The sequence below is a fragment of the uncultured Albimonas sp. genome (genome assembly GCF_963977235.1).
Taxonomy (GTDB): Bacteria; Pseudomonadota; Alphaproteobacteria; order Rhodobacterales; family Rhodobacteraceae; genus Albimonas.
This window is the reverse complement of record NZ_CAXBOD010000005.1, coordinates 1-56397: the sequence shown is the minus strand read 5'-3', so window position 1 is coordinate 56397 and position 56397 is coordinate 1. Positions and strand designations below refer to the sequence as shown.

Sequence of the window (56397 nt, the reverse complement as noted above, 5' to 3'; positions counted from 1 at the left end):
TGGTGGTGGGCTTCGTGCAGTTCGAGAACGGCGCGCGGCTGCTGATGGAGACGGTGGACGCCGACCCTGCCGCGGTCGACGTCGGCCTGCCGCTGCGGATGGTGTTCCGCCTGAAGAAGATCGACGCGAGGAGCGGCTTCCGCCGCTATTTCTGGAAAGCCACGCCCGACGGCGTCGCGGCGACGGGCTGAGGAGAGAACCATGGCCACCGGCATCAAGGACAAGGTCGCCATCATCGGCATGGGCTGCTCGCGCTTCGGCGAGCGCTGGGACGCGAGCGAGGAGGACCTTCTGGCCGAAGCCTTCGACGAGGCGCTGGCCGACGCGGGCATCGAGCGTGCGCAGATCGAGGCCGCCTGGTTCGGCTCGGGCGTCGACGGGGTGAACGTGGGCAATTCCGCGATCCCCGCCTCGACGGCGCTGCGGCTGGACGGCATCCCGGTCAGCCGGGTCGAGAACATGTGCGCGACCGGCACCGAGGCGCTTCGCGGGGCGGCCTACGCCGTCGCCTCGGGCGCGGTCGACATCGCGCTGGCGGTGGGGGCGGAGAAGCTGAAGGACACCGGCTACGGCGGCCTTCCCACCCCGTTCAAGGGCGCCTTCAACGACCTGTGGCTGCCTCTGGGCTCGGCCCCCGCGGGCTTCGCCCAGCTGGCGGCGGGGTATCGCACCAAGCACCAGGTCTCGAAGCAGGACCTCAAGCGGGCCATCGGCCACGTCTCGTGGAAGAGCCACCAGAACGGCGTGCTCTCGCCCAAGGCGCACCTGCGCAAGGAGGTGTCGATGGACGCCATCCTGAACGCGCCGATGATCGCGGAACCGCTGGGCCTCTACGACTGCTGCGGCGTCTCGGACGGGGCCGCGGCGGCCATCGTGACCACGCCCGAGATCGCGCGCAGCCTGGGCCACAGGGACTTCGTGACCATCAAGGCGATCCAGCTCTCGATCAGCTCGGGCGTCGAATCCACCACCGACGCCTGGGACGGCAGCCATGTGCGCAACACCCGCAACGCCGCGAAACGCGCCTATGCGGAGGCGGGGATCGACGATCCCCGCAAGCAGCTGAGCCTGATGGAGGTGCATGACTGCTTCTCGATCACCGAGCTGGTGACGATGGAGGACCTGTTCGTCTCCGGCGAGGGCGAGGCGGTGCGCGACGTGCTCGACGGCTTCTACGACCGCGAGGGCGGCGGCGTGCCCTGCCAGGTGGACGGGGGGCTTAAGTGCTTCGGCCATCCGATCGGCGCCTCGGGCCTGCGCATGGCCTACGAGAGCTACACCCAGCTTCTGGGCCGGGCCGGGGCGCGGCAGATCCCGAACGCCTCGCTGGGCCTGTCGCACAATCTCGGCGGCGTGCCCTATCTGGGCATCGCCGCGATCTCGATCCTGGGCCTGCATTCCTGATCGCGGAACCGTACCCGGAGGCGGAGCCTCCCGCCGCCCCGGACCCTGCCGCGCCGCCCCGTCTCAGGGGCGGCGCGGCCCATGACAGACGCCACGAGGAAGCGCCATGACCCCCACGCCCCGCACCCTGTTCTCGTCCGAGCACGACCAGTTCCGCGACACCGTCCGCCGCTTCGTCGCGACCGAGCTCGCCCCCCATCACGCCGAGTGGGAGGACGCGCAGGTTGTCCCCCGCGAGGTCTGGCGCAAGGCCGGCGCGGCGGGGCTGCTGTGCTGCTCCCTGCCCGAGGAATACGGCGGGCCGGGCGCCGACTGGCTCTACGACGTCGTGGTGATCGAGGAGCTGAGCTACGCCGGCATGACCGGTCCCGGCTTCATGGTCCATTCCGAGATGTGCGCCCCCTACATCCTCGCCTGGGGGACGGAGGAGCTGAAGCGCGAATGGCTGCCGAAGATGGTCACGGGCGAGGCCATCGGCGCCATCGCCATGACCGAGCCCGGCGCCGGGTCCGACGTGAAGAACGTGAAGCTCCGCGCCCGGCGAGACGGGGACGACTACGTCCTCGATGGTCAGAAGGTCTACATCTCCAACGGCCAGACCGCCGACGTGGTGGTCACCGCCGCCAAGACCGACCCCGAGGCGGGCGCCCGCGGCATGAGCCTGATCGCCGTGCCCACGGCCTCGGCCGGGTTCGAGCGGGGGCGCAACCTCAAGAAGATCGGCCTGAAGGCGCAGGACACCTCCGAGCTGTTCTATTCCGGCGTCCGCGTCCCCCTCGCCAACCGGCTGGGCGAGGAAGGCCAGGGCTTCTCGATGCTGATGACCAAGCTCGCGCAGGAGCGGCTGACCCAGGCGATCCGCTCGGTTGCCGTGGCCGAGGCCGCGATCCGCTGGACCTTCGACTACGTGCGTGGGCGCGAGGCCTTTGACGGGACCATCGCGGATTTCCAGAACACCCAGTTCACGCTCGCCCAGCTCGAGGCCGAGACCACGGCGCAGCGGGTCTTCGTCGACTGGTGCATCGCGCGGCACCTGAAGGGAGAGCTGACGTCGGTGGAGGCCGCGAAGGCCAAGCTCGTCGCCTCCGACCTGCACTGCAAGGTGGTCGACCAGTGCCTGCAGTTCTTCGGCGGCTACGGCTACATGCAGGAATACCCCATCGCCCGGGCCTACATCGACGCGCGCATCGTCAAGATCGCCGGCGGCGCCATGGAGGTGATGAAGCAGATCATCTGGCGCGACATGGCCAAGCGGAACGCCTGATCCCGGTGCGGGGGGAGGCCGGGCCTCTCCCCGCGCCCCCTGCCATCCAGACCAAAGAACGGGAGGACGAGATGGATCTCGAAACCGTGCGCGCGCACCGCTTCGACCCGATCGAGCATGTCTACACGTCGAAGGACACGATGCTCTACGCGCTGGGCATCGGCTACGGGTCGGACCCGCTGGACGCCGCCCAGCTCGCGTTCGTCTACGAGGAGGGCCTGAAGGCCGTCCCCTCGATCTGCAACGTGCTGGCCCATCCGGGCTTCTGGGCGAAGGATCCGAAGTTCGGGATCTCCTGGATGAAGATCCTGCATGGCGAGCAGGAATACGAGATCCACGCCCCGATCCCGCCCGAAGGACGGGTGCGGGGCGAATACGAGATCCAGGCCGTCGAGGACCGGGGCGAGGGCAAGGGCGCGCGCCTGCACCAGCTCAAGCGGCTGTTCGACCAGGACGGGACGCTGCTCGCCACCGTCCGCTCCGTCATAGTGATGCGCGGCGACGGCGGCTGCGGAGGCTTCGGGGATCCCGTCCAGCCCCCGGGCGCCCTGCCCGACGCGACGCCCGACGAGGTGGTGGAGCTGCCGACCCTGCCCCAGCAGGCGCTGATCTACCGCCTTTCGGGCGACTACAATCCCATCCACGCCGATCCGAAGGCGGCGAAAGGGGGCGGGTTCGATGCGCCGATCCTGCACGGGCTGTGCACGCTGGGGCTCGCGACCCGCTCGCTCCTGCAGGCCTGCGCGCCGGGCCGGCCGGAGGCGCTGACCTCGATGTTCGTGCGGTTCTCGAGCCCGGTGTTCCCCGGCGAGACCATCGTCACCGAGATCTTCCGCGGCGCGGGCGACGAGATCCGCTTCCGCTGCCGCGCGAAGGAGCGTGACGTGGTGGTGCTGGACCGGGGGCGCGCCCGGATCGCGTCATGAGCGGGCTCGGGCGGGAGGGGCCGGGCTTCGCCACCGCGCTCGACGCCGGCGTGCTGACCCTGACCCTGAACCGGCCGGAGGCGCGCAACCCGTTCGTGCCCGGGATGCCGGCGGCCCTTCGCGACCTGTTGGGCGACGCGCAGGCCGACCCGGCCGTGCGCTGCCTGCTGGTGCGCGGCGCGGGCGACCACCTCTCGGCCGGGGGCGACGTGGCGAGCTTCGCGCGCAGCCTGGCCGAGACGACCGACGCCGAGCGGCAGGCGGAGTTCCGCGGGCGCATGGCCGTGGGCAAGGCGCTGGCGCTGGCGCTGGCCGCCTTCGACCGGCCGGTCGTGGTGCGCCATCGCGGGGCCGTCGCGGGGGCCGGCCTGATGGTCCCTCTCGCGGCCGATCTCGTGGTGGCCGACGAGACGGCGCGCTTCGTCTTCGCCTATCGGCGCCTGGCCCTGTCGCCCGACGGCGGCGTCTCCTGGCTGCTGGCCCGCGCGGTGGGCGCGCGCCAGGCGCGGCGGCTGATGCTGACCGCGGCGGTGGTCGAGGCCCCCGAGGCGCAGCGGCTGGGGCTGATCGACCTCCTGGTCCCGGCCGAGGAGCTGGACGCGGCGGCGGCGCGGGCCGCGGCCGACTTCGCCACCGCGCCGCAGGGATCGCTGAGGCGCATCAAGCGGCTGGCCGACGCGGCCCCGGGGCGGGACTACGCCGCCCATCTCGACGCCGAAGGCGAGGCGATCGTGGAAGGGGTGGTCGACCCTGACTTCGCCGAAGGCGTCGCCGCCTTCCTCGAGAAGCGCCCGCCCCGCTTCGCCTGAGGCGCGCCCCGGCCGCGCGAACCCCCGGCGCCGACGGCGCCGGGGGTTTTTCTTCGCGCGGCCTCGCTCAGACCGCGTAGGCGAGGAACAGGGACAGGGCCGGGAACACCAGCAGCAGCGTCAGCACCACCAGGTCCATGGCGAAGAAGGGCGTGACGCCCGCGAAGATCCGCCCGACGGAGACCTTGGGCTCGGTCACCGAATGGATCACGAACACGTTCAGTCCGACCGGCGGCGTCACCAGCCCCATCTCCAGCAGCTTCACCACGATCACGCCGAACCAGATCAGGTCCATGCCGTGGCTCTCGACCAGCGGCAGGGTGAACGGCAGGGTCAGCAGCAGGATGCCCAGCGGATCGAGGAACATCCCCAGCAGGATGTAGATCGCCACGATCCCCACGAACAGCAGGACGATGCCCGGATCCGACGCCTGAACGACCGTCACCATCGCGTTCGCCACGCCGGTCAGCGAGACGAAGCTGACGAAGGTCTTGGCCGCGGCGGCGATCAGGAAGATCGCCGCGGTCTGCACCGCCGTCTCCTTCAGCGCCTCGCGCAGGCCGTCGAGCTTGATCCGGCCGGTGAAGACCGCGATCGCGCAGGCGGCGACGAAGCTGACCGCGGCCGCTTCGGTGGCGGTGAAGATCCCGCCGTAGATGCCGCCGATGATGATCGCGAAGATCAGCAGCGCCGGCCAGGCGGCGATCAGCGCGCGCAGACGCTCGCCCAGCGAATAGCGCTGGTCGGTGGAGGGCGCGTCCTGGGGGCGCAGGGTCGTCCAGATGCCGACCACGACCCAGTAGCCGACCATCGACAGCAGCCCCGGGACCACGCCGGCCATGAACAGGCGGGAGATCGACTGCTCGGCGAAGATCCCGTAGAGGATGAACAGGATCGAGGGCGGGATCAGCGCCCCCAGGGTGCCGCCGGCCGCCACGCAGCCCGTCGACAGCCGGTCCGAGTAGCCGAAGCGGTTCATCTCCGACACTGCCACGCGCCCCATGGTGGCCGCGCAGGCGATCGAGGAGCCCGAGATCGCCGCGAACCCCCCGCACCCCAGGATCGAGGCCATGGCGAGCCCGCCGGGCACCCGCGTCAGCCAGGCGCGCGCAGCGAAGTAGATGTCGGAGGTGATGCCCGAGCGGTAGCAGACATGCCCCAGCGCCACGAACATCGGGATCGCCGAGAGATCGTAGGAATAGAACAGCTCGAAGATCGTGGACGACGCCAGCGTCAGGGTCGGGACCAGCGCCCGGTCGAGCGCCGGGGCCCCGCCCTGCGGGAAGGCGAAGTAGGCGAAGATCGAGACCAGCGCCACGGCGCCGAGCGCGAAAGCGATGGGGGTGCGCAGGATGATGAGGATCAGCGCCGCGCCCATGCCGAGCGCGCCGAGAACAGCCGGGTCCATGTCAGGAAGGCTCCGAGACGTGAGGGGCGTCCGAGGGCGGCGCGCCCTCGGCCAGGTCGCGCGCCAGCAGGTGCGCGAGCCGCAGCGTCATGCTGATCAGGCCCAGCGACAGCGCCGCGTAGGGCGGCCACTCCGGCAGGCGCAGCAGGCCGTAGAGCGTGCGGCCGGAGCCGATGTGCTCGACTGTCTCGGCCGCGATCCACAGGCATGTCGGGATCATGAAGACCAGCGCCGCGATCAGGGCGAGCACCTCGCAGACGCGGCGGGCGCCGGGCCCCATCAGGTTGAACAGGATGTCGACGGCGATATGGGCGCCCGTCGCGGTGGCATGGCCCAGCGCGCAGGCGATCGCGGCGACCATCAGCATCTGCACGATGATCACGCCGTCGGGGACGGCGATCGCGGGCAGGCTGCGCGCCGCGATCTCCCAGCACACCAGGGCGGCGATCGCGGCCAGCGCGGCCATCGACAGACCGAGCAGTCCGCGCTCGACCCAGGTCAACGCCGCGTCGACGGCGCTCAGAAAACGGGACATGACGGCTCCCGAACAGGAGGGGCGGCTGGGGCCGCCGCGGCGCGGGCCGCGGCGGCCGACGGGGCCGGGCGCGTGCGCCCGGCCGGAAGAGCGGCGCCTCAGCTCCCCTGTTCGGCCAGGTGCTTGGCCAGCAGGTCCGTGTAGGTCTTCACCAGCGCGGCGCCGTCCAGGCCCATCTTCTGCGCGTCCGCGATCCAGGCGTCGATGATCGGCTGGCTCGCCTCGTCGAGCTTGACGAGATCCGCCTCGGTGAAGGTGTGCACCGGCATCTTCTTGCCCTCGAAGCCCTCGGGCAGCTGGGCCATGACCTCCTGGTTGCGCGCGCGCATCGCCTCGGCGGTCTTGCGGTTGTACTCGGCGCCCAGCTCGACGATCATCTCCTGGTCCTTGGGATCGAGACCGTCGAACGCCCGGCGGTTCATGAACATGCCGTTCGACTGGATGGTCGCGCCGTTGATGGCCGTGAAGCTGTCGGCGACCTCGTAGAGCTTGTAGCTCTCGACGATGTAGCCATAGGCCTGGCTGCAGTCGATCATGCCGGTGTCCAGCGCCTGGTAGGCCTTGGGCAGCGAGATCACCACCGCGGTGGCGCCGAATTCGCCGTAGATCTCGCCGTAGTCGGACGTGGCGCGGACCTTCTTGCCCGAGAAGTCCTCGACGGAGGTCAGCTCTCCGCCCTTGCAGACCATCTGGATCGGGCCCACCGAGTAGTTCATCAGGTAGACGATGCCCAGCCGGTCCATCTCCTCCTGCAGCGCGGGGTGGGTGGTGGTCAGCTCATAGAGCGCGGCGGCGCCGGCGACCTCGTTGGGGTTGCGCACCGGCAGGTCGCCGACCCCGTAGGCGAAGAGCTGGTCGCGCGGCGAATAGCCGGCCGTCACGGTGGCGATGTCGGCGACGCCGTTGCGCAGGCCCTCCAGCATCTTGGTCGCCGGCAGCAGGGCCTGGGCCCAGTGCCGCTCGATCTTGATGCGGCCTTCCGAGCGGCTCTCGATCTCGTCGAGATAGGCGGTGACGTAGTCCGCGCGGATGCCGCGGTTGCCGCCGTAGTCGGCATAGCGCAGCACGGTCTGGGCCGCGGCGGGCAGAGCCAGCCCGACCGCCAGCGCGGCGGTGGCGAGTACGGTTCCGAATGCAAGGCGCATGTGGCCTCCTCCCTGGGTTGGACGCGCCCGTGGGCGCATGACGCGGCTCTTTGCGGCCGCTGAATTCCGGGCGGGATCCGGTCAGACCGGATCCCAGGTGAAGATCTCGCCCGAGCGGGCGAGCGGGAAGGCCGAGGCCTCCAGCGCGGGAATCGCCCGGTCGATCACGCTCTGCGGCGTCCAGCCTTCCGAGGCATGGACCGACCGGATCGGGCGGGGCTGCGAGAACAGGAACACCTCGTTGGCGCGGGTCCCGAAGACCTGCCCGTTCATCGAGGCGGCGGCGTCCGAAAGCAGCGCCACCGGGAAGGCCGCGATCAGCTCGGGCCTGAGCTTCTTGAGCCCCTCGACCCGCGCCTTCTCCTCGGGCGTCTTGTCGGGGATCGTCCCCACGAGGCGCGTCCAGGCGAAGGGCGCGATACAGTTCGAGCGGACGTTGAACCGCCCCATGTCCAGCGCGATGGACTTCGAAAGCCCCACCACCCCCAGCTTCGCGGCGGCGTAGTTCGCCTGGCCGAAGTTGCCGATCAGGCCGGAGGTCGAGGTCATGTGGACGAAGGCGCCGGACATCTGCTTGCGGAACACGTCCGCGGCGGCGCGCGAGACGTAGAAGTAGCCCTTCAGGTGCACGTCCACGACCGACTCGAAGTCCTCCGGCGTCATCTTGTGGAAGATGCGGTCGCGCAGGATGCCGGCGTTGTTGACCACGCCGTCGAGCCGCCCGAAGGCGTCCAGCGCCTTGGCGACCATCGCCTGCGCGTCGTCCCAGGACGAGATCGAGCCGCCGTCGGGCACCGCGTGGCCGCCGGCGGCCACGATCTCCTCGGCGACCGCGCGGGCCGGGCCGATCTCGCCGCCCTCGCCGGTCTCGTCGCCGCCCAGGTCGTTGACCACCACCGCCGCGCCCTGCCTTGCGGCCTCGAGCGCGATGCAGCGTCCCACGCCGCGGCCCGCGCCGGTCACGATCACGACTTTGTCTTTCAGCAGCGCCATGCCTGCGCGCCTCCTTCGCTTGAATTCTGCGGCAGCGGGATCGGCCGGACGTCGGCCGCCGCGATCCGCGCATGAGATTCGGGGGTCGGGCGTGAAAGCGCCGAAGGCCGGCGCGCCGCCCGCTCGCCGCCGCCGCCGTCGGGCGGCGCGGCCGACCGGGCGCGCATGGCTTCAAAGGGCGCGAACGCCTGCATTCTCATCGATCCTCCCCGTCGCGGCGTCAGGTCAAGCGCCGCATATCGTTATGCTGAGTATTGTGTGCTAGATTACTTTTTGCAAGCACAGAGTCGCGGCCGCTGCGAGGCTCGCGAAGATTGCGCTCGGCAAGGGACCTCAACGGTCATACCATAAAACGAGCGCCAAGTGACAATGGCGAACATGGGAGGAGCCGATCATGCGATACGGACTGCGGGATTGGGCGGAGCGAGAGCCGGATCGTCCGGCGCTGGAATTCGACGATCAGCCGGCGCTGAGCTACGCGGCGCTCGAGGCGCTGGCGAACCGCTTCGCGAATCTGTTCCGCGCGGCCGGGCTGGAGCGGGGCGACCACGTGGCGGGGGTGCTGCCCAACGGTCCCCACGTGATCGCGGCGGTCTGGGGCGCCTATCGCTCGGGCCTCTACTACACGCCCGTCGCGACCACCTTCTCGTCCCGCGAGGTCGCCTATGTCATCGCCAACTGCCGGGCGAAGCTGGTGCTGGGCGAGGCCCGCTACGCCGAGGCGTTGACCCTCGCCGCCGCCGACCTGCCGGCCACCCGGTTCCTGACCCTGGGCGAGGTGGACGGGTGCGAGGATCTCGCGGACGCGCTCGCCGCCCAGCCCGACACGCCGCGTGCGGACGAAACCCCGGGAATGCTGATGATGTATTCCTCGGGCACCACCGGCGCGCCCAAGGGCATCTGGCGCCCGCTGCCCGACCCCGCCGCCTTCGCCGAGGGGCCGCCCGCCTTCGCCCGCGACCTGATCGAGATCTTCGGCTTCTCCTCCGACACCCGCTATCTCTCGCCGGCGCCCCTCTATCACGCGGCGCCGCTTCGCTGGTCGCTCTCGATCACCGCGTCGGGGGGGACGGCGCTGATCATGCCGCGCTTCGACGCCGAGCGGGCGCTGGACCTGCTGGAGACGCGCGGCGTCACCATGAGCCAGTGGGTCCCCACCATGTTCCGCCGCATGCTGGCCCTGCCCGAGGAGCGGCTGGCGCGGTTCAACGCGCCGGCGCACAAGGTCGCCTGGCACGCCGCGGCGCCCTGCCCGCCGGACCTGAAGCGGCGGATGATCGACTGGTGGGGGCCGATCATCCACGAGTACTATGCCGGCTCCGAAAGCGTCGGGCTGACGGCGCTGGACACCGAGGAGTGGCTGGCCCATCCCGGCTCGGTCGGGCGGGCGCTGAAGGGGCGGATCCGGATCCTCGGCGACGACTGGCAGGAACTGCCGGAGGGCGAGCAGGGCCGGGTCTATTTCTCCGACAGCTCCCAGTTCGAGTATTTCGGCGATCCCGAGAAGACCGCCGGCCGCCGCAGCCCCCAGGGCTGGCAGACCCTGGGCGAGATCGGCTGGGTCGAGCCGGGCGGCTGGCTGCACCTCGCCGACCGGCAGGACGACATGATCATCTCCGGCGGCGTGAACATCTACCCGCAGGAGCTGGAGCAGGCGCTCGAGGAGATGCCGCAGGTCGCCGAATGCGCGGTCTGCGCCATCCCCCACGAGGATTTCGGCGAGCGTCCGGTGGCCTTCCTGGTCCCCGCCCCGGGCGCCCCCGCGCCCGAGACGCTGATCGAAGCGGCCCGCGAGTTCTGCCGCGGCCGGCTCGGCAGGACCAAGCAGCCCTGGCTGATCAAGGTGGTGGAGGAGCTGCCTCGATCCGAGACGGGCAAGCTCCTGCGCCGGGTCCTGCGCGACCAACTCAAGACGGAAGCGTCGGCCGACGCCGCCTGAGCGCCGCGACGGGGGCGGCCGCCCCCGTCGCCAACCCTCAACCGGGAGGTCATCATGAACGGACTGTCCGAACCGCCGCCGGAAGGCGCGACGATGCTGCCTGCGGGCTGCTTCTCCGGCCGAACGGTCCTCGTCACCGGCGGGGGCACGGGGCTGGGCCTCGCGATGGCGCTCGAATTCGCGCGCCTGGGCGCCGCCGTGGCGGTGGCGAGCCGGGGCGAGGCGCATCGCGGCGCGGGGGTCGCGGCGATCGAGGCCGCGGGCGGGCGGGCGCTGGGCGTCCCGCTGGACGTGCGCGAGCCCGCGCAGGTCGAGGCCGCCTTCGACGCCGTCGAAGCGGCCCTGGGCCCCGTGGACGTGCTGGTCAACAACGCCGCCGGCAACTTCCCGGTTCCCGCCGAGCGCCTGAGCCCCAACGGCTGGCGCGCGGTCACCGGCATCGTGCTCGACGGAACCTTCCTGTGCAGCCGCGCCTTCCATGCGCGCGCGCGGGCGAGGGGGGCGCCGGGCGCGATCCTCAACATCCTCGCCACCTACGTGGACGGCGGCGCGCCGGGCCACGCCCATTCCGCCGCCGCCAAGTCCGGCGTGCGCAGTCTGACCGAGACCCTGGCCGTGGAATGGGCGCCCGACGGGATCCGCGTGAACGCCCTCGCGCCCGGCCTCTTCCCGCACGCGGATCACAGCCCCGACATGCGCCGCAACCGCCCCGAGGGCTACGAGGCCGAGCGCATCCGCATCCCCGCCCTGCGCACCGGCCGCCTGCGGGAGCTGGGCTGGGCCGCGACCTGGCTCTGCTCCCCATTCGCGGCCTATGTCACCGGGCATGTGCTGGTGGTGGACGGGGGCGACCGGCTGAACCGCTCGATCCGCAAGCCGATCTTCGAGCCGGTGCGCGATCTCTATCCCGAAGACGGGAGCTGACCCCGCCCGACGTCGCCGGACGGGGCGGCGGCGTCAGGGGTCGAGTTCGACGCCGTGGTCGATGCCGGCGTTCTTCCTCGACGCCGCATGGGCCGCGAGGATCCCCGGGCCCAGCGTCGCGGGATCCAGCGAGGCTTCGGCCGTGGCGCCGTGCTGCCAGCTCTCGGCGATGGTGATGCCGTAGCCCCAGGCCTCGAACACCCGGCCGCTGACCGGGGCGGCCTCCGGGCTCGCGAGCCAGGCGACCAGCGCCGCCACCCAGTCGGGCTTGCGCTTCTCGAGCTGCTCGGGCGTCCACTCGCGCAGCCCCTCGGTCATCCGGGTCGTGGCGCGCGGCGCGATGGCGTTGACCGTGACGCCGTAGCGCTGGAGCTCCCGCGCCGCGACGATGGAAAAACTGGCGATCCCCGCCTTGGCGGCCGCGTAGTTCGCCTGCCCGATGTTGCAGAACAGGCCGGAATGCGAGGTGGTGTTGATCACCCGCGCGTCCGGCTGCTCGCCCTTCTTGGACATCAGCCGCCAGTGGTTGGCCGCGTGATGGGTCACCGCGAAGGTGGATTTCAGATGCACCCGGGTGACCGAGTCCCACTCGTCCTCGGTCATGTTGATCAGCATCCGGTCGCGCAGGATCCCTGCGTTGTTGACCACCACGTCGAGCCGACCGAAGCGCTCGAGCGCCAGGTCCACCATCGCTTTCGCCCCGTCCCACGACGCGGCGTCCGAGGCGTCCGCGACCGCCTGGCCGCCCATCGCCTCGATCTCGGCCACCACCTGGCCGGCGGGGCTGGCGTCGGCGCCCTCCCCCGTGGCGGCCGAGCCCAGGTCGTTGATCACCACCCGGGCGCCCTGCGCCGCCAGGGCCAGCGCATGCGCCCGCCCCAGGCCGCGGCCCGCTCCCGTCACGATCGCCACGCGGCCGTCGCAGATGCCCATCGCCAAGTCCTCCCAAGATGACGCGACCCTGCGGTCGCCTTCGGGAGATTGGTACGCTTGCTTACCATATGCCGCAACACAAAATCGGCGCCCATGGCGCTCCGTGGGGCCGACCTCTCAGTCCAGCGGCTCCGGTCCGCCGCCGCGGACCCCGCCCTCGCTCTCGCCTTCGAAGCTGCGCAGGATGTTGTCCTTCATCTGCGCCAGAACCTCCTCGGCGATGCGCATGCGCTCGATCGGCACGCCCTCGAAGATCATGTCGTTCAGCTCGTGCCCGACCTCCACCATGGTGGCCAGCACGTCGCGGCCCTTGTCGGTGACGACGACCCGTTTGGCGCGCCGGTCCTTCGCATCGGGACGTCGCTCGACGAAGCCGCTCGCCTCGAGCCGGTCGATCAGCCCGCCGACCGCCACCTTGCCCACGTCGAGCCTCTTGGCGAGCTCGGTCTGCAGCATCCCCTCCTCCCCGTTGCGGCTCAGGTAGCGCGACAGCTGCGCGAGCACCCACCATTGCGAGCGGGTGATTCCGTAGGGTTTCATCTTCAGGTCGAAGAGCGTCCGCCGCACCCGGGAGACGTCATGGACGAGGAAGCCGATCCGAAACGACTGCCCCGCCGGTTCCTGGCCGTCGCCGCTTGCAGCCTCGTCTTCCATGGTGCTCCCTTCGCGATCGCTGCCGCCGAAATGCGGGCGAAAACTTACCGTCACCTTCAATATCATACGCATGATGACAAGTCTCGGGTGCGGACCGGCTCCGTGCCGCGGCCCCCGGCGGCGAGCGCACGACCCGCTGACATTGAGACAGACTCCCCGGCGAGGTCTTCGCCCAGACCCTTCGCCAGGCGAACGGCCACGCGTTGACCTTGCTGCTGGCCGAGCCCGAGGACCGCATCGACGGGCGAGCCGGCCGGCTTCCCCGGGCTCCCTGTTCCGGCGCCGAACTTCCCTGTTCCGCCCCCGAGAGTTCCCTGATCGCCCGGATCAATTCTCTGTTTCGCGGAACAGGGGATTCGCCCGCAACCCCTTGCGAATGAAAAGGTTTCAGCGGCATACTCTGCCTTCAGCACCCGAAACCGCGTGGATCTCCCCGTAAATCCACTGTTCTTGGCCCGGAGCAGGGTTCGGGCAGGACTGTGTCCACCACCACTCCTTCCTCTTGAAATGACTGGATGACCCGGACCGCCGAGAGCACGCGCCGCAGGGCGCGATCCGCTCGGGGGAACACCGGGACAGTCGGCCGTGCGTCAGCCAGTTTCCGCGGCGGGGGTAAGGCGCCGGGATCCGCCTGGCTCGCCAGGTTTGAACTCGCTCCAAACGCCACCGAGTTTGCTGCCGGGCCTCAATGACGTTCGCCCGAGCCCGTCCAGGCCTTCGCACGTTGGCGCCGGGCTCGCTCGCGCTGGGGTCATTCGAGTTTTCCTCTGACGCGGCTTCTCAGAGAAGCGAGTCGAATGAGGGCCAACATACAAGCGGGGAGCAAAACTCCGTTGTCGGCCCAGACCGGACATTCGACCGACCAGCAGCAAGCGTCGGGTCCCTTCGCCAAAGCGCCTGGCAGCACCGCTCGAGGCGCAACGGGCTCTGGCCGACGGCGCCCGGCGCCGGTTGGTGCGGCCGTCTCCTGCGCTTGTCCGGCTGATGGGCCGATGTTGTTCCGCCCGCGGTCCGGCCTCACCGCAGATCCGGCCGCATCCTCGGCGCCGGATGGGCGGGGACGCCGGGTCTCGACGAGCCAAGACATGGCCCTTGCGTTCCAATACGCTGGGCGCGGGTGGAACAGCGGCCAAAGCCGAGGGGCGGGATGCTCGAGAGCGGGGAGACATGGGTGCGCGCGCCGATCCGGCGCATCGAGGACCTGGCCGACGGCGTGAAGAACGCCGGGCTCGAGGCGATGCAGATGTCGCGAGGCGCGCTCGGCGGCAGTCTCGCCTTCGCCGAGGCGGACGGGGTCACGCTCAGCAGCGGGCTGATCGGCGGCGACGTGGCGCTGCGCGGACCGCTGTCCTCGGATCAGGTGACCTTCGGCTTCGGGCTGCAGGTGCCGCCCGGCGCCCGTCACTGGCTGCGCGACCTCGAGCAGGACTGCATCGGCGTGTTCATGCCCGGCGACGAGCATGACGCGCTCTACCCCCGGGGGGCGTTCTACGCGACCGCGACGCTGTCTCTCGACCAGCTTCAGGCGGCGGCGGCGGAGAAGGAGATCGTGCTGGAGCGGCGGATGCTGGGCGGCAGCGGCTTCCACCCAAAGGGCCTGCCCGCCGCCGAGATCGCCAGCCTGCGCCGTCGCCTGCGCGGGATCCATGCGCAGACGCAGGCGAGCGGGGCGGCGCTGGCGCCGGACCTGGTGGGCGCGGCGGTCCGCCACTACGGACGGGCGCCGCGGCCGGGACCCGGGCGGCCCTCGCCCCGGGCCCATGCCCGCATCGTCGCCCGCGCGCGCGAGCACATCATGGCCCATCTCGACGGCCCGATCACGCTGGCCGACCTGGCCTCGGCCGCGGGAACCTCTCAGCGGACCCTGCAGCGGGCCTTCGCATCCCTGCTGGGAGAGCCGCCCCGCCCGCATATCCGCCGCATCCGTCTGCACCGGATCCGCCGCGACCTGGCCTCGGAGCGGGAGGCCGCCTGCTCCATCGCGCTGATCGCCGAGCGCTGGGGCGTGGGCGAGCTGGGCCGCTTCGCCGGCCGCTATCGCGAGATGTTCGGCGAGCGTCCCTCGGACACGCGGATGCGGATGCGCGCGCAGTCGTCGGCCTGACGCGCGCGCGCGCGCCCCGGGTTTTGGCGCAAACTGCATACCCGACGTTTCGCAAGGTCATGTAGCCTGCGTGCAGCCGCCCCGGCCCTCCGACCGCCCCCCGCCTTGAGCCGCCCCGAACGCCGATGTCCCGACCCCGCGACCTGCCCGCCCCCGCCCCCTCCGCGCCCGACGCGCGCGCGGAGGGGGCGGACGGCGTGCGCGAGCGGGATGCGGGGGCGGCGCATCGATGCGCGAGGCCCCGAACCCCGACCCGCCGATCCGACACGGAGAGGATCATGACCAGACCCTTCGCCCCCCTCGCGGCCCTTGCGGCCTTCATGCTCGCCACGCCCGCGGCCTCGCAGGAGGCCGTGCCCCTCGACCAAGCGACGCTCCAGGGCGACGAGACCATCGACACGCCCATCGGCGAGATCGAGCTCACCGACAGCTACTTCGACGAAGACGCCTCGCGGCGCCTGTTCGACGAGATGGACGCCCAGCGCGCCGCCCAGGCCTATATCTGGAGCACGCCGCTGGTCAGCGCCGCGACCTGGCGCGACCGCCAGGGCGAGGCCTACGGGACCGACGCGCCCGGCGCCTTCGCGGTGCTGGAGACGCTGAAGGAGAAGCGCGGCATCGTCACCGCGAACCTGACCACGCCCTACATCTTCAACTTCACCGACCTCTCGGAGGGCCCCGTCCAGATCGACTACCCCGCCGGCCAGACCGCGGGCGGCGTGCTCGACATGTGGATGCGGCCGGTCTTCGACCTCGGACTGACCGGCCCCGACGCGGGCGAGGGCGCGACCTACATCGTCGTCGGCCCCGGAGACGATCCCGCCGCGCACGACCAGGACGGCGTCCACGTCTACCAGAGCGAGACCAACACCGTTCTGGTGGGCATCCGCATCCTCGATCCCGATCCCGCCTATTACGACACGTTCGTCGCGGACTATGCGATGGGCCCGGTCGGAGAGACCTCGGCCAGCACCTTCGTGCGCGGCAAGGACGTGGAATGGAGCGCCACCTCCCCCCGCGGCCTCGCCTACTGGGAGACGCTGGCGAAGGTCCTGAACGAGGAGCCGGTGCGCGAGATCGACAAGCCCTGGATGGCCATGCTCGCGCCGCTGGGCATCGTGAAGGGCGAGGCCTTCGCGCCGACCGCCCGACAGGAGAAGATCCTGCGCGAGGCCGCCGCGATGGGCGAGCTGATGACCCGCAACCTGCAGGTGAACCCGCGCTACGCCGAGGTCTGGTGGGAGGGAACCTCCTGGTACAAGAGCTTCGACTTCACCATCGAGCAGGAGACCGGGACCCTCCAGCAGATCGACGAGCGCGCCACCTGGTTCTACGAGGCGGTGGCCTCGAGCAAGGGGATGATCAACCCCACGCCGGGCGCCGGTCAGGTCTACATGACCACCAAGCGCGACGCCTCCGGCGAGATGCTGCGCGCCGACCGCAACTACGTCCTGCACGTGCCCGCCGAGGTGCCGGTGGCGCAGTTCTGGTCGCTGACCCTCTACAGCGAGGCCACGCGCCGGCCCTATGACAACGGCGGGACCGAGATCGCCGACGTCAGCCTCGACAGCCGGATGGACCAGCTTCAGGTCAACGCGGACGGCTCGGTCGACCTCTACGTGGGTCCGGATGCGCCCGAGGGGCTGGAATCGAACCACCTTGCGACCGTCGGCGACGACGGCTGGTTCGTCTACTTCCGCCTATACGGCCCGGAGGCCGCGTTCTTCGACAAGACGTTCACGCTCGCCGATTTCCAGATCGTCGAGTGAGGCCGCCCGCCCGCCGCCGGCGCGGCGGCGGGCGATCCCCCCGGACCGGAGAGCCGTCATGTCGCGTATCCATGCCCCCCGCCTCGCCGCCGCCGCCGCGCTCGTCCTGGCCCTCGCGCCCGGCGCGCAGGCGCAGACCGAGCGCTTCGAGGCGCTCGCCACCCTGCCGTTCGAGCTGAACCGGGCCACGCCCGAGACGGCCGAGACCCTGATGCGGGAGCTGATCTTCGCGCGCGCCACGCAGACCTATCTGTGGGCGCTGCCGCTGCTGAACACCGCCGGCATGCGCGACGGCGCGGCCGAGGCCTTCGGGACCGGCTACAACGTCATGCCGATCTGGAGCCAACGGCTGGACGCGAAGACGAAGATCACCACGCCCAACTCGGACCTGATCTACGGCATGGTCTTCGCCGACCTCGCCGAGACGGGCCCGCTGGTGTTCGAGGCGCCGCCGAAGCTGCAGGGCATCCTGCTCGACTTCTGGCAGCGTCCGATGCCGGTCGACGGCGTCGACTTCTTCGGCGACCTTGGCCTGCCCGGTCCCGACCGGGGCGAGGGCGGAACCTTCCTGATCGCGCCGCCCGGCTGGGACGGCGAGGTCCCGGAGGATCACTGGGTCTATCGCTCGTCGACCAACAACGTCTTCATCTTCCTTCGCTCCTTCTACGCGGACCCGGCCGACACCTCCCCCGCGGTCGACATCCTCAAGCGCTCGGTGATCTACCCGCTGGGCGGCAAGGCCGAGGCGAAGCCGATGGAATTCCCCGACGGCTCGGGCATGGAGATCGACATGCTGCCGCGCCGCGACGTCGAGGCGTTCGAGCAGCTCAAGACGATCGTGGACGACGAGGGCGCGAACCTCGCCGGTCCCGACTGGCTGGGGATGCTCGCCGGGCTCGGCATCGCGCAGGGCCGCGACTTCGCCCCGGACGAGGAGACGCGCGCGATCCTCGATGCGGCCGCCGAGACCGCCTACAGGACCTCGCGCGTGATCGGCATGAAGCCCTCGCTGCACGGCGCCGACTTCCGCGTCTACGAGGACCGCAGGTGGCTGAACCCGGTCAACAACCTCGACGCCCGCTGGCCGGACACCCCGATCGGCCTGGGCTTCGAGACCCGGGGCGGGACCGGCTATCGCGCGCTCGACACGCGGGCCTGGTTCTTCACCGACTATTACTCGATCAGCCCGGGCATGGTCTCGATGACCCCGGGCAAGGGCGCCTACTACATGATCGCCTTCGAGGACGCCGAGGGCGCGCCGCTTTCGGGCGACGAGAGCTACACGCTGAACCTGCCCGCCGACATCCCCGCCGAGCTGTTCTGGTCGGTCACCCTCTACGAGGCCGAGAACGCCTCGGGTCTCGACAACGGCCAGCCGTTCCCCTCGCTGGGCACGCTCGACCGGCCGGAGCAGGCCGAGGACGGGAGCACCACGCTGCACCTCTCCCCCACGCCTCCGGAGGGCGCGGAGACCAACTGGCTCGCCACCGCCCCCGGCCGCGGCTTCTTCGCGATCCTGCGCCTCTACCTTCCCGGCGAGGCCGCGATCGACGGCTCCTGGAAGCCGGGAGACATCGTCAAGTCGCAGTAGGCGCCGCAGGGAGGGACGCCGGCGCCACGCCGCCGGCGTCCCCGACCCAGCGACAGCGGCTACGAGAAGCCCATCCGACTTTGACTGCGTCGAATATCGAAATGACCCAGGTGTTTGAGCCCTGAAACGGCTATTGATCGCGTCTCAACCGACGTGCTGGGGCTGCACTTGCGTGATGAAAGTTGACTTCATTGTATCGATTTGATGTCTCTATCGTTAACCAGATGTTGATTTTGCGCAGTGTTTATTCTGCAAGCACCGTACCATGTATCACCCGTGCTTGATATCAATGTCCCAAGGTAGTCATTGTAGGCTTGGTTGCTTGTGCCTTCGGATTTCATTGGGCAATCATACCCTGATGCGCCATCCTGACTAGACGACGAGGCGCCAGCCCGAGCGGGCGACGAGGAGCCAGCCCGAGCGGCCGCCGCGCCGCTGACCAGGCCATCGATGACGCTCCCAACCACATCAAACATCTGTTGGTTTTGCTGTCGAACTTGTTGGCGCGTGATGCGGCCGTCGAGCAAATGCGGAAGCATGATCTCGCGTATCGCAGCGGAGCGTGCTGCCCCGGCTTGATCCTGATACCAGGTCACCAAGCTTGTAGTAAAAATGCTGCCTGAATATCCTGAACCGTTCGCGACAAGAGAAACCTTTCCGTCATCAGGAGCGCATGTCTTCGTCAAGCCGCTCACGACCGCACACTGATCTATTTGAAAGTATGGGCCATAGATCTCGCTGCCATAATAATTCAGTCGGTGTATGGGCTCACTGTTGGGAATGCGCTGACCATTGGCGTCGGTATAATAGACGCACAGCCCCGTCGCTCCAGACGCTTCCGTACAAGGATACACATAGTAATTTCTTTTATCGGTCCGATCGAAATTCGAATTGAGGTGGCTGATCCTGTCAGCGACGACGGTCAGCGGGCCTTGTCCGATAAACGCCTGATCTGGACGCCGCTCAGACTGCCGCATGTAAGCATCGATCTGAGCCCTTATTCGGTTCGCGCTGTCGTCCGAAACCTTGGTGCTTTCACAACCCGAAAGCACAAATCCAGCAATAACAGCCGCATAGACTAAAACTGTGGGACTATTCTTGAAGCACATCTTCTTTCTCCAATCACCCGCACTTCATCTCGATGATGCCTCTCAGTTGAACCGGCACTACATGTCGCAACCGCGCGACCCACACTTCAACAGATATTCATTGCGCAGCCTGCACTTTGACGGAAGGGTTGCGTAGATCTGCCGGATGAGCAAGCTTTTTGGCCCCGACCGGGGCCTGCAGCAGTGGAAGTGCTCGAACTCTTGCGGATGAAACCGCCAACCCAGGCCGTGCTGGCTCGCGGCGAGGTTTTGCAGCGCGAGGACGGTACACTGCAACCGCTTTCGTTCGGGTTGGGTCCGGGATGGCTGTCACGCGCATGACGGCGGCGCTCGCAGTCGTCGCATCGAGGCGAGGACGTGCCGAAGATGGCGCCTAGCCCTATTGGCAATAGTGTTCAGCAACCGAGCTGCGAGGCGTAGGCGAAACCATAGTATTCTCAATGGACGTCCTCGGCGCGCCTGCCGCAAATTGAGCGGTTTCCAGGTGATCTCTCAAGCCTCGCCCGAGAGCGAGGGAAGGGGGGGCTTCGAGGAAATCCGGACACGGGTGTCACTCGCAGCAAACGAGCACTTCCCGCCCTGAGCTGCCGGCGATGGCCCCGGAAAGGCGCGGCTGATTTCCGGGCGTCGAAAGAGTCTTCGCACCCTCCAACGCCGGGAACGTCGACGGCAGGCGATATCGAGCCTCCGGTCGCGGCGCCCCCGCTTCGTGCCGCTTGGCTGGTGAAGCGGGATCGCTCCTCAGGAAGGGCTCGCGGCGCCGCGCCCGGGCAAGGCGCTGCGGCGCCTCACGAAACTGCCGTGCGCGCGGCGGCGAGGCATCGGGTCAGCGCGCGCGCCATTTCCGCAGGCGCGTCGGAGGGAACCAGTTCGTGGACGCCCGCCTTCGCCAGGGATGCGGGATCGAGACCTTCCACGTCCTGAGCCGCAAGCATGATCGGCGCAGCGGGCATGACGTCGCGCAGGAGCGCAGTCGCATGTCCCGGGGCCTCCCCTCGCGGGAGGCGAAGCAGCGCCGCCTCGAAGGCCCGTCCGCCCCGGAGCGCCGCGACGGCGGCCTCGAGGGTGGCATAGCCCGCCGGCTCGTAGCCGAGGACGGCGATCACCTCCTCCTGCCGCATCCGCCAGGGCTCGTCGTCCGAGATGATCGCGATGACCTCTCCGCCGCCGCGGGTCCCGGGCAGGACCTCGCGGGACGCCGCGGACGCGATTGGAAGCCAGACCTCGAAGCGGGAGCCGCGGCCGGAGGCGCTGCGGGCGAGGACGGCGCCGCCATGAGCCTCGACGATGGCGCGGACCGTGAGCAGTCCCAGGCCGACGCCGCCGGCGCGGGTCGTGAAGAACGGCTCGAAGATGCGGGCGCGGGTGTCCTCGTCCATGCCGCGCCCGTCGTCCTCCACCGCCATGACGGCATAGGCGCCCGAGGGGGACCGGCGCGCGGACGCAGGGGGCGTCCGGGCGCGGCGGGTTTCCAGCGCCAGGGTCACGGCGCCTTCGCCCTCCAGCGCCTGCGCGGCGTTGGCCACGAGGTTCAGGATCACCTGCTGGAGCTGCGTGGCGTCGCCCGGGATCACGACGCGGCCGGCGAGGCGTATCTTCAGCGCGGCGGCCGCCGGCAGCGACACTTCCAGCATCGGCCGCGTCTCCTCGATCAGGAGCGCGAGGTCGACCACGCCCGTGGCCGCGGCCGCCCGGCCGTAGGCGAGGCCCTGGTCCACCAGGTCGCGGGCCCGGGCGGCGGCGCGCCGGATCTCGGCGATGCTTCGGGCGGCGCGCCCGTCGGGAGGGACATGCTCGGCGGCGATCTCGGAATGGCCGAGGATGGCGCCGACGATGTTGTTGACGTTGTGTGCGATGCCGCTGGCGAGGGCGCCGGTGGTCTCGGCCCGCCGCGCCCGCTGAAGGCTCGCCTCCAGCCGCTCGCGTTCCGCCTCCAGCGCCGCGCGATGAACCGCGCCGCCGAGGGCGTCGAGCGCGAGCCGCAGCAGCGCTTCCTGGTTTCCGCCGCGAAGACGGCGACGGGCTTCGAAGCCCAGGGCGGCGCGACCGAAGGCGGCGTTCTCGCTCGCGACGACCAGACGCCGGGCGTGCGCCGGGGCGGCGGCTGGCGCGCCCCACTCCACAAGGTGGCGGCGGTCGTCCGAGGCGAGCCAGGCCCTGTCGGCGCGCAGGCAGCCGGCGAGGGTCGCAAGGCCCGCCCGCAGTTCCGCGTCCAGGGCCCCGCCGCGTCCCGCCGTGATCAGACGGGTGGAGATGCGGGCGATCTCCCGCTCCAGCCGGGCGCGCAGGAGCAGCGTGCGGGCCCGCGCGCGGAGCTGGAGGCCGAGCGCGAACAGCGCCGCCGCCAGCGTCAGCGACAGGGCGTAGAGCACCTGCCGGACCCACGCCGCGCGGTCCGAGAAGGCGGCCTGCCGCGCGTCGATCTCCCGCGCGAGGTCGGCGATCTCGGGGCTCGCCATCACGAAGGACAGGCCGCGCAGCAGCCCGTCGCTCACCGGCAGGAGGCGGCGGAGCATCCGGGCATGCGCCAGCAGAGCGGCTCGGTCGCCAGCCTCCGCCCGGGCGGAGGCGTCGTCCAGCCGCCTGTCGAGCGCGGCGGTCGCCGAGGGATCGAGGCTGAGCCGAAGCACGGCGGCGGCAAGTCCGTCGAGATCGGCTTCGGCCGGCGCGCCCCTTGCGGAGAGCGCTCCGAAATAGGCGAGGGAGTTCTGCAGGAGAGCGTTCGTGGTCTTGACGCGTTCGGTCAGCGCCTCGGTCCGCTGCAGCCGGCTTCCGAGGCGGGCGCAAAGGGGCGCCAGCGTCGCGTCGGCCATGGCCCAGGCGCGCAGGCCGTCCAGCGCCGCCCGCATCTGGTCGAGCTGCTCGACGAGCGGGTCGTAGCTGCGCAGGGCGCCGGAGCGGGCGCGCAGGATGTCGCGGTGCAGGAGGTTTTCGGCACGCTCGAAGGCGTCCAGCGCTGCGGCCGCCGCGCGGGTCCGGCCCGCGTCGGCGCCGGCGATGCCCAGAACGCACCAGGTCGCCAGCACCATCGCCAGCGTGGCGGCGGCGGCGAAGGCGGCGAGCCTCATCGCGGCGCCTCCAGCGGGCGGCCGCGCCACTCGCCGGTGAGGGCGCCGAGCCAGGCGGCGATCGCGGCGACCTCCGCCTCGGGGAGGCGGACGCCGAGCTGCGAGCGCGCCATGCGGGCCACAGCCTCGCGCAGCGTGGCGGCGCCGCCGTCGTGGAAATAGGGCGCGGTGACGGCGACGTTGCGCAGGCTCGGGACGCGGACCACCGCCGGCTCGGGCGAGGCCAGCGGTTCGAACACGCCGTGGCGCTGGAACAGGTTGCCGCCCACGCCCACGCCCTGATGGCAGGAGATGCAGCCGACGGACTTGAAGAGGTCGTAGCCTTGGCGCTCCAGCGGCGACAGGGCCGCCGCCTCGCCCCTCAGCCAGCGGTCGAAGCGGGAGTCGGGGGTGAGAAGGGACGCCTCGAAGACCGCGAGCGCGTCGACCAGCGCCTCGGCATCCGGTTCCCGGCCGTAGGCGGCGCGGAACCGGTCGGAGAGCGCCTTGTCGGCGGCGAGGCGGGCGGCGACGTCCTCGGGAGACGCGGCCAGGATCGCGGGGTTGAGCAGGGAGGCGGCGGCATGGTCCTTCAGAGTCCGCGCCCGGCCCTCCCAGTTGAGGCGGAAGGAGAGGGCCGCGTTGAACACGGTCGGCGTGTTCACCGGAAGCGGTCGTCCGTCCGCTCCGCGGTCGAGGGCGGCAGCCGTGGCCCCGTTGGCGGTCAGGTCGTGGCAGGAGGCGCAGCTTCGGGACCCGTCGCCGGAGAGGCGCCGGTCATGAAACAGCGCCTCCCCCAGCGCCACCCGCAGCGGGTCGGAGGGAGGCGGAGCCGGGATCGGGGCGATGGGCTCGTGCGCGGGGCCGGCGGGCGAGGGGGGAGCGAGACCCGGACCGGCGCCCTCGGCGGGAAGCGCGGCCAGCGCGAGCGCGAGGAGCGCGCCGGCGCGCGCCCCCCGCGCGGCAAGCCCGAGCCGCGCCCGCCGCGCCCGCCCACGGCCCATCAGCGGCCGGTCCCACGGACCAGCGCCTCGATGGCGCTCCGATCCTCGATGCCGATGTCGCGCAGCGACCGGTCGTCGAGCCGGTGCAGCTGATTGATGCCCCGCAACAGCTGGCGCTCGCGACGCAGGGCCCGGAGCAGCGCCCTCAAGCGCGCCCAGAAGCGTCCTGGTGCGGCCAGGATGCCGCCCAGGCTCGGCGTCGGGAAAGCGAACGGCGCCGGCCGGCGCCGGACGTCGCGAAGGGCGCGTGCGCGGGCACGGGCGTCGTGTTGGGGGAGGGGAATGTCGGCGAGGTGCATGGAAGCCTCCTTGGCGTTCGTTCGATGCGTCGAGACTGGCGCTCTCGCGCTACGGCGGCGTCGCGGGCGGGCGCGGAACGGTTGCGGCTGCAATGCAGGCGCTCACCACGCCTCCACCTCGGCGGCGAAGACGTAGCCGAGGCCGCGCTCGGTCCGGATCAGGGTCGGGTTGCCAGGGTCCGCCTCCAGCTTGCGCCGGAGCCGCAGGACCTGGACGTCGATGCTGCGGTCGAAGACGTCCTCGTGCACGCGGGTGGCCTGCAGGAGCTGCTCGCGCGACAGGATCCGGCCGGGGGCGGAGAGGAAGGCGCGCAGCAGCGCGTACTCGCCCTTCGTCAGCGGGGTCTCCCGTCCCTCGGGACTGGTCAGCCGGCGGGCCCGTCGCTCCAGCCGCCAGCCGGCGAAGCGATAGCCGCCGCGCTCGGGATCGCGGGCGCGGGCGGTGCGGCCGATCTCCTGCCGGCGAAGGATGGCGCGGATGCGGGCCAGCAGCTCGCGCAGGCCGAAGGGCTTCGCGAGGTAGTCGTCGGCGCCGAGCTCGAGCCCCACCACGCGGTCGATCTCCTCGCGGCGGTGACCGGTGATGATGATGACCGGCACGTCGGAGGCGGAGCGGATCTCGCGCAGGAGGTCGAGGCCGTCCTCCCGCCCGAGCTGCAGATCGAGCAGGACGAGGCCGGGCTCGCTCGCCGTCAGCGCGCGGCGCGCCGCGGCCGTGGTGGCGGCGCCGGCGGCGGGGAGGGCCCGGTCCTCGAGGTACTCGAGGATCATCTCGCGCATGGCCGGGTCATCCTCCACCACCAGCACATGCCCGGGCTTGGGGGCGCCGGCCGCGTCGGACGCGGGGCGCGCCTCGCGAGGATCTCGGTTCAGCATGGGAGGCTCCTTGGCGGGAGTCCGTGGAGGGTCGGGGGACGGCGTCGGCGGTCCGGCGCCTCCGGCGGATGCGGTCCGGCGGAGGCAGGAGACGCGCCTTGGGTTGCAGCCCGGCTTCGGGCGAGCGCGGATCAGGTTTCAAACGCAACGCCGCGGGCGGGATCGCGGCCCTCTCCCGTGGAAAGCGGCCGGACCGTCCGGCGACCCGCCTGCGCGAGGGGCGGCGGCGACCCCGGCGCCCATGCCCCGGGGCCGCGGTGGCGCTAGTTTGCCGGCGCAAGGGCCTCGGCGGCCGTCTCGATCAGGGCCGCGACCGCCTCCGGCTGCGAGGCGAAGACCGCGTGGCTGGCGGCGATCTCCACCGCGGCGCTGCCCGCTCGCTCGGCCATCCGGCGCATCAGTTCGGGGTTGATCGCGCGATCCTCGGTCGGAATCAGCGCCCAGCTCGGCTTGTCCTTCCAGGCCGGCGCGGCGACCGGGGTCTCGAAGGCGGCCGCGGCCGGGAACACCTGCGAGCGGGCCATGAACTCGGCCTCCGCCTTCGGCAGGTCGGCGGCGAAGTCCGCCGCGAAGACCTCCGGATCGAGGTAGAGGAATCCGTCGGGCGTGGCCTTGATGCCGGTGCTGGCCGGCGGCGTTCCGGTCGCGAGGTCGAGCAGCGTCTCTCCCTCGTCCGGCTGGAAGGCGGCGATGTAGACGATCCTGGCGACGTTTTCGGCGGCGCCCGCCTCGGTCACGATCATGCCCCCGTAGCTGTGGCCCACCAGCACCGAGGGGCCGTCCTGGAGGTCGAGGATGCGCCGCGTCGCCTTCACGTCGTCCGCGAGCGACGTCATCGGCGGCTGCACGACGGTGACCGCGTAGCCTTTCGCGGCGAGCAGGTCGTGCACCTTGCGCCAGCCGGAGCCGTCCGCCAGCGCGCCGTGGACGATGACGACGTTGTCGATCTGGTCCGCAAGGGCCGGGCCGACCGCGCCGAGCGCGGCCGTCAGCGCCCCGCCGACGGCGAGAGCTTTGATCCGTTTCAGGGTCATGGTCTTGGTCTCCGTGGGCGCCGCTCGGGGGCGGCGCGATCAGGACGCTCAGGCGCGTCCCGGGCCCAGGCCGGCCTCTCCGGACGTCGCCGTGATCCGCCGTGCTCGCGAGGGAGACCCTACCGCCGAAGCTCGGAAAGGTGCTCTCGAAGATGACGCCCGGATTGCGCCAGCGCCGCTTCAGGTCTTATCCAGAGCGATGCCTGGCCCCGTCGAGCGGGCGGTTTTCGGAAGATCCTTTCATGAGCGAGCTGGACCGAATCGACCTGCGCATCCTGCGCCACCTGCACGCCGAGGGCCGGCTCACCAACGCCGAACTGGCGGCGCGGGTGAGCGTCAGCCCCGCGACCTGCCACCGCCGCACGCAGCGGCTGTTCGAGGCGGGCTTCATCACCGAGGTGCGGGCCGTGGTCTCGCCTGCGGCGGTCGGGCTCGGCACGCTGGTCATGGTCGGGGTCGTGCTGGACCGTTCCACCCCGGAGGATTTCGCGGCGTTCGAGACGGCGGTCCTGGCGCTGAAGGAGGTGCTCGACTGCAACCTGGTGGCCGGCGATTTCGACTACCTGCTGAAAATCCGCGTCCGCGACATGGCCGACTTCAACAAGCTGCACGGGCAGAAGCTGATCGGCCTTCCCGGCGTGCGTCAGACCCGGACCTTCTTCGTGATGAAGGAGGTGAAGGAGAACGGCCGCCTTCCCTTCTGACGAATCGCCGGCGAGCAGCGCCGTCGGGCCGTCGCCTCATGTCCTTCCGCCAGCCGTCTCTCCCTTGACCCGGCCTGCGGTCACCTCCCGCGCCAACGCCAGAAAGGCGCGAAGCCCGGCCGACTGGTTCCGCCGGCCGGGATGATACAGGCAGAGCCCCGGGAGCGGCGGCGTCCAGTCCTCGAGCAGACGGACCAGGCGCCCGGTCGCGATCTCCTCGACCACCTCGAACTCGTGCAGATAGCCGATCCCGACGCCGGCGAGGGCGGCGCCTCTGGCCAGACCGGCCTCGTCCACGGTGATCGGGCCCCGGACCTCCACCTGCACGCTCTCGCCCGCCTTCTCGAAGGTCCAGCGATAGAGCGCGCCGTTGGGCAGGCGCACCCGGATGCAGGCGTGGCTCCGCAGGTCTTCGGGGATCCGCGGCGGCGTCCGGCCTTCCAGATAGGCGGGCGAGGCGACGACCGCGTGGCGCAGCGGCCGGCCGAGGGGCGTGGCGATCATCTCCGCCGGCACGAGGTCCGCGGCCCGGACGCCGAGGTCGAAGCCCTCCGCCACGATATCCACCAGCCGGCCCTCGGTGACGAGATCCACGTGCATCTCCGGGAAGCGGCGCAGGAACTCGAGCACGAGGGGGCCGAGGATCTCCCGCGCCGCGCCGGGCGCGCCGTTGATCCTGAGCACGCCCGAAGGCGAGCCGCCCTGCGAGCGGACCGCGTCCATGGCCCCCCGCAGCTCCTCCAGCGCCGGGGCGGCGCGGGCGACGAAGGTCCGCCCCGCCTCGGTCAGGGCCACGCTTCGGGTGGTGCGGTTGAAGAGGCGGACGCCGAGACGCCCCTCCAGCCGCGCGACGGCGTGGCTGAGCGCGGTGGTGGACATGTCGAGATCGACGGCGGCGGCGCGGAAGCTGCCGCGGCGGGCCACGGCGATCACGGCGTCCAGCTCGGCGAAGCCCTTCATCGTCCCGATTCCTTCATCATTTCATGCAGCGCCGTCCAGCTTATCAGGATGCCGCGGCGAGGCCACCTTGGTCCCTGCAGCCGGCGCGATCCCGTCGCCGGCCTCGATGCAGAGGAGACGCAGAGATGTCGCTCGAACTCCCCCCTCCGGTCGCCGCGTATTTCGCCGCCGATGCGGCCCATGATCCCGACGCCGTCGCCCGCAGCTTCGCCGCCGACGGCGCCGTCCGCGACGAGGGCGAGACGCATGCGGGCGCGGACGCGATCCGCGCCTGGTGGCGCGACGCCCGGGCCCAGTACCGGTTCGAGAACGAACCGCTCGACGCAACGACGGAGGATGGCCGGACGATCGTCCGCGCCCGCGTGACCGGCGACTTTCCCGGCAGCCCCGCCACGCTCCGCTTCGTCTTCGATCTCGCCGAGACCGGCATCCGCCGGCTGGAGATCGGGGCATGAGCGGGTTCCTCGATCTCGAAGGCCGGCGGGCGCTGATCACCTCCGGCACCCGCGGCGCCGGCGCCGCGACCGTGGCCCTGTTTCGCGAGCTCGGCGCCCGGGTGCTGACCACGGCGCGCGCCCGGCCGCCCCACCTGCCCGAGGAGCTGTTCGTCGAGGCCGACCTGACGACGCGCGAAGGCTGCGACGCGGTCGCGGAGGCGACGCGCGCGCGGCTGGGCGGCGTGGACATCCTGGTGCATGTCCTCGGCGGCAGCGCCTCGCCCGCCGGCGGGTTCGCGGCGCTGGGCGAGGCCGAGTGGACGCGGGAGCTGGCGCTGAATCTCCTGCCCGCGGTGCGCCTCGACCGGGCGCTGCTGCCGGGGATGCTGGAGCAGGGCGCGGGCGTGGTGATCCATGTCACCTCGATCCAGAGCCGGCTGCCCCTGCCGGAGGCGACCACGGCCTATGCCGCGGCCAAGGCCGCCCTCTCCACCTACTCCAAGAGCCTGTCCAAGGAGGCGGCGCCGCGCGGCGTGCGGGTGCTGAGGGTCTCGCCGGGCTGGATCGACACCGAGAGCTCGGTCGACCTCGTCGACCGGGTGGCCGCGGAGGCGGGCACGGACCGCGAGGGCGCGCGGCGGATCGTCATGAAGTCGCTGGGCGGCATCCCGCTGGGGCGCCCCTCCACGCCAGAGGAGGTGGCGAACCTGATCGCGTTCCTCGCCTCCTCCCGCGCCGGCTCGATCACCGGGGCGGAGGTGGTGATCGACGGCGGCACGATCCCCACCGCCTGAGCGGCCCCGTTTCAGCTGAAACGCGACCGGCGCGAACCGACGCGGCGGCGACACGCCGGCCGCCGATACCCCGACGGGCCGGAAGCGGGGAGGACGGACCGTCCCTGAAGGCGGCGCGCCTCCTCCGCCCGCCGGCGCCGCATCGACTGCAATCATGGAGACACCGATGAAACCCACGCAAATCGCCCTCGCCGCGACCGCGATGACCTTCGGGCTCGCCGCCGCCGCCGCCCTCGCCGGGCCCGCCGGCCCGATTCCCGACGCCCAGAGCGTTCGAGGGGTGGTTCTGGTGCACGGGGCCTTCGCCGACGGCTCCGGCTGGCGCGGCGTCTACGACGCGCTGACGCAGCGCGGGTACCGGGTCTCGGTCGTCCAGAACCCGCTGACCTCCTTCGCCGACGACGTGGCCGCCACCCGCAGGGTGCTGGCCCGCCACGACGGGCCCGTGATCCTCGTCGGACATTCCTATGGCGGCGCCGTGATCACCGAGGCGGGGATCGACCCGCGGGTCGCCGGGCTGGTCTACGTCTCGGCCCTCGCGCCCGACGTCGGCGAGACGGGCGCCGACCAGTTCCGCGATTTTCCGCCGCCGCCCGAATTCGTCATCGAGACGCAGGACGACGGTTTCGGCTTCGTGAAGCTGGAGAGCTTCAAGATCGGCTTCGCCGGAGACCTCAGCGACGCCGACGCGGCCTTCCTGCGCGACTCCCAGGTCCCGCTGAACATGGCCGTGTTCGACGTCGAGATCGGCCACGCCGCCTGGCGGACCAAGCCGAGCTGGGCCGTGATCGCCACGCAGGACAAGGCGATCGACCCGAGGCTGCTGCACGCCTCCGCCGAGCGCATGGGCGCCACGGTCCTCGAGGTCGAGGCGAGCCATGTGCCCTTCCTGACCCAGCCGGAGGCCGTCGCCGACGCCATCGACGGCGCCGCGCGGGCGGTCTCGCGCTAAAGCGGTCCCGGGGCTCCTCTCGCCCCGGCTCGCGCCCCCGGGCGGTCGGCCGCCACGGCGTCCGGCGCCGCAGGCGGGCGGCCGCCCCTCCCCCCCTGAACCTTCCCGAACCGCCGGAGCAGCGCCTCCGCGGGCTCCGCACGCGCGGAGACCGGAGACGCGCGCGCCGGCGACGCCATTGCAAGGATGACCCCCAGATGCATCGCTCCGAACACCTGTCCGACCACGACCGGAGGGTCCTCGAAACCCAGTCGAAGCTCCGCCGGGAGCTGCGGACCGAGTACGACTTCATCGTCTGCGGCGCGGGAACCAGCGGCTCCGTCGTCGCCGCGCGGCTCGCCGAGGATCAGGACGCGCGGGTCCTGCTGCTCGAGGCTGGCGGAGACGACATGACGGCCGCGGTGATGGAGCCTGCGCGCTGGGCGGAGAACCTCGGCTCCGAACGCGACTGGGCCTTCGAGAGCGCGCCGTGCCCGACCCTCAACGGCCGCCGCCTGCCGCTCAACATGGGCAAAGGCCTGGGCGGGGGCTCGAGCATCAACGTGATGGTCTGGGCGCGGGGCCACCGCGCGGACTGGGACCACTTCGCCGCGGAGGCCGGCGACCCGGCCTGGGGCTACGCCTCCGTCCTCGGCTGCTATCGCCGCATCGAGGCGTGGCACGGCGCGCCCGACCCGCTGCGCCGGGGCCGGCGGGGGCCGATGCATGTCGCCCAACCGGCCTCCCCGCAGCCGCTCGCCGAGCTGACGGTGGAGGCGGCGAGCCTCGCCGGCGTCCCCCGCTTCGACAGCGCCAACGGCGAGATGATGGAGGCGCCCTCCGGCGCCGCGATCGCGGAGCTGGCCATTCGCGACGGTCGGCGGCGGAGCGTGTTCCGATCCTACGCCTGGCGCCTCATGCATCAGAGCAACCTCACCGTGCTGACCGGCGCGCAGGTGACTCGGGTGCTGTTCGCCGGCGCCAGGGCGACCGGCGTCGAGGTCCTGCTCGACGGCGCGCTCGTCCGCTTCACGGCCTCGCGGGAGGTGGTCCTCTCGCTCGGCGCGCTGCACACGCCGAAGGTCCTCATGCAGTCCGGGGTCGGCCCGGAGGCCGAGCTGCGTCGCCACGGGATCCCGGTGGTGCGGCGCCTCGCAGGCGTCGGGGCGAACCACCAGGATCACATCGCCTTCGGCTGCACCTGGGAATACGCGACGCCGCAGGCGGTCGGCGGAGGCGGCTGCGAGGCGGTCGTCTACGGTCGCAGCGAGACCGGCCTCGAGACGCCGGACCTGCTGCAATGCCAGCTCGAGTTCGCCGTGCCCTCCCCGACGGGGACCGAGACGCCGGCCCATGGCTGGACGATGTTCGCCGGCCTCGCGCAGCCGAAGAGCCGCGGGCGGGTCACCCTCTCGGGTCCCGACCCGGACGACCCGGTCCGGGTCGAGCCGAACACGCTGAGCGCGCCGGAGGACATGGCCGCCGCCCTGCGCACCGTGGAGCTTGCGCGGGAGATCGGGAACAGCCGCCTCCTCGGCGACCTGACCCGGCGGGAGGTCGCGCCCCCTCCCCGTGACCGCGCCGGCATGGAGGCATTCCTTCGCAACGCCGCGGTGACCTTCTGGCATCAATGCGGAACCGCGAAGATGGGCCGGGACGAAGGGTCGGTCGTGGACGGGAGCCTGCGGGTTCGCGGCGTCGAGAACCTGCGCGTCGCCGACGCCTCGATCCTGCCGAGGATCCCCGTCGGCAACACCATGGCCCCCTGCGTGGTGATCGGAGAGCGGGCGGCGGATCTGATCTGCGCGGCGCATGGCGCGAAGCTGGCGGGGTTCGCCTGATCGCCCCGCTCCGCCGGGCAAACGAAAGAACAGGCGGCGCGTCGCGACGCGCCGCCTGCCTCGGCAGGTTCGGATCAGGCCTTCGCAAAGGCCAGCAGGTCGGCGTTCACCAGCTCGGGATGGGTTGCGAAGGGGGCGTGCGACAGCCCCGGATAGGTCTTCAGCGTCCCGTTCCGCAGCAGCTTGACCGCCTTGCGGGCCGAGTTGCCGAGCGGCACGATCTGGTCGTCCTCGCCGTGCAGCAGCAGGACCGGAACCTCGATGGCCTTCAGGTCCTCGGTGAAGTCGGTCTCCGAGAAGGCCTTGATCCCGTCGTAGTGGGCCTTGGCCCCGCCGGCCATGCCCTGGCGCCACCAGTTGTCCACGAGACCCTGGCTGACCTGCGCGCCCTCCCGGTTGAAGCCGTAGAACGGCCCCGAGGCGACGTCGCGGTAGAACTGCGCGCGATTGGCCGCGAGCGCCGCGCGGAAGCCGTCGAAGACCTCGATCGGCAGTCCGTCGGGATTGGCCTCGGTCTTCGCCATGATCGGCGGCACCGCGCCGATCAGCACCGCCTTCGCGACCCGGCCGGGTTCGGCCCGGGCCACGTAGCGGGCGACCTCGCCCCCGCCGGTGGAGTGGCCGACGTGGATCGCGTTGCGCAGGTCCAGCTTGCGGGCCAGCGCCGCGACGTCGGCCGCGTAGTGGTCCATGTCGTGCCCGTCCGAGACCTGCGCGGACCGCCCGTGGCCGCGCCGGTCATGGGCGATCACGCGGTAGCCCTGGCCGACGAAGAACAGCATCTGCGCGTCCCAGTCGTCGCCGCTCAGCGGCCAGCCATGGTGGAACACGACCGGCTGCGCGTCGCGCGGGCCCCAGTCCTTGTAGAAGATCTCGACGCCGTCGTCGGTGGCGATGGTGGTCATGGGTTCGGCTCCTGTCTGGGCGGCCGCGTCCTGCGGCCGGAGGGGAAGGGCGAGGGCGGCGGTCGCCGCGCCCGCGCCGACGAGCAGGGCGCGCCGGGCAAGGTCGAAGGAGGTCGTCGGCAGGGTCCGGGTCATCGGTCTTCCTCGTCGTTGCGGGCTGCGCCGCGGTTTCGATGGACAGGAAGCTAAGGGCGCCCGAGGCTGCGCGGGATTGGCGAAACTGACATCATCCGGGGCGGAACTGACAAATGAAGGCGGACGAACCCGTGGCCCAGATCGGCCTGCTGATCTACCCGGAGTGCCAGCTGGCGGCGGTGCACGGGTTGACGGACCTGTTCCGGATCGCGGGAGAGTGGGCCTCGCAAGGCGCCGGCGGAGGAGCTGCGCCCTATGTGCGGGTCAGCCACTGGACGGCGTCCGAGGACGAGGGCCGCGTCGCTTGCACCTGGGACAGCCATCCCGGCGCGAGGCATGCCCTGACCCATGTCCTCGCCCCGCCCTCGCTGATCGCGCCCGACCGGATGCGGCCGATGCCGGTCTCCGCCGCCTGGATGAAGGCGCGGCATGCCGAGGGCGGCGTGCTGGGCTCCGTCTGCGCCGGCGCCTTCGTGCTCGCCGAGACGGGGCTGGCGGACGGGCGGCGGGCGACGACCCACTGGGCCTTCGCTCGCACGCTCGCGGAGCGCTTTCCCGCGGTGCAGGTCGCGGAGTCCCGGATGGTGCTCGAGGACGGAGACCTGATGACCGCCGGCGGCATCCTCGCCTGGACGGACCTCGGCCTGACGCTGGTGGAGCGGCTGATGGGCCCCTCGGTCATGCTGGCGACGGCGCGCTTCCTGCTGGTCGATCCGCCCCGCCGCAGCCAGCTTCCCTTCGCGACCTTCCAGCCCCGGTTCGACCATGGCGACGGGGCGATCCTGAAGGCGCAGCATCACCTGCACGCCCGCTCGGCCGAGGGGCCCGGCATCGCCGAGCTCGCCGCCATCGCCGGACTGGGCGAGCGGACCTTCCTGCGTCGCTTCGCGAAGGCGACCGGGCTGCGGCCCGTCGAGTACCTGCAGCAGGCGCGCGTCGCCCGCGCCCGAGAGGCGCTGGAGCTGACCCGGGATCCGGTCGACCACATCGCCTGGACGGTCGGCTACGCCGACCCCGCCGCCTTCCGTAAGGTCTTTCATCGCCTGGCTGGCACGACGCCCGCAGCCTACCGCAAGCGGTTCGGGGTTGGATGAAGGCGTCGCCCTCCTGGACGTGCCGATGACCGGGAGCGTGTCGCCTCGTCTGTCGTCGCGGAACCGGCGCAGGGCGCCGCGCGCAGCCATATGGCCGAAGACCTGCGTGGCGCTGAGGCGCGCCTCCTCCCGAAGGCCCTAGAGGATCGTGGCGCGCAGCTGATCGGGGTCCGAGCCGAGCTCGCGCAATGCGGACCGCAGTTCGTCGCTGCGCAGCGGGTCGGCAACGTCGTCGTCAAGCCGCAGCGCCTCGACCTGCGCGTCGAGGGTGGCGTCCACGATGCGGGCGAGCGCGAGGCGTTTCTCCGCCGCCCGCGAGTTCGGGGGTCTTCAGCGCCTGCGCGCGCCGCGGCGAGTCGAGATGCAGGTCGGCGGCATGGAGGACCTTCCTCGCCGCGCCTCAGCCCCCCGTCTCATCGCGCCAGGCGCGAACCTGGTCGAGGTAGGCTCGGGCATCGCTGCTGAGCCTTGCGATGCCGAGCTGCCGCGCGAGATCCAGCGTCGGGTCCTCCGAACACGCCAGTTCCTCGGAATGGGCGTCGATCACGGAGGCGATCTCGGTGCGCGAAACCTCGCGGATCGCGCGGTGGTCAAGGCCCCGGAAGGGGGTGCGGTCCGCTCGGCCGTCCTTCGGCCAGACGAAGGGGGTTCCGAACTGGTCCTCGACCAGCACCTCGCCGAGCATCGTTTCCACTCTTGTCGCGATGCGGCGGCCGGTCTGCTGCCAACCATGGGCCCGCGCGACCTTTCTGGCGAGGCGCGACAGGGGCAAAGGCGCGTCGCTCGCGACGATGTCGGCGATGACGGCGCGCAACGTGGGCGAATAGCTCCCTTCGAAGAAATGGTCCGGATTCAGCTCGACAGCAGCGCTCGGCGATCTGGCCGGGCGAACGGGCTCGGGGCCCAGCGATTGCGGCCGGTCAGGGAACCCGTGGGCGAAAAGGTTGGAAGACGGGCTCGGTTCGGCGGCCGGCGGCAGGGGACGCGGCTCGTCCAGCGCAAGCGCGTCATCGGTCTTTGTCGCCGGATCGCGCCCCGCGCGCGACTCCTCGTCGAAAGGCGCGGGGAGACGGCGTTGCGGTTCCGCAGGCCCGTCCGCCTCCTCTGCCGCGGCCTCCGCCTCGCGCGCCCGCCGCTCCCGGTCGTCCGCGAGCAGCGTGGTCAGCGCCGCGTGGACGCGGTCGGCGACGGCGGCGGCGTTGCGGAACCAGTCGGTCGACCAGACCCGCAGGATCGTCCAGCCGAGCCCCTCCAGCACCGCCTGCCGAACCTTGTCCCGGTCCCGCGCGGTGGCGGAGGCATGATACTGCGCGCCGTCGCACTCCACGCCTGCCAGGTAGGCGCCGGCCGCGTCCGGGTGGACGACGCCGAGGTCGATGCGGAAGCCGGAGACGCCGATCTGCGTCCTGATCTCCCATCCGCGCCCGCCAAGGGCGTCGGCGACCGCCTGTTCGAAGACATTCTCGGCCGGGCCCTGCGACCCCGGCTCCCGCGCCGGCAGGGCGACGACGCCGCGCTCGGCGTAGTCGAGGAAGGCCTTCAGGTGATTGACGCCCAGGGCCCGCGTCCGCCCGAGGTCGATCTGCTCGGCGCGGATCGAGGCGAAGACGTGAAGCTCCCGCCGCGCGCGGGTGACGGCGACGTTGAGGCGTTTCTCGCCGCCCTCCGAGTTCAGCGCGCCGAAGTTCATGGTCAGCTTGCCGGCGAGGTCGGGGCCGAAGGTGATCGAGAACAGCATCACGTCCCGCTCGTCGCCCTGGATGTTCTCCAGGTTCTTGACGATGACCGGCTCCTCCCGCTCGTCGTCGAAGAACCATTCCAGCCGCCCGTCGGCGCGACGGGCCTCATCCAGCAGGTCGAGGATCAGCGCCTGCTGTTCGCCATTGAAGGTGATGACGCCCAGCGTCGGGCGCGACGCCTCCGGCAGCTCGAGCCAGTCGGTCAGCCGGGCGCGGATCATCGCGACGATCGCTTTCGCCTCGGCCGCGTTGGTGCGGCCTTTCCCGCGGGCGTAGGCGCCGTCGACCGGATGGAAGCGAAGCGCCTCCGAGCCGGTGGTCGGCGCGGGGAAGGTCACGAGACCGCCGCCGTAATAATAGTGGTTCGAGAAGGCGATCAGCGCCTCGTCCCGGCTGCGATAATGCCAGTCGAGCCGTCGGGTCGGGATGCCGGCGCCGCAGACCTCGTCGAGGATCGAGGGCATGTCGCGCTCGATCTCCGGCAGGTCCCCGTCGCCATCGTCGGCGCGGCCGAAGAAGTTGGTGGGCGGCAACTGCTTCGGATCGCCGACGATGATCGCCTGCCGGCCGCGCCCGATGGCGCCGATCGCGTCCCAGGTGGTGATCTGCGAGGCCTCGTCGAAGATCACCACGTCGAAGGCGGCCTGCCCGGCGGGCAGATACTGGGCGACCGAAAGCGGGGACATCAGCACGCAGGGCGCGAGCCTGGAGAAGGTGGTCGGCATCTCGGACAGGAGCGCGCGGATCGGCATCGAGGGCCGCTGCAGCCCGAGCTGATGGCGCAGAACGCCGAGCTCGGACTTTCGCGGCGCCCCGTCGCGCGTCGGCAGGTCGTGGGCGATGCGCCGCATGACCTCGGACGGCGCGAGCTCGGCCGCCTTGTCGTCGAGCGCCCGGAAGGTCGCGATGGCGTTCTCGTGCTCCCAATGGGCGAAGCGGCGGAGTCGGTCGTCGGCATCCATGGCGAGCGGCAGCCACCACGCGGCGTAGGCGCGGGCGAAGGCGTCCGGCGCGGGTTCCGAGAGCTTGCGCGCCTCCAATGCCTCGACGATCGGGCCGAGGCCCTGCGCGCCGGCGGCGTCGCGGGACTGCACCCATCTGGTCCAGTCGGAGAGGCCGTCGCGGTTGGCGCGAAGGGCGTCGAGCTCCTGTTCCAGCTCGCGCAGCGGCCAGCCGGAGGGGTCGCCGCGGGAGGTCTCGCGGAACGCTGTCATGGCGGCGTCGAAGGCCGTGGCCGCTTCGGCCAGGCGCTCCAGCTCCGCTTTCATCTCGTGACCCGGGCCCGCCGACAGTTCCGCGACGGCTGCGCCGAAGGCCGCGGGATCGTCCGCCAGCGGCTTTAGCCGGTCGACCGCGTCCCGGAACGCCGCGCGCTGCGCCAGCAGGTCGTCGAGCGGGCCGAGATCGGCGTGCTCCGGCAGGCGGGTGAGCGGCTTGAGCGGGTTGGCGTCGAGGTTCGACAGGACGGACCTCGCCTCCTGCAGCGCCGTGAGATCCTGCGCAGGATCGGCGGCGCCGCCATCGGCGTAGGTCTGCAGCAGCTTGCGGATGCGTCTCCGGGCGAGGGCGGAGAAGGGCCAGAACTTCGTCTGCGCCTGCCGCCAGTCCGCATCCATCTGGTCGAGCGGGATCCGCGCGATCTCCGCGGTCGCGTAGCGCGCGGCCATCCGCCCCTGCGCGGCCTCGAACGCGGCGACATCCGCGCCGAGGCGGTCCCGCTGTTCCACCAGCACGTCGCGCGAGAGGTCAGGCACGCCGGACAGGTCGCGGGCCGACGTCAGGGCGCGCGAGCACAGCGCCTTCAGGAGAGCGACGCGTTCGGCGGCGCAGGCGGGATCGGGGGTCAGGCCCAACCGGGCGCCGACCGCGGCCGTCCGGTCGCGCAACTGGCGCGAGGCCGCGCCCAGCGCGTCGGTCACTTCGATCAGGCGCGCTTCCCAGGCGAAGGACCAGTCGTCCGACCCGACCAGCCGGAAGACCTGCCGGCCGCCGACCGCATCGTGCGTGCGCTGCAGGTCGCGGGCGAGCGTGACGAGATGCCGGAAGCTCTCGGCGTCATGCGCGTCCTTCGAGGCGAAGCCCAGCGACACCTCCGGCAGACCGGAGGCGGTCATGCCGATCGCGTCGAACACGCTGAACCCCTGCGTGCCCTGCCGGTGCAGCGCCTCGACATAGCCGTTGAGCTGGTCGCGCCTGACGCGAAGGGACTCGGTCACCTCGACCCATTCGCGCTTGGGGTCGGAGGCGACTCGATCCCAGCTGCGCCCGAGTTGCGACAGGACCGCCTTGCGATCCGTCTTGTTCGAATGCAGCTCGAGACAGGCGTCGCCCAGCCCATGCGCCTCGAGCCGCCGATGCACGACGTCGAGCGCCGCGGCCTTCTCGGCGACGAACAGCACCGTCCGGCCATGGGCGAGGCACTGGGAGATGATGTTGGCGATCGTCTGGCTCTTGCCCGTGCCCGGCGGCCCGATCAGGACGAAGTCCTGGCCCGCCGCCGCCGCGACGACCGCGGAAAGCTGGGAGCTGTCGGCCGGCAGCGGCGTCAGCAGGTCGCTGGGCGCGAGCCGTCGGTCGAGCTCCGCCGGTTCGAACGCGCCGTCGCGCGCCTCCTGCGGTATCTCGAAGGTCTCGCCCGGGTTGTCGACCAGATGGCGGACCAGCCGGTTCTCGCGCAACTGGTCGGTGCGGTCGACCAGGTCCTTCCACATCAGATATTTCGAGAAGGAGAAGGTCGAGAGGGCGAGTTCCTCCACGACCTCGAAGCCCGCCACGTCGCGCACCCTCTGGCGCATGATCTCGAAGATCAGCGGCACGTCGATGCCGCTTCCATCGCGCGGAAGCTCGTCTTCCAGTTCCGGGATGCGCAGGTCGAAGTCGCGCTTGAGGAACTCGAACAGCGTTGCGTTGATGCGGACGTCATCCTCGTGGTCCGAGACCCGGAACTCGGACTGCGCCGACCGCCGCTCCAGCTTCACGGGCGCGAGCAGGATGGGCGCGCGATAGCTGCGCGTATCGCCCTCGGACTTCTTCCAGCGCAGGAAGCCGGCGGCGAGGAACAGCGTGTTGGTCCCGCCCTCCTGCATGTCGCTCTTGGCCTTCCTGAAGAGCGTGAGCAGGCGGTTGTTCATCTCCTTTGACGTCAGCGGGACCGCGATCTGGCGGCGGGCGAAGGCGTCTCGAGCGACCTCCTCCTCGATCCGACGGCGATCCTCGGGCGAGACGGTGCGGGCGCCGATCGGATCGTCCTCGCGCAGCGCGAGGGCGGTGAACTTCCTGCCGTCCGCCAGTTCGTCTTCCAGCGCCGCCACGTCCGGGCAGAGGAAAGGCAGGGACTGCTTGGTATCCTTGAAGTTCAGGAGCCGGTTGCGCAGCGACAGGTCGAGCAGCTTGCGCTGCCAGCGCTCGATCCGCCCGAGCGGCGTGTCCGGCGCCTCGTCGCCGAGTTCGTCGGGCAGCAGACCGAAGTCGATCGGCTTCGGCAGCGGGGCCGGCGCGGCGACGTCCTCTTGCGCGTCGCTCGTTGCCGCCTCGCCCTCGGTCGCCAGCGGCCGGATCCGGGCCGCGCGCGCCCGGGTGACGTCGATCGCCATCACGAACTCGCTCTCGCGGTCTTCCGAGAGCCGCCTGCGGCCTTCGTCGACGGCGTGTTCGAAGCCGATGGTCGGCCGTTTCGTCATCAGGGTCGTCTCGACCGGCACGAAGTCCTTGGCCTGAACCGCCTTGCGAACGGCGATGACGTCCGGCTCGGTCAGATGCCCGAAGTCCCGCTTGCGCAGCCAGACGCCGACCCAGGCGTGGCCCTGCGAGAAGAGCACCGCCGGGTTCAGCCCAGCCGCCTCGTAGGCCGCGGCCAGCAGCAGCGAGGAGTCGAGGCAGGTCGCCAGCCCCTCGGCGCGGATGCGGCCGGGCGAGCGGACCTTCTGACCCTCGACCTCGAAGGAGGCGGGCGGCATGGCGTAGCTCAACCCCAGGCCGGTCGCCGCGGACCAGATCGCCCCGGCCAGCAGCCAGGCGCGGCCGGGATCGCCGGACTGGTAGCCGTCCAGCGCGCCGTCGTGCCCTGCGCGCTCCAGGATGCGCGAGGCCTCCTTGAGGAGGCCCGCGACCACGGCGTCGTTCGGGGACACGAAGGCGGCGAGCAACTGAGCCATGTCGCCCAGCCCGCCCCATTCGTCCCGCGCGAGCAGTTCGATGCGGCGGCGCGCGACGATCTGCGGCGTCTGCGCGCTCTCGACGGAGAGGATCACCTCACCGATCTCGGCCTCGTTGAGGGCCGACAGGCGAGCGATGTCCAGCTCGGTCGCGAGGTCGGTCAGCGCGATCTCGGCGCCGGGCGCGAGGCGGTCGATCGTCCAGGCCTTGGCGCGGAAAACGTCAGGCTCGGCGCTCGCGCGGACCTTGATGCCCGTCTGCGCGACCTCGGAGCCGTTGGTCAGCCGAATCTCGTGCAGCACGGCCACGTTGTTCTGGGCGGAAGCGAAGTTCACCCGCTTGGCGCAAAGGATCGCGACCGTCAGGGCGGGCGCGTCGACGTCGACGGGCGAGGCTTCGGAGATGCTCTCCACGGGGAGTCTCCCCCTCTCTGCTGGCTTGAGCGAAGGTGAACAGCCGACTGACGGCGGCCAACCATGGGGGCGCGTTCGACCCCACACTGCAATCATCGGCAGCTCGACGCAAAGCATCGATTTCCTGGCCGGCCTTCCGTTCGCAAAAGCGGCCGCGCTCTAAGCAAAGTCTTCAGACCGCCGCCCGTGCCGGCGGCCGCGATCTGGCAGGTGCGCAGAACTGCGCGCAGCTCGCGGTCTTCGAGCATCCGTCCGGGCGCTTTCAGCCGCTCCATCCGCGTCCCGCGGAGCTGGCGCAGGCCGCCCGCTTCAAGACCAGAGACGATCCGGGCGACATCCGTGCGCGCGATGTCCTTCAGCCGCCCAGCGCGGAGCGGTTCTCGAGGAACAGCCAGGCGCGCGTGCGACGGATGACGTGGAGGTCGAGACCCAGGGCCTCGGTCTCCTCGATCATCGCGTTGCGCACCCGCTCGGTCGAGGGGCACAGGGGGACCGCCAGCACCTCGGCCTGGCGCAGCGCCGCCCCGCTGTCGCCGTAGACCCAGATGTAGACGCCCGACAGCGGCGCGGCACCCCCCAGCAGCCACAGCGCGTTGGTCAGGTCCAGCGCCAGCAACGGACGGCCCGCCATCGCGGGGTCCTCGCGCACCGTCGCGGCCGCCTCGCTCAGCATCAGCACATAGTTGCGCCCCACGCCGCAGACCGGAAGCTCCTCGCCCGCGATCGAGATCCGGGTCTCGACCCGCTCGGGATGCAGGGGCGCGATCACGGTCGGGCCGTTGTCGGGCGCGTTCCAGACCAGGTCAGGGGCGAGATCGGGGGCAAGGACCGCCATCTCGGGCCGCTCGGTATAGGCCAGGATCAGGCTGCGCTGCGCGTTGACCGCGATCGGCGCGGCCCAGACCAGCAGCACCACCGCGATCGTCTCGACCGCCCGCCGGCCCGAGCCGCCCAGCACCCGCGCGCTTTCGGGCACCCGCGGGGCGAGCGCCAGCAGCAGGAACGGCAGGGCCAGCAGGCCGGTCAGCTCGTTCCCCCAGTTCTGCCAGGCGGCCAGCGCCACCCCCAGCACGAACAGCCCCACGGCCAGCGCCTCGCGCCGCAGGCCCCCGCGCAGCAGCGCCAGCGCCGCCACCAGCGCGCACAGCACCAGCGGCGCCGCCTCGGGCGAGGACAGCACCCCCCCGATCGAGGCGCCCGGCTGGGAACGGCTCTCGGAGGTCGCCACGTCCCACAGGTCGGCCACATAGGCCGTCGCCGCCGCCGTCCCGCCCAGCGCCATGGCCAGCGCCGCCATCGCGCCCAGCGCCGCCAGCAGCGACAGCAGCGCCGCCCGCGGCCGGCCGCCAAAGATCAGCCAGCCCAGCCACATCGGGGCGAGCGCGGCCACGAAGCTGATCTTGAGGAACGCCACCAGCGCCCCCGTCAGCCCCAGCGCCAGCGCGTCCCCCCAGTCGACCGCGCGGCCCGGGCGGCGGGGCGGCAGCGCCATGATCGGCGCGACCAGCACCACCGCCGCCCAGCCCCAGCGGTTGTAGGCCAGCGCCAGCGACGACCCGAGCCCGGTCTGGTCCACGATCAGCGAACTCGCCAGCAGCGTCGCGAACAGCCCCAGGCCCAGCGCCGCAAGAAACCCCAGCCGCGTCGCGGCCAGCCAGGCCGCCAGCGGCGCGCACAGCCCCGCGACCACCAGGTTGGCCAGCGCCATCGCCCGGCCCGGCGCCGTGTCCCACACCGCCATCGCCTCGAAGGTCAGCGCGCCGAGCGGCGTGCGGAAGTCGAGATGCGGGACCTGCCCCAGCCGCGTCCGCTCGATCCCGTCGAGGTAGTGCAGCGTGTCGATCTCGTAAGTCGTCACCAGGATCCGCCCGGCCCCGGCGGCCAGCGCGAACTCGAGCGCCGCAAGCGCGAGGAGGATCAGCGCCGTCCAAAGCGGGCGGGCGTAGGTCTGGGTCATCGGCGGGAAAGCCCCTCGGCGGTCCGGCCCGCTGCGCGAACGCCCCTCGCGCGCCGGGGCGGGCGGGCCGGCGCCCCCACGGCGGCGACATTTGGCATGAGCCCGCCCTTGCGTGAAAGGGTGAAGTTCCGTTCACTCGCCCCCGCGCCCGCGCCCCCATGCGTTCCGTTCCGCGGGCCAGGAGACCCCGTCATGTCCCAGCCCGCCGCCCCTCTCGCCCAGGACGGCCTCGACAGCGCGCCCCCCGCCCCCCAGACGGTGGACGAGACGGGCATGACCCGCGAATTCCTGCTCGAGCTGATCCTGAAGGTGATGTACCGGCGCGGGGCCGAGACGGTCTCGGCGGTCTGCGGGGTGATCCGGATCTCGCCCGGCATCGTCTCGGACCTGTTCGAGATGCTGCGCGAGGAGCGGCTGATCCAGACGCTGGGCAGCCTGCGCGCCGACGTCCGCGCCGAGATGCGCTACGAGCTGACCGACATGGGCCGCCTGCGCGCGATGGAGGCCGCGGGGCGCATGGACTACGCCGGCCCCTGCCCGGTGACGCTGGAGCAGTTCCGCGGCGTGGTCGCCGCGCAGTCGGTCAAGGACCACCGCATCGGCCGCGACAAGCTGGAGGCGGCCTTCGCCAAGCTGGTCACGCCCGAGGGGGTGCTCGACCGCCTTGGCCCGGCGGTGAACTCCGGCCGCTCGATCCTGCTCTACGGCCCGCCGGGCAACGGCAAGAGCTCGTATGCCCATGCGCTTTCGGTGGCAATGGAGGGGGGCATCAACGTGCCCTACTCGATCCTCGTGGACGGCGAGCTGATCTCGGTCTTCGACCCCGCCCTGCACCGGATGATCCCGGAAGAGGACCCCTGGACCCCGCGCGACCTGCTGGAATCCGGCGCCCCGGACCTGCGCTACGCGCTGTGCGTGCGGCCTGCGGTGGTGACGGGGGCGGAGCTGACCACCGACATGCTCGACCTGCGCTTCAACGCGACCTCGCGCACCTACCAGGCGCCGGTGCACATGAAGGCGGTGAACGGGGTGCTGATCGTGGACGACCTCGGGCGCCAGAAGCAGACCCCGCAGGCGCTGATCAACCGGCTGATCGTGCCGATGGAGGAGGGGGTGGACTACCTCTCCCTGCAATCGGGGATGAGCTTCCAGATCCCCTTCGACACGCTGATGATCCTGTCGACCAACATCCCGCCCGCGCAGCTGATGGACGCCGCCGGCCTGCGCCGGATCTACTACAAGATCATGATCGAGCGCCCCAGCCAGGCCGATTTCATCGAGATCTTCCGCCGCGTCTGCAAGGCCCGCAAGCTCGAGACCAGCCCCGAGGCCGAGCGCTACATCACCGACGTGCTGTATCCGCAGAGCGGGCTCGACTTCGCCGCCTACCACGCGGTCTACGTGGTCGACCAATCCATCGCGTCCTGCGATTTCCACGGCGTCCCGCGGGTCCTGCGCCCGGACTTCATGTCCGACGCCTGGTCCAACCTCTCGGTGATCGAGGACGCCTGACGGCCGGGCGGGGGCCGGGGGCGCAGGGCCCCTCAGGCCGCCTCGCGCAGGCGCTCGTCCTGCGGCGTCGGGCGCTCCCGCCCGCTGCGCGCGCGGCGCTCCACCCGCCGGGCCTCGTCGCGGAGTTCGGCGTCGAGGCGCCTGGCGAGCGCGCGACGCTCGCGTCCGGCGCGGACCTGCTCGGTGCGGGCCTTGCGCGGCAGCCAGGCGCGGCGTCCCTCCAGGTGCACCACCGCGAAGCTCTGCCGCCCGGCGACCAGCAGCGCGTCGCGCCCGCTCTCGGCGGCGACGGTCAGGGTGACGCGGCGCAGCTCCTCCGCCTGCGGCGCGAGCTCCAGCGCCGCGAGCGCGCTGTCCATCATGTCGCGGAAGCTGCCCAGGTCGCGGCAGGCGCCGCTCTCCAGCGGTCCCTTGCGGGTGGCCTGCAGCCCGTCGCCCTCCGCACGGCGGGAGTCGCTGTTGCGGTCGGAGACCACGGCGGAGCGGGTCTCCCACCGGGTCCCGTCGCCGACGCGCCTTGCCGGGCGCTCGAACTCCAGGTCGGCGATGACCGAGACCACGTCGATCGGCTCCGCGCCCAGGTTCGAGACCAGCAGATGCGCCCGGTCGTCGTCCCCCGCCGCCCGGCTGATCAGCAGGTTGGAGCGGCGCTGCCGCCGGAATCCCGCCAGCAGCAGGTGCAGATAGACGATCCAGACCGCGGCGGTGAGCACCTGCACCACGACCTGGACCAGCGTCGAATGTTCCGAGATCCAGTCCAGCATGCGCCCCCACCTGGCGCCCGCCCCGCCGGTTTCAACCCGCCCCGCAACCCCGGGGGGCCCTGGCGCGACGCAGTCCACGCCCCGCAAAGCGCCTGTTCTCCGGAGCCGTCTCTCGCGGATGCCGGAAAGAGCGAGTCGGCCCGGCCGGTCAAGGATCGCGCAGCGACCCCGCGAAGCGGGGCTTGTCCTTGACCGGCCGGGGCGACTCGCTCAGGCATCCATCAGCGAGAGACGGGTCCGGAGGACAGGCGCGGGCCTGTTCTTTGGTGAGTCAGGAGCCCGCCGGAGGCTCCCGCCCGCACGACCCGGGCGCTTCTTCGTCCTCCTTCGGGACGCGGCCATACCCGCCGGAGGCGGGGCGCGTCCATGTCCGCCGGAGGCGGGACGTGGTCATGTCCGCCAGAGGCGGGACCCAGCCAAGCCCGCCCGCAGGGCGCCTCCTCTCCCCTCCGGTCGCCGCAGGCGACCGCCCCCTCCTCGAACGCGAAAGGGCCCCGTCGCCGGGGCCCTCTGCGTGCTCGTCCGTGTCAGGAAAGGGCTCAGCCCTCCTCCTTCTCCCGGACGATCTCTTCGCCGGTCTCCTGGTCGACGACCTTCATCGACAGGCGGGTCTTGCCGCGGTCGTCGAAGCCCAGCAGCTTCACGCGCACCTCCTGGCCCTCCTTGACGAGGTCCTTGGGGTTGGCGCCGCGCTCGTTGGTCATCTGGGAGACATGGACCAGGCCGTCGCGCTTGCCGAAGTAGTTCACGAAGGCGCCGAAATCCATGATCTTCACGACCTTGCCGCGGTAGATCTTGTTGACCTCCGGCTCGGCCACGATCGAGTTGATCAGCTCGCGCGCCTTCTCGATGCAGGCCGCGTCGGGGGAGGCGAGCTTGATCAGGCCCTCGTCGTTGATGTCGACCTTGGCGCCCGACTCCTCGACGATGCCGCGGATCACCTTGCCGCCCGAACCGATCACTTCGCGGATCTTGTCGGGGTTGATCTGCATGGTCTCGATGCGCGGAGCATGCGCCGAGAACTCCTGCCGGCCCGAGGTCAGCGCCTTGGCCATCTCGCCCAGGATGTGCAGACGGCCGTCCTTGGCCTGCGCCAGGGCCTGCTTCATGATCGCGGGCGTGATGCCGGCGACCTTGATGTCCATCTGCAGCGAGGTGACGCCCTTCTCGGTGCCGGCCACCTTGAAGTCCATGTCGCCGAGGTGATCCTCGTCGCCCAGGATGTCGGTGAGCACCGCGAACTGGCCGTCATCCTCGAGGATCAGGCCCATCGCCACACCTGCCACGGGGGCCTTCAGCGGCACGCCCGCATCCATCATCGACAGCGAGCCGCCGCAGACGGTGGCCATCGAGGAGGAACCGTTGGACTCGGTGATCTCCGAGACCAGGCGGATCGTGTAGGGGAAGTCGGTCGCCGCCGGCAGCACCGCCTGCAGCGCCCGCCAGGCGAGCTTGCCGTGGCCGATCTCGCGACGGCCGGGCGCGCCCATGCGGCCGGTCTCGCCCACCGAGTAGGGGGGGAAGTTGTAGTGCAGCAGGAACCGCTCGCGCCAGTCGCCTTCCAGCGCGTCGACGATCTGCTCGTTGTCGCCGGTGCCCAGCGTGGTCACGACCAGGGCCTGGGTCTCGCCGCGGGTGAACAGCGACGAGCCGTGGGTCCGGGGCAGCACGCCGACCTCCGACAGGATCGGACGCACGGTGGTGCGGTCGCGGCCGTCGATGCGGGCGCCGCCGGCGATCACGTCGCCGCGCAGCACGGCGGACTCGAGCTTCTTGAAGCAGTCCTTCAGGGCGGACCCGTCGGCCAGGTCCTCCTCCGAGAGGCCGGCCTTCACCGTCTCGCGCACGCCGGCGATGGCGTCCTGACGCTCGAGCTTGTCGCGCACGGCGAAGGCGGCGCGCATCGCGTCCTCGCCCAGGGCCTTGACCTTGGCGAACAGCGCCGAGCGGTCGGGGGGCGTGAAGTCGAACGGCTCCTTGGCGGCGTCCTCGGCGAGCGCCACGATCATGTCGATCACCGGCTGCATCGCCTCGTGGCCGAAGGTGACCGCGCCCAGCATCTCCTCCTCGGAGAGCTCATAGGCCTCGGACTCGACCATCATCACCGCGTCCGACGTGCCCGCGATGACCAGGTTCAGACGCTGATCGGGGTTGTCCATCAGCTTCTGCATGTCCTGGACGTCGGGGTTCAGGACATACTCGCCGTCCTTGAAGCCGACGCGCGCCGCGCCGATCGGCCCCATGAAGGGCACGCCCGACAGGGTCAGCGCGGCCGAGGCCGCGATCAGCGCCACGATGTCGGGGTCGTTGACCAGGTCATGGGACATCACCGTGCAGACCACCTGGGTCTCGTGCTTGAAGCCCGAGACGAACAGGGGGCGGATCGGCCGGTCGATCAGACGGGAGGTCAGCGTCTCCTTCTCGGAGGGGCGCGCCTCGCGCTTGAAGAAGCCGCCGGGGATCTTGCCCGCGGCGTACATCTTCTCCTGATAGTGGACGGTCAGCGGGAAGAAATCGAGACCTTCCTTCGGCTTCTTGTCGAAGGTGACGGCGGCGTGGACCGTGGTCTCGCCCAGGGTGGCCATCACCGAGCCGTCGGCCTGGCGCGCCACGCGCCCGGTCTCGAGGGTCAGCGTCTCGCCGCCCCACTCCATGGATTTCTTGTGGATCTGGAACATTCTCGTTTCCCTTCGGCGCAACGACGCCCCTGCGTCGCTTCGCGTTGCGCGCCCCCGGCCGGGCCGGAGCGGGCGCGGGCCCCTGGTTGCGTATCGCAGACGCTTCGACCCCGGGGCCTGGGGCGGAAACGAACGGACGGTGTCGCGGGGGCCGGCCTCCCCTCCCGGAGAGAGGCCCGCGCGGATCGCGGCTTCCGCCCTTGCGGGCGGCGGTTCCAGGAAGGCGCGCCGCGCGGCGCCTTCCGGTCTCGATCCCGTTTCCGGGGCGCCATCAGATGGCGAAAGGCGCGCCCCGAGGGGGCGCGCCCTGATCGCTCAGCGGCGGATGCCGAGGCGGGTGATGATCGTCTTGTAACGGTCCTCGTCCCGGGCCTTGACGTAGTCCAGCAGCTTGCGGCGCTGGGCCACCATCTTGAGAAGGCCACGACGGGAGTGGTTGTCCTTCTTGTGCGACTTGAAGTGCTCGGTCAGGTTGGTGATCCGCTCGGTGAGGATCGCCACCTGGACCTCGGGCGAGCCGGTGTCGCCTTCCTTGGTCGCATGTTCCTTGATCAGCGCGTCCTTGCGCTCGACAGTGATCGACATCGGGGCCTCCTGGGCTTGGGATGGGGCGGCGGTCCCTGTGGGGGCCGCTCCGCTGAGGGCGCACGCCGGGATGTCGTCCAGCGCGGTCCGTCACGGAAGGCGGGCTTATGCACCGGATCGACCGCGAAGGAAAGAGGGTTCCGATACGCGCAGGACCGGGGAGGGAGGGTCTGCAGGCGCCCTGCGGGCGGGCTTGGCTGCGCTCCGCGCGAGGGGAGGGGGCGCCTGGAGCTTGGAGTGCGGGCGCCTCCGGCGGGCTCCTGACTCACCCAAGAACAAGCCTCGCGCCTGTTCTCCGGAGCCGTCCATCGCTCTTGCTGCCTGAGCGACTCGCCCGCCCCGGTCAAGGACAAGCCCGCGCAGGCGCGGGTCGCTTCGCGATCCCTGACCGGGGCGGGCGAGTCGCTCTGATCGGCAGCGCGATGGACGGCTCCGGAGAACAGGCGCTTTGCGAGGGCTGGCGGGCGTTGCGCCGGGGCGCTCAGCCGCCGGCGTCGGGACGGGCGGGGTCGAGTTGCTGCGCCGGCAGGACCTCCGCCTCGCAGAGCTGGAACGGGCCGCGGCGCAGAAGAGCGGGGTCGGTCAGGTGCAGCGGGTTTCGTGCAGGGTGGCGAAGCGGATCGTGCAGAGGGGTGAGGGGAGGTCCAGCGCCTCGCGGTCGGCGGCGAAGCGCGCACCCGCAGGCACCTGCGCCGGGCGAGGGAGCGAACGCGGAAACGCCCGCGACGGGACGCGGGCGTTCAGGGTTCCGGTTTCAGGCTCGGGCCGGAGCGCGGCGCGCCGGGAAGGTTCAGGCGATCTCGCGGATCAGGCCCTTCTCGGCGGCGAGCTCGCGCATCTTCTTCTGCAGCTTCTCGAAGGCGCGGACCTCGATCTGGCGGACGCGCTCGCGGGAGACGTCGTAGACCTTCGAGAGGTCCTCCAGCGTCACCGGGTCGTCCTTCAGGCGACGCTCGGTCAGGATGTGGCGCTCGCGCTCGTTGAGGCCCTCCATCGCGGCCATCAGCAGCTCTCGGCGGCTTTCGAGCTCGTTGCGCTCGGCGTATTCGGCGGCCTGGTCGGCGTCGTCGTCGGCCAGCCAGTCCTGCCACTCGGCCGAGCCCTCGCCGTCCGCCTTCAGCGGCGCGTTCAGCGAGGCGTCGCCGCCCGACAGGCGACGGTTCATCGCGATCACCTCGTCATGGGTGACGCCCAGGTTCTTCGCGATGGTCTCGACGTTCTCGGGGCGCAGGTCGCCCTCCTCAAGCGCGCCGATGCGGTTCTTGGCCTTGCGCAGGTTGAAGAACAGCTTCTTCTGGGCCGCGGTGGTGCCCATCTTCACAAGGCTCCACGACCGCAGGATGTATTCCTGGATCGCGGCGCGGATCCACCACATCGCATAGGTCGCCAGGCGAAAACCCTTCTCGGGGTCGAAGCGCTTCACCGCCTGCATCAGGCCCACGTTCGCCTCCGAGATCACCTCGGCCGTCGGCAGCCCGTAGCCGCGGTAGCCCATGGCGATCTTGGCCGCGAGACGCAGGTGCGACGTCACCATCTTGTGCGCCGCCTCCTTGTCGTCGTGGTCCGCCCAGGCCTTGGCGAGCATGTACTCCTCCTCCGGCTCGAGCATCGGGAACTTGCGGATCTCCTGCATGTAGCGGGAGAGTCCCTGTTCCGGCGACGGCGCCGGGAGCTTGGCGTAAGTGGTCATGCATCCCTCCTTCGCCCGCGCCCCTCCCGCAAGGTGCGGGCCCCGGGGCGCAGTCGGCCATGCGGGGGACGCGCACGCCCTCCGGACAGCCCATATGGTGATAGCGGAACGTTAAGACAACGTTTGGGGCGGTTTCCTGTTCGTGAGCGGGCGGGGACAGGGAATCCGGGCGCCGCGACGCGTCCCCCCGCGTCATGGGGGAGGCGAGGGCGCGGCCCCGGTCCGGGCCATGCTTTCGATCTGCTCGAGGGCGTGGGGGATGAACGCCTCCCGGCGGCCGCAGCAGACCGCGACAGCGTCGCTTAGAGACCGCCGGCGGCCCCGCCTTCGCCCTGCCCGGCAGGGTCGAAGACCGCGCGAGGCGCAAATCGGTCGGATCCTGCGGTCGTCCGCGGCCGAGGACCCGAAACGCTCGCTCCGCAGGCAGATTCGCGAGACGGGCCCGCCAGAGCTGTCGACCTCGCCCTCCGCTCAAGCCCGGATCGGGTCTTCGGGCCTGGCGGCGTTTCGGCCGTGGCGCCCCGCCGCTCGCCCCGTCGTCAGCCACGAACCGCGGAGCGGAGTCGCCCGCCTCGCCGGGATCCGTTTCGGCGGTTCCGTTCGGGTCTGCGCCGATCGGGCTCGATCCGCCCGAGGCCGCGCCGCGCCGGACGTCTGCGCGCGGCCTGACCCCGGCCTCCCACGCAGACTGCCGTTCGCGCCCGCGCGCGCCCCGGGGCCTCAAGGTCGACGACCGGCCGACGCAGCGCCGATGCGAAACCCGGGGCGGCGCAGGGGCGCGTCAGGGGGTCACAGGCCCAGCGCCTCGGCCAGCGCCTGCATGTCGGCCGGCAGCGGCGCCTCGAAGCGCAGGGGCTCGCCGGTGACGGGGTGGTCGAAGCCCAGCGTGGCGGCGTGCAGGGCCTGGCGGGGGAAGCCGGCCAGCGCCTCGCCCGCCGCCTCGCCCAACTCTCCGGGCGCCTTGCGCGAGCGGCCGCCATAGGTCGCGTCGCCCACCAGCGGGCAGCCCAGCCAGCTCATGTGCACCCGGATCTGGTGGGTGCGCCCCGTCTCCAGCCGGCAGGACACGCGCGAGACGATGGGCCGGGTCGCGGGCCCCGCATGGGACAGCGTGCGCATGTGCGAGATCGCGATCCGCCCGCCTCCCCTGGCCACCGCCATCCGCTTGCGGTCCGAGCGGTGGCGGTCGATCCGCGTCTCGACCCGCAGCCAGCCGCCGCCCTCGTCCTCGACCCCCGGCAGCCCCAGCGCGCGGGGATCCGAGGTCAGCGGCGCCGACCACGCGAACGCCTGGTAGGTCCGCTCGAGGTCATGGGCGGCGAAGCGCTCCGACAGGCCGTGGTGGGCCGCGTCGGACTTTGCAACCACCAGCAGGCCCGAGGTGTCCTTGTCGATCCGGTGCACGATCCCCGGCCGCGCCTCGCCCCCCACGCCCGACAGCGAGCCCGCGCAATGGGCCAGCAGCGCGTTGACCAGCGTGCCGGTCATCGCGCCCGGCGCGGGGTGAACCACCATGCCCGCGGGCTTGTCGACCACGATCAGGTGCGCGTCCTCGTAGACCACCGTCAGGGGGATCGACTCGGGCTCCGGCCGGGCCGGGGCGGGCGCGGGGATGTCGAGGACATAGGCCTCGCCGGCCTTGACCTTGGCGCGCGGGTCGCGCACCACCTCGCCGTCCCGCTCGGCGGCGCCGCCCTCCACCAGCGCGCGCAGGCGCGAGCGGCTGAGGCCCGCCGGCGCCAGCAGCGCCAGGGCCTTGTCCAGGCGCTCCCCCTCCAGCGCCTCGGAGATTTCGAACAGGAGGGGGCCGGACGCGGCCGGGCTCGGCGCGCCGGCAAGGTCGTCCCCGTCGGCCGGGAGGTCGGCGTCGTCTTGGTCTTCGCTCAGGTGTTCGCTCATGGTCCGCAACCTATCCCCTGCGCTCGCCGAGGACGAGGACGAGTTTCCCGAGCCCCCGCGTCTGAAGCTGCTGCGCCGGCTGGTGATGGGGCTGACGGTGACGCTGGGCCTGGGCATGATCCTGATCGCGGGCACGGTCGCCTGGCGGCTGTGGTCGGCCGCCCCGCCGGCGCTCCCGATCCGGGCCGAGTCCCTGGCCCTGCCCGCCGGCGCCGAGATCACCGCTCTGGGCGCCTCCCCCTCCGAGATCCTGGCCGCCGTCCGCCTGCCCGACGGCGCCGAGGCGCTGCTGACCTTCCGCCGCGCCGACGGCGCGCTGCTGTCGCAGACCCCGATCCGGAGACAGTGAGCGACGGCGCAGCGCCTGCGCTGCGGCCTCCCGCCGTCAACATACGTCAATCCGAACTGACCGACCGCCCGGGCGCCCGACGTCACGCAAGGCCCCGGAGCATTTTCGTGGCCTCGATCAGCGCCCCCGCCGCGCTCGCCGTCGCCATCGCGGCCGCCTCCGCCGTTCCGGCCTCTGGGTTGCCGCGCCGGGCTTCGCATCGCGCCGCAGGTCCTGACGCTGCGGCCGAACGGGGGGAGGCGTCCGGGCGCGGCGGCCTCGGCGGAGGGCGACCGAGAGGCCCGGCCCCTCGGTCGCAGAAAATCTCGGGGGAGGGTTCGGAGGGGGCCTTGACTCGTCACCGCCTCCCGAATATCCCCCGCTCCAACGCAGCCGAGGCATCCTGTCCCCTTCGTCTAGCGGTTAGGACGCCACCCTCTCACGGTGGAAACAGGGGTTCGATTCCCCTAGGGGATGCCAATCTTCCGCGGCTCGCGGACCAGGGCCGACGCTCCAGCGTCGGCCCTTCTGCTTTCGGGCCCCACGCTCCGGCCGCGGGCCTGTCTCGTTCCGACCTCCGGCGGTCTCGCCGGGGCGCGCGCGTCACGGATCGGCGGAGACCGCCCATGGACATCGCCGTCGCCAAGGCCGAGGCCCGCAGCGCCGCCTTCGCCCGCAGACGGGCGGCCCGGCTGGCGCTCGGCCCCGCGCCGCAGGCCGCGACCGAGGCGGCGCTGGCCGCCCTGCTCGCAAGGCCCGAGGGCGTGATCGCCGGCTACGTCCCGATCCGCACCGAGATCGACCCCCGCCCCCTGATGACCCGCCTGCACGAGGCCGGCCGTCGCCTGTGCGTCCCGGTGATCGAGGCGCCGGGCCGCCCGCTTGCGTTCCGCGAGTGGGCGCCGGACGCGGAGATGGTCGAGGGCCCCTTCGGCGCGGCGGTCCCGGCCTCGGGCGCCTGGCTGACGCCGGGGGCGCTGATCGCGCCGCTGGTGGCCTTCGACGCGGGGCTGCTGAGGCTGGGCTATGGCGGGGGCTTCTATGACCGCACGCTGGCGCTGCTGCAGGCGGACGGCGGCCCCGGCGCCTATGCGCTGGGCCTGGCCTACGCCGCCCAGCAGGCCGAGGCGCTGCCCGCCGAGCCCACCGACCGCCCCCTGAACGCCATCGCGACCGAGGCCGGCCTGCTGACCTGAGCCCCCCGCGCCTCGCGCAACCCAAAGTTGACAGCTGTCAACTCGGCGCGCGGCGCGGGGGGGCCCGCCCGATCCCAGGCGATCGGATGGCTCGGGACCGGGACCGCGCGGGCCGGGTCGCCCGCGACAGACCTATTCGGGAATCGAAAAACCCTCGGGGACGGAGGGCTGCAGGCGGCCGCCGATGCGGATCGGCTGGACGAGCTTCGCGAGGCCGGTCTTGTCCTCGGTCTCGACATAGACGCCGCACAGCGTCGCCTCGCCCAGCGCGGGCTGGAAGCGGCCCTTGGCCATGCCGGTGACGAAGCGGCGGATCGGCTCGTCGGCCTGCATGCCGATCACCGAGTCGTAGTCGCCGCACATCCCCGCGTCCGACAGATAGGCCGTGCCGCGGTTGAGGATCATCGCGTCGGCGGTCGGCACATGGGTGTGCGTGCCCACCACGAGGCTCGCACGGCCGTCTACGATCCGGCCCATGGCCATCTTCTCCGACGTCGCCTCGGCGTGGAAATCGAGGATCGTGGCCTGCACCGCGCCGCCCAGAGGCGCGGTCTTCAGCGCCGCCTCGACCATCGGCACGGGATCGTCGTAGGGCCGCGACATGAACACCCGCCCCAGCGCCTGCACCACCTGCACGCGCCGGCCGCGGGTCGCCTCGAACACCTTCGCGCCCATGCCGGGCGCGGCCTTCGAGTAGTTCAGCGGCCGCAGGATCCGCGCGTCGGTCCCGATGTAGGAGATCATGTCCTTCTGGTCGAAGGCATGATCGCCCAGGGTGATGCAGTCGGCGCCCGCGGCGAAGATCTCGGTGGCGATGGGGCCGGTCATGCCCATGCCCGAGGCCGAGTTCTCGGCGTTCACCACCACGAAATCCAGTTTCCAGGCCTCGCGCAGCTTCGGCAGCCGCTCGATGACCGCGGTGCGGCCGGCCCGTCCCATCACATCGCCGAGGAATAGCAGTTTCATGCCCTTCCTCTAGCCCGTTCCGCCCCCCGGCGCCAGATGGGCGAAACGCGGGCGAGCGGGCGTGGGGGGGCAGGCCGCGCGAGGCCCCGGGTCAAGCCCGGGGCGCCCTGCGGCGAAGGCCAGGGACGCCGGCAGGCGCCCGGCGCGAGGGATCGGGACGCCGGCAGGCGCCCCGAGGCCAGAGACCGGGGCTCAGGCGCGCTCGGGGTCCAGCGTGGTGGCCCACAGCTCGACGTCGCCGGCGTCCATCAGGCGCACGGTCATGCGGCCGGTGGCGCCCTCGATGTCGACCTTGCCGAAGAACTGCAGACCCTCCGAGGGGGGCAGGTTCTGGCCCTGCTCGGCCGTCGGCGCCTTGGCGAACTCCACCTTCGGGCCGAAGGTGTCGTCGTAGTCCGCGGGGCCGAAGGTTCCCGCGTGCAGGGGACCCGAGACGAACTCCCAGAACGGCTCGAAGTCCTGGAACGACGCGCGGTCGGGGCTGTAGTGATGGGCGGCGGTGTAGTGCACGTCGGCGGTCAGCCAGACGGTGTTCTTCACCTTCGCATGCTTGATGAAGCTCAGCACCTCGGCGATGTCGAACTCGCGCCCCTTCACCGGGCCGTCCCCGTTGGCGGAGTTCTCGAAGGCCGAGGGCCCGTCGCGCACGATCATCCCGATCGGCATGTCGGCCGCGATCACCTTCCAGGTGGCGGTCGAGGCCGCGAGCTCGGCCTTCAGCCAGCGCATCTGTGCGGCGCCCAGGAAGTCGGTCTGCGGCCCCGGCTCCATCTGGTCGTTGGAGGCGTTGTCCCCGCGGTAGCTGCGCATGTCGAGGAAGAACACGTCCAGCAGCGGCCCGTAGGCGACCTTGCGATAGATGCGCCCCGGCTCGACCGAGCTTTCGCGGAGCGGCATCGTCTCGCGGAACGCCTGGTTGGCGCGGGCCGAAAGGAGGGCCACCGATTTTTCGGTGTAGCGGTCGTCCTCCAGCCGCTCGGAGGGATACCAGTTGTTGGTGGTCTCGTGGTCGTCCCACTGGGCCAGCATCGGGACCCGGGCGGCCATCTCGCGGACGTTGGCGTCGAGCAGGTTGTAGAGGAAGTTGCCCCGGAACTCGGCCAGCGTCTCGGCGACCTTGGACTTCTCCTCCGTCACCAGGTTCTTCCAGATGGCGCCGTCCTTCAGCTCCACCTCGGGTTTCAGCGGGCCGTCGGCGTAGATCGTGTCGCCGGAATGGAGGAAGAAGTCCGGATCGTGCCGGAGCATGGTCGAATAGATCGTCATCCCGCCGCGGCTTTCGTCGATGCCCCAGCCCTGGCCGGCGGTGTCGCCCGACCAGGTGAAGGTGATGTCGCGCATCGCGGTCGGGGCGGTGCGGAAGCGGCCGACCACCGGCTCGGAGGCCGCGTTGACGTCGCCGAGGTCCAGCATCGTGACGCGGTAGAACACGTCCTGGTCCGAGGGCAGGCCGGTCAGCTCCATCTTGCCCATCATGTCGGAGGCCGAGGTCAGCCCCAGGCCCGGCAGGCGGCGCGCCTCGGCGAAGGACTCGGTGGTCGAGACCTCGACCATCATCCGCGAGGGCCGGTCCGCCCGCGCCCAGATCACCGCCCCGTCGGCCGAGACGTCGCCCGACTGGACGCCGTGGGTCAGCGCCGGGCGCTGGCTGGCGCGCGAGTAGGCGGGCAGGAACAGGCCGGACGCGGCGGCGGTTCCGGCGGCGAGGACCTGGCGCCGGGAGAGGCGAAGCTGGGGCATGGGGGGCTCCGGTTGGGAACGAGCGCGGGATGCGGCGCGAAGCTCGCCGCACACGATGACGCGCGCGTCGCGGGGCTGCGAAGTTTGCGCGTCGGAACCGTGACGGCGGCGGGAGGGCCTCGCCGGGAGCCCGGTGTGGGCCGGGACAGCCTCGCCCCTTCCGGCCCCTCGGGCAAGCGGCGCGCGCCCGCGGGGGCCTCGTCGCCCTTCCCCACGACCGGCCGCCCGGTTACTTGTTGCTTCCCGCCATCGCGGAAGGAGCCTCCAGATGACCGAATTCGCCGTCCCGACCAACGCCTTCAAGGCCAAGCTCGCCGCCCGCAAGGACCCGGTCCTGGGGCTGTGGCTGATGCTGGGGGCCGACGCCTCGACCGAGCTTCTGGCCGACGCGGGCTTCGACTACGTGCTGGTCGACGGCGAGCATGCCCCGCTCGACATCGACCTGATGCGCCGCCAGATCGCGGCGGCCGACCACGGCGCCTCCTCGGTGGTGGTGCGCCCGCCGGTGAACGAGGCCTGGGTGCTCAAGCAGCTGGCCGACGCGGGCGCGCAGAGCTTCATCATCCCGATGGTCGACACGGCCGAGCAGGCCGAGGCCGCGGTGCAGGCCTGCCTCTACCCCCCCCAGGGCATCCGCGGCGCGGCCGGCGTGGTGCGCGCGGCGCGCTACGGCCGGATCCCGGGCTACCTGACCAGGGCCAACGCCGAGATCTGCGTGGTCCCCCAGGTCGAGACGATGACCGCGGTGGGCAACATCGAGGCGATCTGCGCGGTTCCCGGCGTGGACGCGATCTTCATCGGCCCCTCGGACCTCTCGGCCTCGATGGGGTTCACCGGCCAGCCGGGCGCGCCGGAGGTCGACGAGGTGATCCGCTCCTCGATCGAGCGCATCCACGCCTGCGGCAAACCCGCCTGCACGCTGGGTTTCGACGAGGCGACGGTGGCGAAATATCTGGGCATGGGGGCCGACATGGTGGCCGTCGGCTCGGACGTGACGCTGCTGCTGCGGGGCGCGGCGGCCCTTCTGGCCAAATATCGATGAGGCGCGGCGGAGCGGCCGGGGCGAGCGGTCCATCCGTTTTCCTCGCCCTCCCCGCTTGACGCCCTCCGCTGGCTTGGCTATCAGGCGCGCGGCTCGGCGGAGTAGCTCAGTTGGTTAGAGCAGCGGAATCATAATCCGCGTGTCGGGGGTTCAAGTCCCTCCTCC

45 protein-coding genes and 1 tRNA gene (1 of these 46 only partly in view) are annotated in these 56397 nt (G+C 71.5%); 21 read left to right on the top strand and 25 right to left on the bottom strand.

Translation table 11 applies throughout. The annotated features are described in order from the left end of the window. From AAC134_RS05500 to AAC134_RS05480, 5 genes are all read left to right on the top strand, one after another. Positions 1-191 carry the 3' portion of an OB-fold domain-containing protein gene (locus AAC134_RS05500; RefSeq protein WP_339948061.1) on the top strand. It extends 1255 nt beyond the left edge of the window, so 191 of the gene's 1446 nt are visible here — the last part of the coding sequence; its start codon lies off the left edge, out of view; the stop codon is at positions 189-191. Between the two features lie 10 nt (positions 192-201). Then, positions 202-1404, top strand: coding sequence for an acetyl-CoA acetyltransferase (locus AAC134_RS05495; protein WP_339948060.1), 1203 nt, complete (start codon positions 202-204; stop codon positions 1402-1404). Positions 1405-1510: 106 nt separating this feature from the next. Then, positions 1511-2668 (top strand): acyl-CoA dehydrogenase family protein, encoded by a 1158-nt coding sequence (locus tag AAC134_RS05490; protein WP_339948059.1) that lies wholly within the window; start codon positions 1511-1513, stop codon positions 2666-2668. Positions 2669-2739: 71 nt separating this feature from the next. Continuing rightward, positions 2740-3594 carry a MaoC/PaaZ C-terminal domain-containing protein gene (locus tag AAC134_RS05485; protein WP_339948058.1) on the top strand — a complete coding sequence of 285 codons (855 nt, stop codon included), beginning with the start codon at positions 2740-2742 and terminating at the stop codon, positions 3592-3594. Further along, positions 3591-4403: an enoyl-CoA hydratase-related protein gene (locus tag AAC134_RS05480; RefSeq protein ID WP_339948057.1), complete on the top strand. Its 813-nt coding sequence runs from the start codon at positions 3591-3593 to the stop codon at positions 4401-4403. The genes AAC134_RS05485 and AAC134_RS05480 overlap by 4 nt, the downstream gene beginning before the upstream one ends. Before the next feature lie 67 nt (positions 4404-4470). On the opposite strand, the gene AAC134_RS05475 is transcribed toward AAC134_RS05480, so the two are convergent. The 5 genes from AAC134_RS05475 to AAC134_RS05455 all read right to left on the bottom strand — a co-directional run bounded on the left by AAC134_RS05475 (position 4471) and on the right by AAC134_RS05455 (position 8678). Continuing rightward, complete coding sequence (locus AAC134_RS05475; protein WP_339948056.1) at positions 4471-5811, bottom strand: TRAP transporter large permease; 1341 nt, start codon at positions 5809-5811, stop codon at positions 4471-4473. A 1-nt stretch (position 5812) separates the two neighbouring features. Then, positions 5813-6346: a TRAP transporter small permease gene (locus AAC134_RS05470; protein ID WP_339948055.1), complete on the bottom strand. Its 534-nt coding sequence runs from the start codon at positions 6344-6346 to the stop codon at positions 5813-5815. A 98-nt stretch (positions 6347-6444) separates the two neighbouring features. Continuing rightward, entirely contained in the window at positions 6445-7491 is a 1047-nt protein-coding gene (locus AAC134_RS05465; protein ID WP_339948054.1) for a C4-dicarboxylate TRAP transporter substrate-binding protein, read from the bottom strand. Positions 7492-7572: 81 nt separating this feature from the next. Further along, positions 7573-8484 carry an SDR family NAD(P)-dependent oxidoreductase gene (locus AAC134_RS05460; RefSeq protein ID WP_339948053.1) on the bottom strand — a complete coding sequence of 304 codons (912 nt, stop codon included), beginning with the start codon at positions 8482-8484 and terminating at the stop codon, positions 7573-7575. Then, a complete protein-coding gene (locus AAC134_RS05455) occupies positions 8472-8678 on the bottom strand; it encodes a hypothetical protein (protein WP_339948052.1) in 207 nt (68 codons plus the stop codon). Before AAC134_RS05455 ends, AAC134_RS05460 begins: the two co-directional genes overlap by 13 nt. A 200-nt stretch (positions 8679-8878) precedes the next feature. Here AAC134_RS05455 and AAC134_RS05450 point away from each other — a divergent pair, with 200 nt between their 5' ends. Beyond that, the gene (locus AAC134_RS05450; RefSeq protein ID WP_339948051.1) at positions 8879-10423 is read left to right on the top strand and encodes an AMP-binding protein; all 1545 of its coding nucleotides are present in this window, start codon (positions 8879-8881) and stop codon (positions 10421-10423) included. Positions 10424-10477: 54 nt separating this feature from the next. Next, positions 10478-11347, top strand: coding sequence for an SDR family oxidoreductase (locus AAC134_RS05445; RefSeq protein WP_339948050.1), 870 nt, complete (start codon positions 10478-10480; stop codon positions 11345-11347). 33 nt (positions 11348-11380) lie between these two features. Here the strand turns inward: AAC134_RS05445 and AAC134_RS05440 are convergent, their stop codons facing one another. Both AAC134_RS05440 and AAC134_RS05435 read right to left on the bottom strand, forming a co-directional pair. After that, positions 11381-12280, bottom strand: a complete 900-nt coding sequence (locus AAC134_RS05440; RefSeq protein ID WP_339948049.1) for an SDR family NAD(P)-dependent oxidoreductase — start codon at positions 12278-12280, stop codon at positions 11381-11383. Between the two features lie 117 nt (positions 12281-12397). Next, the gene (locus tag AAC134_RS05435; protein WP_339948048.1) at positions 12398-13006 is read right to left on the bottom strand and encodes a MarR family transcriptional regulator; all 609 of its coding nucleotides are present in this window, start codon (positions 13004-13006) and stop codon (positions 12398-12400) included. A gap of 1099 nt (positions 13007-14105) precedes the next feature. On the opposite strand from AAC134_RS05435, the gene AAC134_RS05430 reads away from it, so the two are divergent. The 3 genes from AAC134_RS05430 to AAC134_RS05420 all read left to right on the top strand — a co-directional run bounded on the left by AAC134_RS05430 (position 14106) and on the right by AAC134_RS05420 (position 18398). Continuing rightward, entirely contained in the window at positions 14106-15038 is a 933-nt protein-coding gene (locus AAC134_RS05430) for a helix-turn-helix domain-containing protein (RefSeq protein ID WP_339948047.1), read from the top strand. 278 nt (positions 15039-15316) lie between these two features. Then, a complete protein-coding gene (locus AAC134_RS05425) occupies positions 15317-16807 on the top strand; it encodes a DUF1214 domain-containing protein (RefSeq protein WP_339948046.1) in 1491 nt (496 codons plus the stop codon). 58 nt (positions 16808-16865) lie between these two features. Continuing rightward, entirely contained in the window at positions 16866-18398 is a 1533-nt protein-coding gene (locus tag AAC134_RS05420; protein ID WP_339948045.1) for a DUF1254 domain-containing protein, read from the top strand. Between the two features lie 188 nt (positions 18399-18586). On the opposite strand, the gene AAC134_RS05415 is transcribed toward AAC134_RS05420, so the two are convergent. The 6 genes from AAC134_RS05415 to AAC134_RS05390 all read right to left on the bottom strand — a co-directional run bounded on the left by AAC134_RS05415 (position 18587) and on the right by AAC134_RS05390 (position 25767). After that, the gene (locus AAC134_RS05415; RefSeq protein WP_339948044.1) at positions 18587-19507 is read right to left on the bottom strand and encodes a hypothetical protein; all 921 of its coding nucleotides are present in this window, start codon (positions 19505-19507) and stop codon (positions 18587-18589) included. 788 nt (positions 19508-20295) lie between these two features. Next, entirely contained in the window at positions 20296-22575 is a 2280-nt protein-coding gene (locus AAC134_RS05410) for a DAHL domain-containing protein (protein ID WP_339948043.1), read from the bottom strand. Next, the gene (locus AAC134_RS05405; RefSeq protein ID WP_339948042.1) at positions 22572-23558 is read right to left on the bottom strand and encodes a cytochrome c peroxidase; all 987 of its coding nucleotides are present in this window, start codon (positions 23556-23558) and stop codon (positions 22572-22574) included. The genes AAC134_RS05410 and AAC134_RS05405 overlap by 4 nt, the downstream gene beginning before the upstream one ends. Continuing rightward, positions 23558-23857, bottom strand: a complete 300-nt coding sequence (locus tag AAC134_RS05400) for a hypothetical protein (protein ID WP_339948041.1) — start codon at positions 23855-23857, stop codon at positions 23558-23560. Before AAC134_RS05400 ends, AAC134_RS05405 begins: the two co-directional genes overlap by 1 nt. A gap of 102 nt (positions 23858-23959) precedes the next feature. After that, on the bottom strand, positions 23960-24733 hold the full coding sequence (locus AAC134_RS05395) for a response regulator (protein WP_339948040.1): 774 nt from the start codon (positions 24731-24733) through the stop codon (positions 23960-23962). 263 nt (positions 24734-24996) lie between these two features. Next, positions 24997-25767: an alpha/beta hydrolase gene (locus AAC134_RS05390; RefSeq protein ID WP_339948039.1), complete on the bottom strand. Its 771-nt coding sequence runs from the start codon at positions 25765-25767 to the stop codon at positions 24997-24999. A 242-nt stretch (positions 25768-26009) separates the two neighbouring features. On the opposite strand from AAC134_RS05390, the gene AAC134_RS05385 reads away from it, so the two are divergent. Next, the gene (locus AAC134_RS05385; RefSeq protein ID WP_339948038.1) at positions 26010-26471 is read left to right on the top strand and encodes an Lrp/AsnC ligand binding domain-containing protein; all 462 of its coding nucleotides are present in this window, start codon (positions 26010-26012) and stop codon (positions 26469-26471) included. A gap of 36 nt (positions 26472-26507) precedes the next feature. Here AAC134_RS05385 and AAC134_RS05380 read toward each other — a convergent pair whose 3' ends face one another. After that, positions 26508-27431: a LysR substrate-binding domain-containing protein gene (locus AAC134_RS05380; RefSeq protein WP_339948037.1), complete on the bottom strand. Its 924-nt coding sequence runs from the start codon at positions 27429-27431 to the stop codon at positions 26508-26510. A gap of 125 nt (positions 27432-27556) precedes the next feature. On the opposite strand from AAC134_RS05380, the gene AAC134_RS05375 reads away from it, so the two are divergent. The 4 genes from AAC134_RS05375 to AAC134_RS05360 all read left to right on the top strand — a co-directional run bounded on the left by AAC134_RS05375 (position 27557) and on the right by AAC134_RS05360 (position 31434). Continuing rightward, entirely contained in the window at positions 27557-27886 is a 330-nt protein-coding gene (locus tag AAC134_RS05375) for a nuclear transport factor 2 family protein (protein ID WP_339948036.1), read from the top strand. After that, positions 27883-28662 (top strand): SDR family oxidoreductase, encoded by a 780-nt coding sequence (locus AAC134_RS05370; protein WP_339948035.1) that lies wholly within the window; start codon positions 27883-27885, stop codon positions 28660-28662. Before AAC134_RS05375 ends, AAC134_RS05370 begins: the two co-directional genes overlap by 4 nt. Before the next feature lie 166 nt (positions 28663-28828). Continuing rightward, positions 28829-29614 (top strand): alpha/beta hydrolase, encoded by a 786-nt coding sequence (locus AAC134_RS05365; protein WP_339948034.1) that lies wholly within the window; start codon positions 28829-28831, stop codon positions 29612-29614. Positions 29615-29811: 197 nt separating this feature from the next. After that, complete coding sequence (locus AAC134_RS05360; protein WP_339948033.1) at positions 29812-31434, top strand: GMC family oxidoreductase N-terminal domain-containing protein; 1623 nt, start codon at positions 29812-29814, stop codon at positions 31432-31434. 74 nt (positions 31435-31508) lie between these two features. Here AAC134_RS05360 and AAC134_RS05355 read toward each other — a convergent pair whose 3' ends face one another. Further along, positions 31509-32474, bottom strand: coding sequence for an alpha/beta hydrolase (locus AAC134_RS05355; protein ID WP_339948032.1), 966 nt, complete (start codon positions 32472-32474; stop codon positions 31509-31511). 113 nt (positions 32475-32587) lie between these two features. Between AAC134_RS05355 and AAC134_RS05350 the strand changes: the two genes are divergently transcribed. Next, the gene (locus AAC134_RS05350; RefSeq protein WP_339948031.1) at positions 32588-33568 is read left to right on the top strand and encodes a GlxA family transcriptional regulator; all 981 of its coding nucleotides are present in this window, start codon (positions 32588-32590) and stop codon (positions 33566-33568) included. A gap of 138 nt (positions 33569-33706) precedes the next feature. Here the strand turns inward: AAC134_RS05350 and AAC134_RS05345 are convergent, their stop codons facing one another. From AAC134_RS05345 to AAC134_RS05335, 3 genes are all read right to left on the bottom strand, one after another. Next, positions 33707-33847 (bottom strand): hypothetical protein, encoded by a 141-nt coding sequence (locus AAC134_RS05345; protein WP_339948030.1) that lies wholly within the window; start codon positions 33845-33847, stop codon positions 33707-33709. A gap of 121 nt (positions 33848-33968) precedes the next feature. After that, a complete protein-coding gene (locus AAC134_RS05340) occupies positions 33969-39875 on the bottom strand; it encodes a DUF3320 domain-containing protein (protein WP_339948029.1) in 5907 nt (1968 codons plus the stop codon). A gap of 355 nt (positions 39876-40230) precedes the next feature. Then, positions 40231-41832, bottom strand: a complete 1602-nt coding sequence (locus tag AAC134_RS05335; protein WP_339948028.1) for a hypothetical protein — start codon at positions 41830-41832, stop codon at positions 40231-40233. 192 nt (positions 41833-42024) lie between these two features. On the opposite strand from AAC134_RS05335, the gene AAC134_RS05330 reads away from it, so the two are divergent. Beyond that, positions 42025-43344, top strand: coding sequence for an ATPase (locus tag AAC134_RS05330; RefSeq protein WP_339948027.1), 1320 nt, complete (start codon positions 42025-42027; stop codon positions 43342-43344). A 32-nt stretch (positions 43345-43376) separates the two neighbouring features. Here the strand turns inward: AAC134_RS05330 and AAC134_RS05325 are convergent, their stop codons facing one another. The 5 genes from AAC134_RS05325 to AAC134_RS05305 form a co-directional block, all read right to left on the bottom strand. Continuing rightward, the gene (locus tag AAC134_RS05325) at positions 43377-44108 is read right to left on the bottom strand and encodes a hypothetical protein (RefSeq protein WP_339948026.1); all 732 of its coding nucleotides are present in this window, start codon (positions 44106-44108) and stop codon (positions 43377-43379) included. Between the two features lie 539 nt (positions 44109-44647). Further along, a complete protein-coding gene (gene pnp, locus AAC134_RS05320; protein ID WP_339948025.1) occupies positions 44648-46786 on the bottom strand; it encodes a polyribonucleotide nucleotidyltransferase in 2139 nt (712 codons plus the stop codon). 315 nt (positions 46787-47101) lie between these two features. Then, a complete protein-coding gene (rpsO, locus tag AAC134_RS05315; protein WP_339948024.1) occupies positions 47102-47371 on the bottom strand; it encodes a 30S ribosomal protein S15 in 270 nt (89 codons plus the stop codon). 790 nt (positions 47372-48161) lie between these two features. Next, positions 48162-49061, bottom strand: coding sequence for an RNA polymerase sigma factor RpoH (gene rpoH / locus AAC134_RS05310; RefSeq protein WP_339948023.1), 900 nt, complete (start codon positions 49059-49061; stop codon positions 48162-48164). Between the two features lie 789 nt (positions 49062-49850). Further along, the gene (locus AAC134_RS05305; RefSeq protein WP_339948022.1) at positions 49851-50960 is read right to left on the bottom strand and encodes a pseudouridine synthase; all 1110 of its coding nucleotides are present in this window, start codon (positions 50958-50960) and stop codon (positions 49851-49853) included. On the opposite strand from AAC134_RS05305, the gene AAC134_RS05300 reads away from it, so the two are divergent. The 3 genes from AAC134_RS05300 (at position 50959) to AAC134_RS05290 (ending at position 52484) form a co-directional block, all read left to right on the top strand. Continuing rightward, complete coding sequence (locus AAC134_RS05300; RefSeq protein ID WP_339948021.1) at positions 50959-51309, top strand: DUF6476 family protein; 351 nt, start codon at positions 50959-50961, stop codon at positions 51307-51309. The genes AAC134_RS05305 and AAC134_RS05300 overlap by 2 nt on opposite strands. Positions 51310-51693: 384 nt before the next feature. Further along, a tRNA-Glu gene (locus tag AAC134_RS05295) sits at positions 51694-51768 on the top strand. Positions 51769-51914: 146 nt separating this feature from the next. After that, positions 51915-52484: a 5-formyltetrahydrofolate cyclo-ligase gene (locus AAC134_RS05290; RefSeq protein WP_339948020.1), complete on the top strand. Its 570-nt coding sequence runs from the start codon at positions 51915-51917 to the stop codon at positions 52482-52484. A 132-nt stretch (positions 52485-52616) separates the two neighbouring features. On the opposite strand, the gene AAC134_RS05285 is transcribed toward AAC134_RS05290, so the two are convergent. Together AAC134_RS05285 and AAC134_RS05280 are read right to left on the bottom strand one after the other, a co-directional pair. Further along, complete coding sequence (locus tag AAC134_RS05285; RefSeq protein WP_339948019.1) at positions 52617-53450, bottom strand: TIGR00282 family metallophosphoesterase; 834 nt, start codon at positions 53448-53450, stop codon at positions 52617-52619. Between the two features lie 192 nt (positions 53451-53642). Beyond that, positions 53643-55190 (bottom strand): alkaline phosphatase D family protein, encoded by a 1548-nt coding sequence (locus AAC134_RS05280; RefSeq protein ID WP_339948018.1) that lies wholly within the window; start codon positions 55188-55190, stop codon positions 53643-53645. Between the two features lie 268 nt (positions 55191-55458). Here AAC134_RS05280 and AAC134_RS05275 point away from each other — a divergent pair, with 268 nt between their 5' ends. Then, positions 55459-56232 (top strand): HpcH/HpaI aldolase/citrate lyase family protein, encoded by a 774-nt coding sequence (locus tag AAC134_RS05275; RefSeq protein ID WP_339948017.1) that lies wholly within the window; start codon positions 55459-55461, stop codon positions 56230-56232. Positions 56233-56397: the final 165 nt, after the last annotated feature.

What these genes read in the sequence shown, in the direction of transcription:
- AAC134_RS05380 (WP_339948037.1), bottom strand. Translation starts at nt 27,431, where the DNA reads ATGAAGGGCTTCGCCGAGCTGGACGCCGTGATCGCCGTGGCCCGCCGC.
- rpsO (WP_339948024.1), bottom strand. Translation starts at nt 47,371, where the DNA reads ATGTCGATCACTGTCGAGCGCAAGGACGCGCTGATCAAGGAACATGCG.
- AAC134_RS05385 (WP_339948038.1), top strand. Translation starts at nt 26,010, where the DNA reads ATGAGCGAGCTGGACCGAATCGACCTGCGCATCCTGCGCCACCTGCAC.
- AAC134_RS05300 (WP_339948021.1), top strand. Translation starts at nt 50,959, where the DNA reads ATGGTCCGCAACCTATCCCCTGCGCTCGCCGAGGACGAGGACGAGTTT.
- AAC134_RS05330 (WP_339948027.1), top strand. Translation starts at nt 42,025, where the DNA reads ATGTCCCAGCCCGCCGCCCCTCTCGCCCAGGACGGCCTCGACAGCGCG.
- AAC134_RS05360 (WP_339948033.1), top strand. Translation starts at nt 29,812, where the DNA reads ATGCATCGCTCCGAACACCTGTCCGACCACGACCGGAGGGTCCTCGAA.
- AAC134_RS05375 (WP_339948036.1), top strand. Translation starts at nt 27,557, where the DNA reads ATGTCGCTCGAACTCCCCCCTCCGGTCGCCGCGTATTTCGCCGCCGAT.
- AAC134_RS05490 (WP_339948059.1), top strand. Translation starts at nt 1,511, where the DNA reads ATGACCCCCACGCCCCGCACCCTGTTCTCGTCCGAGCACGACCAGTTC.
- AAC134_RS05275 (WP_339948017.1), top strand. Translation starts at nt 55,459, where the DNA reads ATGACCGAATTCGCCGTCCCGACCAACGCCTTCAAGGCCAAGCTCGCC.
- AAC134_RS05355 (WP_339948032.1), bottom strand. Translation starts at nt 32,474, where the DNA reads ATGACCCGGACCCTGCCGACGACCTCCTTCGACCTTGCCCGGCGCGCC.
- AAC134_RS05365 (WP_339948034.1), top strand. Translation starts at nt 28,829, where the DNA reads ATGAAACCCACGCAAATCGCCCTCGCCGCGACCGCGATGACCTTCGGG.
- AAC134_RS05495 (WP_339948060.1), top strand. Translation starts at nt 202, where the DNA reads ATGGCCACCGGCATCAAGGACAAGGTCGCCATCATCGGCATGGGCTGC.
- AAC134_RS05410 (WP_339948043.1), bottom strand. Translation starts at nt 22,575, where the DNA reads ATGAGGCTCGCCGCCTTCGCCGCCGCCGCCACGCTGGCGATGGTGCTG.
- AAC134_RS05400 (WP_339948041.1), bottom strand. Translation starts at nt 23,857, where the DNA reads ATGCACCTCGCCGACATTCCCCTCCCCCAACACGACGCCCGTGCCCGC.
- AAC134_RS05425 (WP_339948046.1), top strand. Translation starts at nt 15,317, where the DNA reads ATGACCAGACCCTTCGCCCCCCTCGCGGCCCTTGCGGCCTTCATGCTC.
- pnp (WP_339948025.1), bottom strand. Translation starts at nt 46,786, where the DNA reads ATGTTCCAGATCCACAAGAAATCCATGGAGTGGGGCGGCGAGACGCTG.
- AAC134_RS05445 (WP_339948050.1), top strand. Translation starts at nt 10,478, where the DNA reads ATGAACGGACTGTCCGAACCGCCGCCGGAAGGCGCGACGATGCTGCCT.
- AAC134_RS05285 (WP_339948019.1), bottom strand. Translation starts at nt 53,450, where the DNA reads ATGAAACTGCTATTCCTCGGCGATGTGATGGGACGGGCCGGCCGCACC.
- AAC134_RS05460 (WP_339948053.1), bottom strand. Translation starts at nt 8,484, where the DNA reads ATGGCGCTGCTGAAAGACAAAGTCGTGATCGTGACCGGCGCGGGCCGC.
- AAC134_RS05470 (WP_339948055.1), bottom strand. Translation starts at nt 6,346, where the DNA reads ATGTCCCGTTTTCTGAGCGCCGTCGACGCGGCGTTGACCTGGGTCGAG.
- AAC134_RS05415 (WP_339948044.1), bottom strand. Translation starts at nt 19,507, where the DNA reads ATGTGCTTCAAGAATAGTCCCACAGTTTTAGTCTATGCGGCTGTTATT.
- AAC134_RS05440 (WP_339948049.1), bottom strand. Translation starts at nt 12,280, where the DNA reads ATGGGCATCTGCGACGGCCGCGTGGCGATCGTGACGGGAGCGGGCCGC.
- rpoH (WP_339948023.1), bottom strand. Translation starts at nt 49,061, where the DNA reads ATGACCACTTACGCCAAGCTCCCGGCGCCGTCGCCGGAACAGGGACTC.
- AAC134_RS05480 (WP_339948057.1), top strand. Translation starts at nt 3,591, where the DNA reads ATGAGCGGGCTCGGGCGGGAGGGGCCGGGCTTCGCCACCGCGCTCGAC.
- AAC134_RS05335 (WP_339948028.1), bottom strand. Translation starts at nt 41,832, where the DNA reads ATGACCCAGACCTACGCCCGCCCGCTTTGGACGGCGCTGATCCTCCTC.
- AAC134_RS05450 (WP_339948051.1), top strand. Translation starts at nt 8,879, where the DNA reads ATGCGATACGGACTGCGGGATTGGGCGGAGCGAGAGCCGGATCGTCCG.
- AAC134_RS05325 (WP_339948026.1), bottom strand. Translation starts at nt 44,108, where the DNA reads ATGCTGGACTGGATCTCGGAACATTCGACGCTGGTCCAGGTCGTGGTG.
- AAC134_RS05305 (WP_339948022.1), bottom strand. Translation starts at nt 50,960, where the DNA reads ATGAGCGAACACCTGAGCGAAGACCAAGACGACGCCGACCTCCCGGCC.
- AAC134_RS05455 (WP_339948052.1), bottom strand. Translation starts at nt 8,678, where the DNA reads ATGCAGGCGTTCGCGCCCTTTGAAGCCATGCGCGCCCGGTCGGCCGCG.
- AAC134_RS05435 (WP_339948048.1), bottom strand. Translation starts at nt 13,006, where the DNA reads ATGCGTATGATATTGAAGGTGACGGTAAGTTTTCGCCCGCATTTCGGC.
- AAC134_RS05485 (WP_339948058.1), top strand. Translation starts at nt 2,740, where the DNA reads ATGGATCTCGAAACCGTGCGCGCGCACCGCTTCGACCCGATCGAGCAT.
- AAC134_RS05280 (WP_339948018.1), bottom strand. Translation starts at nt 55,190, where the DNA reads ATGCCCCAGCTTCGCCTCTCCCGGCGCCAGGTCCTCGCCGCCGGAACC.
- AAC134_RS05475 (WP_339948056.1), bottom strand. Translation starts at nt 5,811, where the DNA reads ATGGACCCGGCTGTTCTCGGCGCGCTCGGCATGGGCGCGGCGCTGATC.
- AAC134_RS05350 (WP_339948031.1), top strand. Translation starts at nt 32,588, where the DNA reads ATGAAGGCGGACGAACCCGTGGCCCAGATCGGCCTGCTGATCTACCCG.
- AAC134_RS05405 (WP_339948042.1), bottom strand. Translation starts at nt 23,558, where the DNA reads ATGGGCCGTGGGCGGGCGCGGCGGGCGCGGCTCGGGCTTGCCGCGCGG.
- AAC134_RS05290 (WP_339948020.1), top strand. Translation starts at nt 51,915, where the DNA reads ATGGACATCGCCGTCGCCAAGGCCGAGGCCCGCAGCGCCGCCTTCGCC.
- AAC134_RS05395 (WP_339948040.1), bottom strand. Translation starts at nt 24,733, where the DNA reads ATGCTGAACCGAGATCCTCGCGAGGCGCGCCCCGCGTCCGACGCGGCC.
- AAC134_RS05390 (WP_339948039.1), bottom strand. Translation starts at nt 25,767, where the DNA reads ATGACCCTGAAACGGATCAAAGCTCTCGCCGTCGGCGGGGCGCTGACG.
- AAC134_RS05370 (WP_339948035.1), top strand. Translation starts at nt 27,883, where the DNA reads ATGAGCGGGTTCCTCGATCTCGAAGGCCGGCGGGCGCTGATCACCTCC.
- AAC134_RS05420 (WP_339948045.1), top strand. Translation starts at nt 16,866, where the DNA reads ATGTCGCGTATCCATGCCCCCCGCCTCGCCGCCGCCGCCGCGCTCGTC.
- AAC134_RS05465 (WP_339948054.1), bottom strand. Translation starts at nt 7,491, where the DNA reads ATGCGCCTTGCATTCGGAACCGTACTCGCCACCGCCGCGCTGGCGGTC.